This window comes from Cyclobacterium salsum (assembly GCF_010119245.1).
GTDB lineage: Bacteria > Bacteroidota > Bacteroidia > Cytophagales > Cyclobacteriaceae > Cyclobacterium > Cyclobacterium salsum.
Genome location: NZ_WNKG01000012.1, coordinates 115,344 through 173,014, shown reverse-complemented (window position 1 = coordinate 173,014; position 57,671 = coordinate 115,344). Strand labels below are relative to the sequence as shown.

Sequence of the window (57,671 nt, the reverse complement as noted above, 5' to 3'; positions counted from 1 at the left end):
ATCGGTTCACCGCTTATTGTCTTTACACCAAACTTCTTGATGAGCTGGATGGAAACCATTCCTACCAAAATGGCAGATCCTATCACTCCATACATAAAGAAGGACTGTAATCGGAACATTTCCTGAATCCGAAACCAGGATATTACTTCTGCTTTTACAAATACGATCCCAAATAAAACACCCACTATCAGGTATCTCAATAACTTCCATCCAGATTCTCCGGACTTGCCCATGTTAGGGGCTTCACATTCTACCGGATTGGCTGGTATTTTTTCTTTTACTTCCATTTCGTTCTTTTTTGATTTGTTTAAATTCCCTTTAACGATACCTTAAAATCCAACCAAAGCCATGATAAAAGGCAGGATCAAGTGAGTCATTACAAACCCGCCAATCATGAAAAAGACCGTTGCGAGCATCGATGGCCACTGCAGATTACTGATGCCCATTATGGCATGACCAGAAGTACAGCCTCCTGCATACCGGGTACCAAAACCAATCAGAAAACCTCCAATAACAAAAAAGAAAAGCCCTTTAAGCGTAAACAGATTGGACCAGCTAAAAATATCTGCCGGCAACAGGCTATTGAAATCAGTGATTCCTAATTGGGCTAAATCCTGTTGCGTGCTTTCTGCCACTACTACTGCCGCCGGATTGGAAAGAAAGAGCGCGGCGATCACTCCCCCAAGAAATATACCGACTACAAACAGGATATTCCATAATTCCTTCTTCCAGTCGTATTGGAAAAAAGGGATTTTTGCCGGTATGCAGGCAGCGCAGGCATGCCGCAGCGAGGAGGATATGCCAAAGGATTTATTGCCAATTAACAATAGGGCTGGCACGGTTAATCCAATCAAGGGACCGGCCACATACCAGGGCCAGGGTTGCTTAATCCATTCTATCAATTGTTCCATTTTTATTACGTTTTAATTTAAATTTTTCTTTTTCCCTTAGCGAACTACCAAGAAGGAAACTTTTTATAAAAATGGCAGGGAAGCTTTCCCTGCCATGAACCAACACATCAACCAAAAAAAGCTTACAATAACGTTGTGGGGCAAACGTATTCACTTACTTCAAACTTTCCCGATGCTTTTATGGCATCAAACCCACCTTGAATATCAACCAAATTGTCATAACCTCTGGCCCTCAAAACCGAGTTGAAAATCATGGATCGATACCCTCCAGCACAATGTACGTAATAGGTTTGCTCTCTGTTTATTTCAGCCAGCGTTTCATTAATGTAATCCAACGGTACATTTTCCGCCCCAATCAGATGTTCGCTTGTATGTTCACTGGCCTTTCTGACATCCAGTATTTTCATTTCCGAATTGGCTTTCTTAAGATTTGAAAGTTCATCCACAGACACCATGGGAATGATATCCACTTCTTTACCAGCGTCTTTCCAGGCATCAAAGCCGCCTTTCAGGTAACCCAAAGCATGGTCGTAGCCCACTCTGGCCAAGCGTGTGATGACTTCTTCTTCCCTGCCTTCATCGGCTACCACCAGGATTTCCTGTTTCACATCCGGTATCAGTGTTCCTACCCAAACGGCAAAACTTCCATCGATGCCAATATTTATGGCGTTTGGTATAAAGCCTTTGGCAAATACCTCCGGCTTCCGGGTATCCAGGACTACCGCCCCCGTTTCGTTCGCGGCAGCTTCAAAAGCATCCGGAGACAAGGCTTGCTGTCCCCTATCCAACACCTCATCTATGCTATCATAGCCCTGAATGTTCATTAACACATTCTGAGGAAAATAGGAAGGAGGGGGTGTCAATCCGGTAAGTACTTCCTTAATGAAGTCTTCCTTGCTCATTTCCTGCAAGGCATAATTGGTTTTCTTTTGGTTTCCCAACGTATCGCTGGTTTCCTTGCTCATGTTTTTACCACAAGCACTGCCAGCACCGTGCGCAGGATATACAATCAGATGGTCCGCCAAGGGCATGATTTTTTCACGCAGGGAGTCGTAGAGATGAGCCGCAAGCTTTTCCTGGGTAAGGTCTTTGATCACCTTTTGTGCAAGATCCGGTCTTCCTACATCCCCTATAAACAGGGTATCACCAGTAAACAAGGCCACTTCCTTTCCGGTTTCATCTTTCACTAAAAAGACGGAACTTTCCATGGTATGGCCCGGGGTATGAATGAGGGTAACCGTTGCACCGCCCACTTGAAATTCTTGATTATCTTTGGCCACAATCGCCTCAAAGCCCATGGGCATCTCCGTCGGCCCAAATACAATTTCAGCACCGGTCTTGGTAGATAAATCCTGGTGTCCGGAAACGAAATCCGCATGAAAATGGGTTTCAAAAATGTATTTGATTGTGGCTCCGTTTCGTTCGGCTTTTTCTATATAGGGCTGTACTTCCCGTAAGGGATCCACAATGGCCGCTTCACCGTTCGACTCAATATAATAGGCCCCCTGGGCCAGGCAACCCGTATAAATTTGTTCTATCTTCATTGGAATAATTGATTAATGATTGATAATGCAAAATAGGACCTCTTGCACCCCAGTTATAGGACTTTGGTCACACAAGAAGTTTAATAGGGCCAGGATATAATACCTCCTGCCAGGTTATATACTTTTTCAAAACCTAAATCTGCCATGGTATCACAGGCATGACCACTGCGATTCCCACTGCGACAATACAAGTAGTACGCCTTGTCTTTGGGCAAATTTTGAATTTGTTTGTTGAAACCCGGGGCCATCATATCCATATTCCTGGCACCGGGAAGTTTTCCGGCGGAAAACTCACCAGGCGTTCTTACATCAATGATAACCGCTTCCTTTCCTTTCATACCATTATAGAATTCTTCGGCATTCAGGTCTGTATATTGCTTTGCTTTTTTATGAAATAAATTAAACATTTCCTTCTTTTGTTAAAATACATAACAAAAGTAAAGCATGAATGGAGGAGAAAAAGTAATATTTATCACATTAGAGGTCAGGCATGAAGAGGTACGTTCCACAGTGTTAAAAAAGCTCCACTCACAGAAAGGGGATGACATTTCCTTTCACGCAGCGATCCTAGCACCTGCTAGGAGAAATGGGTAGCTATATACGCCCGATAGTAATTTGAGGAGGGAAGCGTACTGGAATCACCAGAAAAAGTCCGAGACAGGCTGACACCACTTCAGAGCGGGGCAGGAAATATCCGGCAAATAACGTTAAAAAAAAAGCTACCTTATACAGGTAGCCTTAATTCATTTCTATTCAGTTTTGAATTAATTATTCTCCACTCTTCCTACGGAGGCATACATCAATTTTCGGGCATCTGCTTCCCTTAATTCAAATTGAATGTCGCTAATAGGACCCATTTTCACATCTCTATCGGCTTTGAGAGAGATCCAAATCTGATCTCTTTCAGCTTCAGAAAGATTATCCTTTTGCTGGTTTACCCAAAGTACAATGTCCGAAGTATTGATCAGCACATCATTTGCCTGGATTCGTGGCTCCGAACCGTACAAAGAAGTATTCTTAGGTTGCCCCACATACAGATAAGAAATCAAGGTTTTCTTTTGGATTTTCTGAAGTTGGGTAGCCTGAGGAATCTTCTGTTCAACCAATATTTCCTGTTCCCTCAATACAGTTGTCACCATAAAGAAGAACAACAACATAAAGATGATATCAGGTAGCGCCGAAGTTGGAATATTGGTTTCCGCTTTGGTTTTCTTTTTAAACTTTGACATAGTTAGTTTCCGATTTTATCAGGTTCAGCAATGGAAATCGCCATGGGAATATTTTCTTTTCCACGGTCCATAAGCTCCTTTTCGGCGGCAGTCTGACCTGACAAGGTTCTGTACTCTTCACCGGTAAGCCCCACACGCTCTCCATAAATCTCAAAGTAAGCTTTTTTGACTTCATCCAAAACCTCGAGATACTTTTCATAACTCGTTCCCCTATTGGTTTTAATGGAGATCACAGCTCCTCCGGACATGGGATGATCTGATGATTCCGGACTTTGCTCCGCCATACCCCTCAAGGAGGGCGGAAGACTATTGAATAATGCTACCGCATCCTCATCAGGATTTCCAAAATTGAGAATGAATCGCTTGACTTCATCCGAAAGTCCATCAATATTTTGCCTAACTTCATCTTCAATAAAATACTGATCATTTAAATTAACGGATATTTTAAAAATATTACGCTCATTTAAATCCACCTCTGGAGGTGGCTCATTCGGATCCTGCTTGGGAGGAAGGATGTTCATAATCCCTTTGTCCGAAGCGATTGTCGTGGTTACGAGAAAGAAGATAAGAAGCAAGAAGGCGATGTCCGCCATCGACCCTGCATTTACCTCCTGACTCATTCTACCTCTCTTGCCCATGATTACTTAACAATTTTAGTGATTTCTGTAACTATAATTCCAAAGATTGCAAGTATTGCAAGCGCATATACTGTAATCAGCACACCACCTACCAATTTCGCACCCTCTGGTGTAATATTAAAAGGGTCTGCAGCGTATTTGGCTGCAATCTCACCGCTTGCTGAGGAGTAAGCGATGCCAAACAAACCAGCAATGACGATCACACCAAGCCCTGTCTTCAAAAGACTTTTGGGGTCACCAAAGGATTGGATCAGTGGCATCAGTATAGCAACTATTGCTCCAACAATGACTAGCAAGTACCCTGCATATAGAAATATATCAGTAGTATCCATTTTATCTTAAATCTTAAGTGAAATAAATCATTTTAAAGGTAAGGCATAAATTGACCAGGATTACCTGGTCAATTTATGCCTTACCAAAATGTCTACTAAGCTGATAGACGCATCTTCCATATCGTTTACGATAGAATCGATTTTCGCTACGCAATAGTTGTAAAACAACTGAAGAATAATAGCAACGATCAAACCGGCAACCGTAGTCAAAAGAGCAATCTTAATACCACCGGCCACAAGAGACGGAGAAATATCACCTGCTGCTTCAATGGAGTCAAAGGCACCAATCATACCGATTACTGTACCCATGAAACCAAGCATAGGAGCCAGGGAAATAAACAGGGAGATCCAAACCAGACCTTTTTCCAGTCTACCCATTTCTACGGAACCGTAGGCAATAATGGATTTTTCAACCATATCAATGCCCTCTGAATAACGCATCAATCCTTGTGTAAAGATAGAAGCTACTGGACCTCTGGTGGCTTTCGTTACGTCTTTTGCTGCTTCAATTCCGCCTTCTTCCAACGCATTTTCTACCTTGGCCAATAGTTTCTTGGTGTTGGTGGTAGACAAGTTCAGCGTGATGATTCTTTCCAGGGCAACGGCCAATCCTAAGATCAAACACAGCAACACTGGTGTCATGTAGGTAGGGTCCCCTTCAATGAATTTGTCTTTGATTACCTGATGAAAGGATAATTCTTCATCAACAATTTCATCGTCGGTCATGACGGGAGTGGGATCCGGTTCAGGAGTTGGGGCAGGGGCAGCAGCCTCTTCCGTGGTGTCAGCTTCTGATTCTTCTGTTTCTTCTTGTGCTTTTGTGATCATCGGAGAAAATAAAATCCCGAAAAGCATGAACAAAGCGATTAACTTTTTCATAATGTAGTTTTTAATAGACTTTTAAAGGTTGAACGGTTTCAAATTCGAATTAAGTTTTTAAAGTTATAATTTTTTCAGCTCAAATTGCAAATGATTCCATTATAATTTCTGAGAAAACCCTTTCAGTTAATACCTGAAAGAACGGAATGTCAAGCTATTTTAATGAAACGGGCACCTGAAAAACAGATTACACCCATTACAACTTCCCAAAAGAAGCATAGCTGTTGTTTACATATGCAAAATGCTACCGAAGGTATCAATGAACTGAAAAAACTGCGCTTAAGCAGCTATTTTATGCAGAGAGGAAGGGATTCGAACCCTCGATACCCTTTAGGGGTATACACGCTTTCCAGGCGTGCTCCTTCGACCGCTCGGACACCTCTCTATTGCGGAAATTCTAATTTCATGCAGGAACAAATAAAATTAGAAAATTCAGCCCATGCAAATAAATACCTTCTTTTATTATGTAAAAAAATTTACCCACTAAACGGATTTTTTTGGTTATAAACGCTATGGGTTTGACGATCAAACCATTGATTCCAACCGGATCAATGACTTAATACGGACATCTCTCCGGCAAGCGGGGTCATCATTTTTCGTTTGATTTCGGTTTCATCGCTCTCATTGGCCAAAATAAACATCATTTTTGTAATCGCTGCCTCCGTAGTCATGTCCCCTCCACTCAAAACGCCGACCCGTTTGAGATCTTTGCTGGTCTGGTACCTGCCTTGAATCACCCTTCCTCCATTACACTGGGAAACATTAAAAATCAATAAGCCCTTGTCGACCGCCTCCTCCATGGATTGAATAAACCAATCCTCGCTGGGACTGTTTCCAGATCCATAGGTCTCCAGCACAATACCCTTCAATCCTTTCATTTGAAGACAATGTTGCACTACGTTTTTAGTAATACCAGGAAAAAGCTTGAGCACCATCACGTTATTGTCCAGACGGTTCAGGTATTTCAATTTCTTGCCTTCCTCATAGGGACGTATGGAGGCATAATTGTAGTCAATAACAATCCCGGATTCCGCCAGCGCAGGATAATTTTCAGACTCAAAGGCATCAAAATGCACGCTCTGGACTTTTTTCGCCCGGTTGCCACGCAGTAACATGTGATTGAAGAAAATACATACCTCCGGAACGACCGGTTTGCCATTGGCCTTGGATATCGCTATTTCCAGGGCAGTCATCAGGTTTTCCCTGGCATCCGAACGCATGGCACTGATGGGCAGTTGTGCACCGGTGAAGATTACCGGTTTGTTAAGCCCTGCCAACATGTAACTGAGCATGGAAGCACTGTAAGCCATGGTATCCGTACCGTGCAAAACCACGAAGCCGTCATAGGTATCGTAATTTTCATAAATAATGTAGGCCATATCCACCCAATGCTGCAGGTTGATATTGGAGGAATCAATGGGCTCTGGAAATGAGATTACCGTAATACTGATATTCAGGCTGTTCAGATTGGGGATTTTTTCCAGAATTTTCCCAAAATTAAAGGGAACCAACGCCCCTTGTTCATCATAGGCCATCCCCAGGGTGCCCCCGGTGTAGATTATCAGTACCGCATATTCGATATCCGTCTTGGCTGCTGTGTTTAAGCGGACAATTTTATAATTCATCGAAAGGCTGTTTGAAAACTGTCATAGCGTTATTGCTGGTTTTTATGGCCACTTCCTCCACGGAGGTTTGGACAAACGCAGCCATCTTGTCGGCAATATAAGGAATGTATTCCGGTGAATTTCGCTTGCCTCTATAAGGCACAGGGGCCAGGTAGGGACTATCCGTTTCCAATACCAGATGGTCCATGCCTACCGCTGCTACCACTTCCCCCAGGCCACTATTCTTATAAGTAAGCGTGCCGCCAATGCCCAGGTAAAACCCCATTTCAAGGACTTGCCTGGCTTGTGAAAGATTGCCCGAAAAGCAATGGAAGATGCCCGTCAACCCTTCCTCATGCTCGGATTCCAGCAGCGCGATGGTTTCATCCAAAGAGGATCGGCAATGTAAAACCAGGGGAAGGCTTTTTTGTTTTGCCCAGCGAATGTGTCTGCGCAAGGATTCCTGTTGCTGCTCAAAATAGGTTTTGTCCCAATAAAGGTCGATCCCCGTCTCCCCTACCGCACAAAACGAGTGCTTTTCCCACCATTTCTCCATTTGGGAAAGTTGCTCCTCAAAATCCGGCCCCACATCACAAGGATGCAATCCCAGCATGGAATAGCAAACGCCCGGAAAATCCCTTTCAATTTCCAGCATTCCCGGAATGGACTCCAGGTCGATATTCGGCATAAAAAATTTAGCAATGCCAGCTTCCATGGCCCTTTGAATGACTTCCTTTCGGTCAGAATCAAATTTTTTGCTGTACAAGTGGGCGTGCGTTTCAATCAGTGTCATTTATACCTGCGTTTTTTCCATTCGATGGCACCGGGCCAAAAATAATATAATACGGTGGACCAGCTTACGATCCAGTTATAGATTTCAAAACCTATTAATTCTCCTGGCTTCGTTTTAGTTTCCGTTTTTGCTGCAAATGTACCAATAAATAGGGACTGAGCCAGTATTTTTCCGGCCCAAGCCATCCCAGCCCAAAAGGGAAGCAGGTACAATGCAGGTACCAGGGCCAAATAAAACCCCACTTGAAGCCCTAAAAGCAGTTGCCAGTACCAGGGTAATAAAAAAGCTCCCCGCATCCAGCGTTTCCGCTGTTGCATCAATTGACCGAAACCTGGTTCGGGCAAGGTCTTCACCAGCACTTCCCTATCCACCAGGTGAATAGGACGCATACCCTCGCGAAACAGCGCTCTGGCCAGTGCCAGGTCCTCCGTTACTTCCTTCTTCACTCCATAAAATCCCCCTACCTTCTCGTAGGGATTCTTACCTACACACATGTTGTTTCCCATGGCAGTAAGGGTGAAATTCCAGTCGGATACCACTTTCACCTTTCCAAGGGTAAGCCACCAATCAAGGGCCTGCATCCGGGCAACTATTCCTTTTCCTGAAATGGTGGTAATTCCAGTGACTGCTCCATAGTGGTCCTGATAGGCTTTGGCCATGGTTTCCGCCCAAGCAGCCGGTACCTGACAGTCAGCATCGGTAAACATCATCAACTCTCCCTCCTGCACCCGGGTAGCCATGGCTGCCAGGGCAAGGGCCTTGCCGTTTTCCCCAAGTCCTGGCCGTTTGTCCAATGGAATCAACTGCCTGTTTTTTCCAAGCTTGGCCCAGGAAGCCAAAATGTTACCCGTTTCATCTTCACTGTGGTCGTCTGCTACCAGAAACCTTACTTTATGCTCCGGATACCGGAGCTGTTCTAAAGATCCTAAGCAGGCAGGGAGGTTTTTTGCTTCATTGCGACAGGGGAGTAAAATGCATATGGCAGGCAGATGGGCTGAAGGAGAGCGGTACGTTTTAAAATTCCAACGAATCCGGTACCAAAGAATCAGGTATTGCCACATCACCAAAAACAATATAAGTACTGCAGCGGGACCTACCATATTAAAGAGGCTGAGTGGTAAATCCGGAACCAGCCAAATGATCCAGGTAGCGAGGCAGCATGTTTCTTAGAAACTGACCGGATTTTTGCTGATCGTGAAAAAGGATGATCGAACCATTGTGGGTATTTTCCTTTAATTTCTTCAAGGATTTTTCGGGGGACATGCCCGGTAAAAAATCCCAGGAAATAAGGTCCCACAAAACAATTTCGTAGGCCGTCTTAAGTTTTCGCTTTTGCTGGCAACGGATTCGCCCGTAGGGAGGTCTGAATATCCGTGTATGTACCCCGGTGGTTTCACGTATGATTTCCTTACAATACCCAACGTCCCGCAAATAGCCCTCGCTATCTGTCTCCATGCCATTTAAGTGATGAAAGGTGTGGTTTCCTATGCCATGACCGCCCCTTACCACCCTCCGGGCCAGCGAAGCCGCCTTGCGAACGTTTTCCCCTACCATAAAGAAGGTAGCTTTCATCCCGTGCTTTTCCAATTCTTCCAGAACAAAATCAGTAACTCCCGCCACCGGACCGTCATCAAAGGTCAGAAAAACCGTTTTCTGACTCCTGTTTTTATGCCAGGTGTAATCGCTGAATACCGTCTGTGCAATGTCCGGGATTTTAAAAGGCCTCATGTCCATTGAATTGCAGGCTTAAAAGGGTAAGGTCATCTCTTCTGGAAACACCAGCAGAAAAAGCATCCAGCGCGGAGAAAAAGTCGGCGTGAAATTCCTCCGGGCTGATCCCTTCATGGGACCCGATAAAGCCCAAAAACCGTTCTTCCCCAAATTCCTCCTCTGAAGGGTTCAGGGTTTCCGTAAGCCCGTCCGTGTAGAGGTGCAACACGAAAGCATCCAGATTGTCCCGCTGACCCTCTTCCAAAAAGGGAAGTGACTCAAAAGCCCCTAAGATGGTGGTTCCGGCCTCCAACTCCTCCACCACCCTATCCTGTTCGGTACACAAAACCGGAGGGTTGTGCCCGGCATTGATATAACGGAGGGTTCGGTCGGAATACCGGTAGTGTCCCAGAAAGAAGGTAATGAAACGTTCTCCCTTGGTATTTTCAAAGGTGGTCGTATTTAATTGTTCCACGATGGTTCGCAAGTCGGAACCACTCCTTAATAAGGTTCTTAATGCAGCTTGAAAATTGGACATCAGCAGGGAGGCAGGCATTCCCTTTCCGGATACATCCGCCACACAAAAATAAACCTCATTATCATTGGGCTGGATTAAATCGTAATAATCCCCTCCCACGGTACTGTGGGGGAAATAGGTAACTTTTGCTTTTAGTTTGGCATGACTGGGAAGACTCGAAGGAAGGAGCATGCGCTGCACATTACTGGCAATTTCCATTTCCTTCCGCAGACGCTCCTGCTCCAATTGTTTCCTGGCAAAGCGCTTGTTTTCCAGGGCTACTACCAAAATATTGGCCAGGGCCTGGGTGAAATCCAGATCCAGGTCCTTTTCCTTGTCTTTGGTATCTAGAAATAAGATGGCCAGCATTTTTTCCTTGTGATACACAGGGACATAGATATTGACCTCTGCAAAAGAATATTCCTGGGAGAGGCTCAAACTGAGCTTTCCCAGATCCTTATTTTCCTGAACATCGACTTTATGTATATGGTCCGGCAATTTACCTTTGACCTGATGGGATATACGCCGCTCAAAAAATTGCTCCTTTTCATTAAACACGTATAAGAGTAGGGCTTTGATATTGAGGTGCACCAGGCAGGTGAACTTAAAAATATTCAGCAATACCTTTTCGGTTTTATTCTCATTGATGGCCTGGGTAATTTCCAATAGGGCCTTTAATTCCAGTTCTTTTCGTTGGTATTTTAATGTCTCAGTGGTCATGTCAGAGGGTATTGTGATTCAAAAGCCCTTGCTTACTGGCCAGGTAATACAGTTCTTTACCTTTGGTAGTCAGCGAAGGGGAGCCGAAAATCTCCTGTTCGGGTCCTGAATAACATTTTATCCATTCCTTTTTCAGTAGCGATTCCAGGGTAAAAAGCAGTCGCTCATCTTCCCAACCCAGATTATTTTTTAGGTATTCGTAAGATTGCAGAAAATACAACTCATCCAGCAAGTCAAATTCATCATCGGTCATGTCAGCCCGTCGGTTAAATGGAATGACAAAAATAAGGGATTGATTAGTTTTTCCTTCCTTTCCAGGTATATTTTCCTGAGATCGCCCGGGGAAAGGTAATCAGAACCATCAACGGAAAAATCCAACCTGCCAGAAAATAATCCCCATTGCTTCCGGAGACTCCAAATTGCCGCAATACCCTGCCCAACACGGCCCATTCGGTAAGAAATTTCAGGACACCAAATAATACGGTCCAGCCGATAAAAGAAAATGAAATAAATGCGATCAGCATTGAAAAAACCTGACACAGGCTCAGCAGTACCAACGCGGCCGCCGCCATCGCATGCCCAACCTCCTTATGGGCATTCCACTTGCTCGCCCACCGGCTACGTTGCTCCATCCAGGCCCACCCATCAGGCAAAGGATTGGTTCGTACCAGGCAATCAGGGCTGGCATTATATTTTACTGCCTCTGGACCGTATTGGCGGACGATTTTCTTCATCAGAAATTCATCATCCCCAGTCAACAAATGCTCATTGCCCCGATATCCGGAAACGGCTTGAAAGCCGGATCTGCGAAAAGCCAGGTTGGCACCACTACACATTAGCGGGTTGCCCAGGTAATAGCTGACCCCGGTAAGCAACCCGATACTTGCCCATTCAACCCGTTGAAACCGGGCAAAGATTCCCGAGGCGGATGATGAAAGGACCGGACCGGCCACCAATTGAACCTCCGGCATGGCGAATGCAGCCGTCATTTCCCGAACCCATCCACTTTTTATTTGCACGTCGGCATCCGTAGTAAGAATCAAACCGGTGCTGCTACAATTAATCCCAGTTTGCAAGGCAGCCTTTTTTCCAATCCCGTCACTTTTCACGCACCTCCAATGCGGCAATCCCTCTTTTTTTATAAACGTTTTCAACAACAATCCTCCCCTATCTTCGCTGTGATCGTCAATGAAAATAACCGGAAGCTGATTGGGCAGGTGCCTTTGAAGATTTGGTAGCAAGATCTCCAGGTTTCCTTCTTCATTTCGAAAGGGAATCAGCACCGTACAATCCGGAATGACATTGGTAGGGCTTGTGCGGAGCTCAGGAAGCTTTTTCCAACAACGCGCTAAAAAGAGCAAGCCCAGGAGGTAAACCGCCATAATGGAAAAGCATAGCGTACCGAACAGTGAAACCATGTGCTGCTTTAAGGGAATTGTGGTAAATTGCAACGATGGGTAAAGAAGCAAAAATTCAGCAGAAGGAAAAAATAATTTTGGGCATCGACCCGGGTACCACCGTCATGGGATACGGGCTTATTTTGGTTCAGGGCAATAGCTATTCGGTGTTGCAGTTTGGCGTTATCCATTTAAAAAAATACAGTGACCCTGCCTTGAAACTGAAAAAAATATTTGACAAAATCAGCGGCATTCTGGAGGAGTTTTCCCCGGATGCCATGGCACTCGAAGCCCCCTTTTACGGACAAAACGTGCAATCCATGCTTAAACTGGGTAGGGCTCAGGGCGTGGCCATGGCGGCGGCACTGGCCAAAGAAATAGCTATTACGGAATACGCGCCAAAGAAGGTAAAACAATCGGTTACCGGCAATGGAAACGCCTCCAAGGTACAAGTAGCAGAAATGCTGAAAACCCTGTTGAACCTACAGGAACTGCCCCAATTGCTGGATGCCACGGATGCTCTGGCCGTCGCGCTGTGCCATCATTTCCACGAAGGACGGGTACAAACCCGCGGAAGAAGCGGGGGCTGGAAGTCCTTTCTTTCTGAAAACCCCGACCGAATAAAAAAATAACAACCTAAAAATTCCGATTTCAATGGTAAATTGGTACATTAGAGTAGCCCTTTAAAAGGTAGTGCTTATGAGAAAAATGGAATTGGATTGCGAAAATTGTTATGCCGAATTTGTAGATCGGCTCAATGATTTAAGAGATGTGGTTCAGGAAGGCAAAAGCCATGGAATGGATGACAGGATTCGGGCTGAAATAGTCAAGTCCTTCGAGAAAGCCCATGACGCTGCCTTGGAAACCATCGCTGCCTATTTCAGAAATCAGGGAAAACCACCCTTTTCCGGATCACGGGATGCTACCGTAGAGGCATTTCATGCGGATTTGATTGACGATGGACAGGGATGGCTGGACATGATTATTTGCAGGATTAAGTACAATCCCCTGTATCCCGGTGATTATTTGGGTTCACTGACAGAAAATATTGTCAAAAAATACATCGATTTTTTAGAGGGATTTGAACGGGTCATGGAGAAAAACCTGGACACCTAAAAATAAAAGTAAAAAAAACGTGATCCGATGTAGCACTTTTACAATTCATTGCGTCTCAGGAATAAGCATCCAAAAGAGATGCCCCTGAAAACCTTTTCAAATACGTTCCAATAGGCCATGAAAACACATCTACAAAAAAAATTCCGCCTGACCATGCAGCTGATGCTTTCGCTCATGCTGGTATTGGTTTTTCCTTCTTGCGAAGATCAACTGGAATCCACCTACACCTACCAAACGCAGGTGCCGGTCTTCCTGCAGGTAAATAGCTTCCGGGAAGCAGATATTATCATCGAACCGGCCAAACCGCTGGACAATCCCGGTAAAATCTACATTTTTGGTGATTATTTATTTATTTCCGAACCCGGGAAAGGAATCCATATTCTGGACAATACTAATCCTGCCAGTCCCCGCAACTTGAATTTTATCAACATCCCGGGAACGGGAGACATGGCAATCAATGATAATATTCTCTATGCCGATAATTACGTAGACTTACTCGCCTTCGATATTTCCGATCCACAGGACATTGAAATGGTCAAAAGGGAAGAAGACGTATTCCCTAATATGTATTCCAATGAAGAAACCGGAACCATCGTCACCTATAAAGATACCCTGATTACCTCCACCGATCCTAACATGTCGTGGTCAAGCTGGGGCCGGCCTGCATTCCGATCAGATTTTATGGCCATGGAATCTATGGCAGCTTACAATGGGGGAAGTAAAAGTGGCGGTGGACAAAGTTACGGACAGGGTGGTTCCATGGCACGGTTTACCCTACTCGGAGGACACCTGTATACGGTGGATGATTACGACCTGCGGGTATTCAGTGTAGAAGAACCCACCGACCCGCAATACCTGAAAAACATCAACCTGGGTTGGGGCATTGAGACTATTTTCCCATTTAAAGGAAAATTATTTATAGGTTCCATGACCGGCATGCACATTTACGATGCCAGCAACCCCTCCGACCCCCAAAAAATGGCTGTCTACGAGCACGTGACTTCCTGTGATCCCGTGGTTGTAAACGATGATTACGCATTTGTGACCCTGAGAAGTGCCGCGGTTTGCCGTATGGGGGCCGACGAATTGCATGTGCTGGACATTAAAGACCTGTACAACCCCCAGTTGATCAAATCCTATCCCATGGATAACCCGCATGGACTAGGTCTTTCGGGAGATTATTTGTACCTTGCAGAAGGCGAACACGGGTTGAAGAGTTTTAACGTGGCAGATGTCTTGGAGATCAGTAATAACCGTTTGGAACACCTGAAAGATTTTACTGCCATAGACATCATCCCCGGACCCAAATCCCTGATCGTGATTGGCCCGGATGGCGTTTGTCAGTTTGACTACTCGGACCCGGAAAAATTAAAGAAATTAAGCTGTATCAATGTATCTTTTCGATAGATGAAGGTCATTTATACCATTTTTGCAGCGACCCTATATTTGGCCTGTCCTTCTAACAGCTGGGGACAGGCCTTTTCTTACACCCATCATTCGGAAATGGGTATGCTAACCGGCAGGGATAATTTTGGCGAACGAATCAATTTCACCTTTCAAACCTTTAACGGATTTCAACTTACGGAGCGACATGCTTTTGGATTTGTAACCGGACTGGACCAATATGGCAGCCTCTCTGTGGTACCCATCGCCATGGGGTGGCGGGCGGTTTTAAACCCGGAGGACACCTGGCAGCTTTATGGGGGTTTGGATCTCGGATTCGGCTCCACCCTGCTGGAGCCCACGGTGGTCACCGAATGGAACGAACACCGATGGCAGGAAGGAGGCTTTATGGGGCAGGGCAGCATAGGGCTGCGGCTAAAAACGAAAAGGGCCAACTTCTGGACCCTTAGCCTGTCGTACAAACGGCAAATATATCACCTCACCACTGCCAATCCCCTGGAAATCTCCCCTGACCGGAATCGACCGGAGGACTGGAGCTATTACGCCAAAGACAAAATTACCTTTAATAATGTGGTGTACCGGTTGGGGTATTGGTTTTGAAAAATTGAAATTTGGTCACAAAAACAGGATTGCAAATCCTGGATATCTGGAGTTCGACATTGCAAATGTCGAACAGCGGAGCTCCGCGGAATTTGTAATTCCGTGGTCCAGATAAGGGGGATTTGTAATCCCCAAAACGGTCCGATACCTGGATCCAATGGACCAGCCCTAAATAAAAACGTTTCAAAAACGCAGCCAGAATACCATTATAAACGGCATTTTTTTAGGGTCTAATCTGTTTGTGACTCCGGAAATAGCTGGGTGAAGCGACATACCTCACCCAGTACTCATCTTTTTTTCTGGGTTAATCTGTGCTATCTGAGTTCCCACTTTTTTCACCACAGATTCGCACCGATTTTCACAGATTTTTTTCGGATTTAGAATAACTGAATAAGCTATTTAATCGCATAATTTATCCTGTTTTCTGTGATATATCTGTGCTAATCTGCGTAATCTGAGGTGCATTTTTTTTTCCCGCAGACAAATCCCCGAAATAGCTCGTTATAAGTACGGTCCTGTATATCCCTACGTTCGCAATTACCCCCTTATTTCCCTTCGCATAAACAGGTAATACGCAGCTGCAAAACACATCGTCGTAGCAGCGATCAGGCCACTAAGCTGGGGCCATACGATCATCAGGCTGTCCCGCAACGGAAGCGGTGAGGGGATTGCGCCGGCCATCTGTTCCATTGTGATCGGCCCCAGGCTCCTTACCGAAGGCATCAATAAGGTGGTCGTCGCATCGGTAAAAAGCTGACTGGGCGAGAGGCGCAACAGGTTTAAAACCTGCCGGTTGTACCGGATCACATCCGTTTCGGAAAATTCATTGGCGGCCGGAACAATCAGGTCAATGATGATTTGGTAGAATACCGTAAAAAACAGCCAAATCCCGATCGCCGTCAACGCGGAGGTGGAAGCCTGTTTGAAAAGGATCGACAATAAAATGGAAAGCCCCAGCCAAAATCCCACATACACCGTGCAAAGGATCGTAAAACCAACGATTCGAAACACTTCCTCTGCCTCGATGAGCACTCCGGTGATCAGGATGCCCCCACCGATCATCAATAAGGAGAGTGTGAGCAATAAGCTTCCAACCAAGGTCAGCGCACTGACAAATTTTGACAAGAGCAAATTATCCCGGTACACGGGCTGCGCCATGATGCGGATCAAGGTTCCATTTTGCTGTTCGGAGTTGATCGCATCAAAACCAAGGCTGATTCCCACGATGGGGCCCAGAAAATTCAGAAACACATGGAACGGTGGCAGCGTGCCTTCGGTGGTGGTAAGCAACTTCAGGTACAGGAAAAACCGGTCCGGGTCCTTTACGTTGTCCACCACCTCCCGTATATTACTTAGGGCCACCGATATACTGCCCCAAAACGTTAGAAGTATGAGGAGCAGTAGCACCAAAAATCGCCAGCTACGAATATGACCCGAAATTTCTTTTCGTACCATCACCCAGAAGGGACGGGGGCGGGTTTCTGTCGTTGTAGAAGAATGACTGTCAAATAGATCCCTGATTGCTTTCATTGATCTCTTATTAAGTTAGATTTTTCTCAAAATACCTTTCGTATATTTCCTCCAATCCATACTCCTTCTTCTGGACTCCGGAAACATCATAACCTTTGTGAACAAAGAACCGAACGATAGCAGGGGTCAGATCTTTACTGCTCATCACCTCGATCACCTGTTCTTGCACCCTGACCTGTTGCACAGCCTCCAGTTGGAGCATTTCCGCCTCATCCTTCCAGGGGAGGTCGATGACCTTTTCCAGGCTGACATGGACCTCGTATGATTTTTCAGCAAAAATCCGGTTGGAAAGCGTATCGATGGTGCCTTCTGCCAGCAGTTCTCCGTTGACAAAGATGCCTACCCGGTCACAAACCTGCTGCACCTGATGGAGGTGGTGGGAGGAAAGCAATACCGTAAGTCCCTTATCACGACTCAGTCGCAAAATAAGCGTCAGAAATTCCTTCACTCCGCTTGGATCGATTCCCAAGGTGGGTTCATCCAAAATAATGACTTCCGGATCTTTGATCAGCACTTCTGCCAGCCCCAGGCGCTGCTTCATTCCCCTGGAATACGCCCCCGTTTTTTTGTGGACGGCCTCTCCGGCCAGTCCTACCAGTTCCAGGGTGGCCAGGGCCCGCTCCTCCACTTCGGAGCGTGGGATTCCATTCAGTTCCCCCACGTACATCAGGTTTTCGAGAGCGGTCATCGTATCGTAAAAGCCGACACTATCCGGCATATACCCTACAAGCCGCTTGACGGATAGGGGATCCTTGGTGGCATTAAATCCGCATACACGTGCTGTGCCGGAACTGGGCTCCGTCAGCCCCATCATCATTAGGATGGTCGTCGTCTTTCCGGCTCCATTGGGGCCCAGTAATCCAAATATCTCCCCCTTGTTTACCGTAAGATCCAATTCGTTCACTGCTTTGAAGTCGCCATACGTCTTTGTCAGGCGCTTCAACTCTATGATTGGGTTAGCCATAACGTTGATTATCTCCTACCAAATTTTCGGATGAGGTAAAACACAAAGCCGATCGCCAGCAAGATCACCAGTATCCCCACCCAGCCCGACAACATGGAGGTTTTAACGGTCATTCTATAGGTAGCGGTACTGGTATTGGAGGCGTTTTTGGCTGTAAACTTACTGACGTAATCCCCTGCCAGGGTTTTATCGGGAACGGACAGGCTCGCGATCACATCAACGCTCGTTCCGGGATCCAACACCTGGATTTCGGAAGGAGAAAAGGTGGCCTGCCAATTGCGCGGATTCTGGGAAGAAAAGGTGATGTCATTCAAGGCCAGCGAACCTGTGTTTTTGACCTGAAGGAGTATTTCGGCCTTTTCTCCCTCGGTTATTTCACCACTCAAGCGCCCTGTAGGAGTGGTAAGTTCCAATTCATAGGATCCTTCCACCACCGCCTCCAGCTCAAGGGAAAGTGTTTCATCTGCTGCACTTGCCTGTAGGGGTATGGCGTACTTGGACGGTTCTGCCCCGTAGGCTGGTCGTATTTCAACGGTGAGGCTTTCCGTTTTCCCGGGCTCCACGTTTAGCGACGTGACCTGGCTGCCTCTCGCCTTGAACCCCACCCGCCAGCCTTCGGGCATCTCTGCGCTTAATTCGTATACCCGGGCCTGTGCGGAACTGTTTTTCAGTGTGGCCTGGTAGCGGAAGGTTTCATTGACAGGGGCTTCAATATTGAGGAGACTTGCGGTAAACGAAGACCCGTCGCCGGTATCCTGCGCCGGGGATTTTAAGGGAAGCTGGGATACAAAAACAATAACTAATAATGCAAATAAACAATCCATGCCCCGGTTGAAGCCCATTTTGATAAAATTACCTACTGTGTTCATATAAATAAGTGAAATTATGAATTAAACTATTAACGTAAAATCCGACCCTATTTACCTTGAGATAACTTCAAGAATTGTGATGGCAATTTTATGAGAGACGCAGAATTTACACAAGACCCCAATCAAGAAATTAACATTTTTTAACAAATCCCCAAACGAGCAGATCATCAATAACCGCTACGGCGAGCGAAGCGAAGCAATCTGATCCGGAGCGGGAACGAAAGTCATCCCTAAAAAGCGAATAGAAAACGAGTAGTGCAAATCGCCCAGCGACGGACTGCCGCGGGTGCCGGAGCGATTACGCAATTTTGTCGCAGTGACGACTATATCAACAAATCATACCTTTTTAGGCTGAGCCTGCAGAAGCCCGACAAGCTCAGCCATATTACCACATCATCACTCAAAATCATGGAAAGTAAAAGCCACTGGGACCTCTTCCTACAGGCATTTGGTCTATCAGCTCTCCCGCTGAATTGACACGCAACACCGATCCGTTTCCCTGCCAGCCGGCATGTTCTCCAATAAACAAGGTGTGCGTTGCCTCATCGTATCCCAACCCGTAAAAATTATTTCCCGAATAAAAATGCTCCTCCAAAACCGTTCCGGTGCTCAGAGACAGCTTCACTACCACATCTTCCTCAGCCTGGTTGCTAATGACAAATAGTTCGCCGCTATCGGTAAGGGCAAAATTGCCATTATAAATGCTGTTGGCTACGCCAAAAGTATGCGTTTCCTCCACCTCAAAACTTACCGGATCCAGTCGGTGCACATAGACGTTTTCGGCATCGTTGGCATACAGGAAGGTATGGTTGGCATAATCAAAGAAATAAAACGGGGTGCCGCTTACCGGTACCGTCTTTTCCAGGGATTCATTTTCTGGGTTTAGAACCGAAATTAGCTTTTCCTGCTGGCAGGCCACCAAAATCCGGTTTCCGAGCAGAGCCATTCCTTCCGGTCGGGAGGAAATAGCGATTTTATTGGTAATCGAACCGCCATCCAGGCCATCAACCACCGCAATAAACGAATCCGGATTATTCCAGGAATCGTCATAGGCACCCCAATCGCTGATAAATAATTTCCCCTCCGTAGCCACCAGGGACCGGGAGTTGACCAGGTCTCCATTTACCGCACCCATGCTGACAAAATCAGCTGCCCGCACGATTTCCACCTTGCCGGTATTGGCAATGAGGTAATGATAGGCTCCGAAGGACCGCATGTTTTGGATCAACCCGGCAAAGGGGCGAGCATTCGCCTTTTCAAAAATAGACGATTCCATCTCGCCGCTTTCGGTAACGTAATGATAAATCTCCCCATCATTTGCGTTAAAAGCCCCTTCATTGATGACCAGCACCCCTTCCTCATAGGCACCGCGGGGCATTTCCACCGGATCCGTTCCACAGGATACCAACACAGCAATAAACAGGATGTGACAAACTAATTTCACTTTTTTCATAGATCTAGATGTATATTAAATTGAACATTTCTTCCAGGCATAGGCCGTAACCGAAGTATCTGGTACTCGGTATTCCATACATTATTTACCTGCAGCCCAAGCGTTCCGCTTACCCATTCCTTCCAGGCAAAATCATGGGAAATACCCGCTCCCCAAAGCGAATAGGCGGGCAGCACGGTTCGGTTATCGGAGGTGACGAAGCGTTCACCGGTGTACTGTCCCGAAACAAATCCGGAAAACCGGTCCTTTTTTACGTTCCAGCGTAATTGCAATTTGTGGCGGGGAACGTAGGGTAGTTGTTTACCCAGGTCCACCTCATTTCCTGCTGCCACACTGCGATTGCTGGTATGGGTCCAGGCATATTCCGCCTCCCAACCCAAATCCCATGCCCCTTGCTTCAGCTCCCATTCCATAAAATACTCCAGCCCCTTGCTCACTACCTTCCGTACATTTTTTGGTGTCCAATAGGACTCCTCCGGAAGCCAGATGATCCAATTATCCACGCTCATATGAAACAGGGAAAGCCGATTGCTAAACTGCAAGTGCTTGTTGGTGAAAAGCTGGTCCACTCCCAGTTCCTTGCTCCAGCTTTGCTCGGAGGCAAGATCCGGATTTCCCCCTGGAACCCAGTACCGGTCATTCAAGGTGGGCACCTTAAACCCTTTGGAGGCATTTCCCGTCAACTCCCATTGCTGGACCGGATTTTTAAAAAACGTCCAGAAAACTCCTAATCCTGGGGTAAAGGGAACGGGTTGTCCTTCGTACAACAACTGCCTCAACTGCAGGGAGAATCCCAGGTTATCCAGGGGTTTGTAATTGGTTGCCTGATACAGCTCCATGCGCTGTTCGGAATGGGAATAGGTTGATAAATCCCCCTGAATACGGGTGTACCGAACTCCGGAGCGGCTTTGCCAATGCTCCGAAGGTTCCCAGTCCAGCTCTGCAGCCAGCAAGGCCTGCAGCGTGAGGTTTACCGCTGCATTGAATTCCATGCGGTCCCGCACCAAACCTGTCTTGATATTCCAGGTAATTTTCGGACCTTTTTTGATGTAGTCCAGTACCGCCCGGAGATTCACATCTTTTTGGGTATCCCTACCCGATGAGCCCAGGACGGGTTGAATCTCCCGCTGTATTTCTCCCAGCCAGAAGGAGGCTTGCAGCACCTGAGCGTTTCCCAGGTTGGCACGGATGTCCTGTACCCAGCCCCGTTGGTTGACCCTCGCATGGTCCTGGTACCGGACCGGTGTATCGGGACTGGCCCAATCCGTATAGGGAAAGCGGTTCGCTAGCACGTTTCGATACAGGCTGGTTCGAAAAGATATGGATTGAATACGCTGTTGGTGACTTATTTCCTGGCGCCAGTTACCAAAACTTCCCAATTGGGTGCTGAGGCTGGTGTTTGTTTTTTGGTTTACAGGCAAGGAAGTGGAGAGATGGACGGCTCCTCCAATGGCATCCGTCCCGTACAGCGCGCCGGCACTACCATAGTGAATGTCTACCTGATCCATACCTGCAATGGGGAAAATGGAATAATCCGACTGCCCCAGCGAAGGGCTATTGACCGGCAGGCCATTCCAAAACAAGGCATTGTGTCCGGCAGAGGTACCTCTCATGCTTAGCGAAGCGGTCATTCCCGGCCCATAGGAGCGGATAAAAAGTCCGGTGCGATCCTGGAGAAGGTCGCCCAGGGAACCGCCGGCAGTTCCTTCCGTCTCGGAAAGATCAAGGCGGCGAACCCGCTGCCCGTAAGCGTAGGTACTCATCGGTACTGCAGCCACCTCTACGGGATCCAACTCCACCGTATCCCGAAGTAGCTCTTGGGAAAAGCCCCAACGCGACAACAGCAGCAATAAAATTGCAAGTACTGGTACACCTATTTTTTCTGCCGTCATGAAACAATCGGTTTCTTTCGAATCCGGATAGAAAGAGCAAGAGAAAGGAGGTAAACCGTCGGACAAACCAAGTTTCGGCCTAAGCCGCAAAAGGGCTTCGCCTGGCATGGAATAGCAGAAATGATAACAAATAAAAACCTTCTTCTCCGCCTTTCTCCCGAAAGCGTGGAATACAACAAAAAATGGCAGGTCTCCTGACTTCCCTTAGTTGTTCCGCCTTCTCGTCCCTAAAAAAAGACAATGGCTGAGGATGAACAACTCCTCTTGCCGGAATCCGTGCAGAGGAATGGGTTACAGTTGCGGGGACAGCTCCGGATTTTCACCGGATTCCCTATTAATCCCGAGAGCCTGGTACAGGATCGGGAACCATAATTCGGCACAAACATACGGGAAAATCCGCATTCAAAAAATTTTTGCCAAAAATTAGCAGTTGGATTTGGAGGGCACATTGGTTTACTTTGGATTCAAAATAAATTCAAAATGCTGCTACCCTCTTCAGGATTTCGCTTACTTTGGGCCTTTGGCTTGCTCTTGTCTGCCTGCTTTTCCTGTGATCCTAAAGGACATCATTCTGAAACCCATGGGATGAAAAGCATGGAGGAAATCCCCCTGGCTTATGCACAGGGATTTTCTATTTACAAGGCAGCTTCCGGGTACCTGCTCGAAATTCATTCTGAACAGGGGCAAACCGACCGCTTTCTAATTCAGGATCCGTCAAAGTCGTCCGACAAGGCGTTTCCCGAATTAACCGGGACCATTCCCATGGGGAGCAAAAAAATTATTCTCACCGCCACCACCCAAATACCGCACCTAAGCTACCTGGGTGCAGCTGATCGCCTGATGGCTTTTCCCAACCTGGACCTGATATCTTCTCCGACAGTACGACGAAGAATCGCTAGCGGTGAAATAACGGAACTGGGAACCGGTCCCTCTCCGGATTTGGAACGAATCATCGCATCGGAACCGGATTGGGTCATGGTTTCCGGATTTGGGGAGGTTCTGAACCTGGCTGAGCGCCTGAATGCAGCAAAAATCCCAGTGGTCGTAAATAACGATTTTTTAGAGGGCCATCCGTTAGGCAAGGCTGAATGGATCAAAGCCACAGGTGCCCTTTTAGGGAAATTGGAAGACGCGGATAGTATATTTTCAGCTATTGAATCCAATTACCTGAATTCCAGTAAGATTACTACTGCCATCCCACTAGAAAAACGACCTACCGTACTCTCCGGAACCTTGTACAAAGATATCTGGTACGCACCTGGAAAGGATAGTTGGGTAGCCCGGCTGATTGGGGATGCCGGGGGGAATTATGTATTCAAGCAGCAGGAAGGTACCGGAAGTTTGTCGTTGAATTACGAATACGTGCTGGAGAAAGCCCGGGAAGCCAGGTTGTGGATTGGCGCAGCGGACCATCGTTCCCTCAGCCAAATGGGCGAACAGAACCCAAAATACAGAAATTTCCAGGCATTCCAGACAAAAAATGTTTATACCTACACGCTTAAACAGGGGGAAACCGGTGGACTGATGTACTTTGAAGAAGGATATTTGCGACCGGATTGGGTTTTACGGGATATGATCAAAATCATGTATCCGGAAAAAGCCCGGGAACATGATTTTCACTATTTTCAAAAGCTGGATGAATAAGTTCCAAACCCAACGGCTGGTAATTGTGCTGCTCCTATGTGGCATTCTTTGGCTAGTGAACCTAAGTCTGGGTAGTGTTCACATACCGCTTAAATCTCTACTCGGGCGTATCGTAGGAAATTCTTTTCCTCATAGCAGTTGGGAAATAATCTGGATGGAATACCGCTTACCCAAATCACTGACGGTCCTCCTGGCAGGGATCGGGCTTTCCCTGAGTGGTCTGCAGATGCAAACCTTTTTTCGAAACCCACTGGCCGGACCCTATGTACTGGGCATTAGTTCGGGTGCCGGTTTAGGGGTGGCTTTGCTCACCATGGCAGGAACCGCTTTTGGCTGGCAGATCCTGGATAATCCGGGCAATAGCTGGTCATTGGTGGCTGGCGCCAGTGCGGGCGCTATGGGCGTATTGGTACTGATGGGTCTGGCTGCCTGGAAGGTAAAGGATAGCATGACACTGTTGATCGTGGGCCTGATGTTTGGAAGTGCCACTTCCTCTGTGATTACATTACTGGCCTATTTTAGCGCCGCAGAGGAGTTGAAACTATTTACAATTTGGTCCATGGGGAATTTGGGCAATACCGGATGGAATGATTTGGGGTATTTGGCAGGTGCCGTGGTGTTGGGACTTATTCCTGCCCTGGTCGCCATCAAATCCTACAACGCCATGCTTCTGGGTGAAACGTATGCGGTGAGCATGGGCATCAATTTCCAAAAGTTGAGGTGGACCATGATCCTCAGTACCGGGATCCTTACCGGAAGTATCACGGCGTTCTGCGGTCCTATCGCCTTTATAGGAATTGCTGTTCCTCATCTGGCCAGACTGCTATTCCGTACCCAAAGCCATTCCGTACTGTTCCCGGCCACTGCCGGAGTTGGCGTTTTGATCCTCCTGGCATGCGATACCATTAGCCAGTTGCCGGGTATGGCTACCAGCCTGCCCATCAATGCCGTCACCACTGCCTTTGGGGCTCCTCTGATCATATGGATGATCATGAAACGAAGTTTTAGTGAAGAATTTTAAGGTTGTGGCAATGAAAAATCCTGAAAACAAGCCAGAAAACAACGAGGGATTTGTTCGGGCAAGCGATTTGGAACTGGGCTATCGCTCGGGAACCGAAACCCAGCGGGTCGCCTCTGGTGTCAGTTTTTCTCTTTTCAGAAAGGAACTCACCTGTCTGATGGGACCTAATGGGGTCGGCAAGTCCACCTTGCTCAAAGCCATCATGCACCAGCATCCTCCGTTAAAAGGAGAAGTCTGGCTGGGCAATGCCCCCGCTTCCCACCTTTCCGAAAAAGAGCGGGCAAAAAGAGTGGCCGTAGTCCTGACAGAAAAAATCCCAACCGGTCTGCTTACTGTCCGGGATTTGGTCGCCCTGGGGAGGATTCCCCATACCGGCTGGTGGGGGCAGCTGAGCCCGGTGGATCAGGCCAAAATAAACGAAGTAATGGCGCTTACTTCCATCAGCCATCTGGCACATAAAACCGTATCTGCTCTGAGCGATGGTCAGCGCCAAACGGCACTCATTGCCCGAGCCCTGGCACAGGACAGCCCCATTATGGTGTTGGACGAGCCTACAGCACATCTGGATCTCAGCAATCGGTTTGAGATCATGTACCTGCTGCGCGACCTGGCCCGAAAAGCTTCCAAAGCCATTTTGGTAGTAACCCATGATCTGGAGGTAGCATTGGAAACGGCCGATAAACTCTGGCTGATGGATGCCCGGCAACCACTGCTGACAGGTAGTCCGGAGGACCTGATGATTAGCGGGGGCATCCAACGGTTGGTGCCCGGGCAAAAATGGCGGGTAGATGCCGCTTCGGGTAAGATTATCCGAAATACGACGCCACTTCCCTGCCAAATAGAAGGCCCGGAGCTTTTGGTCGGCTGGCTAAAAAATGCCCTTCGCAAAAATCCCGAACTTAGCTTGCCTGACGCCATTTACCTCACCGAAAACCCCTTTGCGATAAGGGCTACTTTTTCTCAAAACCACCGCCATTTTAACAGCATTTCAGAAATGATTGGGTATTTGCAAAATCAGTTAAAAACTGGCAAATTCTTTTTGAAATAAAATTTTTTATTTATATTCAATATCCATTTTTTATAGGTAATAAAATCGGATACACAGTATTAATATTTTAAATATATTCCTAAAACCTATTTAAGTAATTATAGTATGAAATAAATAAAACCTGGTACAAAATAAATCACAATAATAAATTATTGGATTTTGCTAGTATCTATAAACCCAATCAGCCATGTCCAAATTTTTAAAAATCCTGACCTTACTGGTATCCTTTCTGGTCCTGTTGATCATCGCAGGCGTGCTGTACATTACTATTGCCCTGCCGAATGTGGGACCGCCACCAGAAAATTACGAGGTAGCGAGCAGCCCTGAAAAAATAGCCCGCGGAAAATACCTAGCCAACCACGTCATGCTTTGTATCGATTGTCACTCCCAAAGGGACTTCAGCTTGTTTAGTGCGCCCCCAATTCCTGGCACAGAGGCCGCCGGAGGAGAGCGTTTTGATCACAGCATGGGTTTTCCGGGAGTTTTTGTCTCACCCAATATTACTCCGGCAGGCATCGGAGAATACAGCGACGGAGAATTATTTCGCTTGATTACTACCGGGGTAAAAAAAGACGGAAACCCCATTTTTCCAGTCATGCCCTACCCTAATTATGGTAAGATAGATGCAGAAGATATTGAGTCGGTCATTGCCTACATCCGTTCATTGGAGCCAAAATCCACGAAAATTGAAGCCTCTAAACCGGATTTTCCAGTAAACTTGATCATGCGGACCATGCCCGTAAAAGCCGGATTAACCAAACGTCCCCCAGCGAGCGATGCCGTTGCCTACGGAAAATACCTGGTTACGGCCTCGGCCTGCGCTGACTGCCATACCCAATTCGAAAACGGATCTTATACAGGCAAACCGCTTGCTGGGGGAAGGACGTTTTTGTTCCCGGATGGCAGTGTATTGACTTCGGCCAACCTTACTCCTCATGAAACCGGGCTAAAAAACTGGAGCAAAGCACAGTTTATAGAGCGATTTAAAATGTATGAAAATCCGGAACATATCCGAAAACTAAACCCGGGAGAAATGCAAACCATTATGCCCTGGGCCATGTATGCCGGTATGACCACCACCGATCTCGCAGCCATTTTCGACTACCTGCAAAGCCTGGAACCAGTGGAAAATACGGTGATAAAGTTCATTGCCAAGGAAAATTCATAAGCCTTTGATAGCTCCTCCGTCAATGGGTATACTTGTTCCAGTAATATAGGCTGCCTGGGTAGATGCCAGAAAAGTGACCAAATAACCGTATTCCTCCGGTTTGCCAAACCGCTGGGCGGGAATGCTTGCTTTGCGGGCTTCCATTAGCTCTTCCAGGGATTTGTCACTGTTTTGCGCCTGATTTTCTGTCAATTCCCGGATTCGTTCCGTTTCAAAAGCCCCGGTAAGGATGGAGTTCACCGTTACACCATAAGGGGCCACAGCATCGGCCAGGGTTTTGGCCCAGCTGACCACCGCGGTCCGGATACTGTTTGACAAGACCAAATTGGGCAGGGGTTCTTTGACCGAAACGGATGAAACATTGAGAATGCGTCCGAATCCGCGGGATTTCATCCCCGCCACTAACAAGTGGCTTAGGTGATGATACGTTTTAAACAAGAGATCGAAGGCCTCCTGGTATTCCTCGGTGGACTTTTGATCCACGTTTCCGGCAGTAGGCCCATTGGTGTTGTTAACCAGAATATCCACTTTTTTACCTTCAAAAAATTGCGTACTTCGCTGTTGGAAGTCGGGAAAATTACGATAATCCACTTCCAGGAAGTCATGTAGTTGTCCTTCTGGCTTGGGTAGCCCATCCAGGGCTGCTTTCAGCTTGGTTTCATTTCGAGCCATCAGTGTGACGGTAGCTCCCGAAGCAGCCAACTGACGGGCTGTGGCGAGTCCTAATCCACGGGTAGCTCCGCCTACTACGGCATGGAGTCCTCTCAGGTCAATTTTCATGGGGTATGGTTTACAATCGGTTTGTGTTAACAAATGAAATCAATTCCTGAAAATAGCGTTTCCTGTCCAACTGAACAAATCTACCGGCAGCAATGGGCAATATTCAACAAAACCTATAATTTTTATAGGGTTTGTTGGGATAAAGTTTGAAATATTAATTATATTTGCCGTACTAATAATTGGCATGACATACGAGCAATTTAGCAGGTATTCTTTTTTGTTGGACAGGACCGCGAGGAAGGTCAAGCAATATGCCCAACAAAAGTTCAAGTTAAAGGATTTTGACATTACGGTAGACCAATGGCTGGTCATGAAAAATCTGGATGAGAACGAAATACTTAGCCAAACTGAATTAGCTCATTTGGTATTTAAGGACCACCCCACGTTGACCCGAATTGTCGATATACTTTGCAAGAAAGGATACGTAGAGCGGCTCCCACACCCGCAAGACAGACGGAGCTATCAGCTTCATCTGACCAAAGGCGGGAAAGACAAAGTGGCAGAACTTAAACCTCAGATATCCCTCATTCGGCAGAAGGCCTGGGAAAATTTAAATGAGCGGGATTTTGAAGAATTTAAGCGCATCCTGAATACCATTTATGGCAACCTGGAGGAATAATGTATCGGAAAATTTAAAATAGTTGTTATACTAATTATATTTGTACAAACAATCGAACCCAGGTAGGGTTCCACCATTAAAAACAATCAAGCTACACCATGATTACTACTGACATTTGCATTATTGGAGCAGGCCCGGTAGGCTTATTTGCCGTTTTTGAAGCAGGTTTATTGAAGATGCGCTGCCATTTGGTAGATGCATTGCCACAGGTTGGCGGTCAGTTGTCGGAAATTTATCCGCAAAAGCCTATTTACGATATTCCCGGCTACCCTGAAGTAAAAGCCCAAGAGTTGGTAGATAATCTGATGGATCAAATCAAGCCTTTCAAACCCACGTTTTCTTTGGGCGAACGAATTGACCACCTCAGTAAGCAAGAGGATGGATCGTACACGTTGACCACGAATGATAAAACTCAGATCCATGCACAGGTAGTGGTGATTGCCGGAGGATTGGGATGTTTTGAACCCAGAAAACCGGTGTTAGAAAACCTGGAAACGTTCGAAGGAAAAGGAGTGGCCTATATGGTCAAAAATCCGGAGCAATTCCGGGATAAGAAGGTTATTCTTGCCGGCGGGGGTGATTCTGCGCTGGACTGGGCCATTTTCCTGTCCGACGTGGCCAAAAGGGTTACGCTGGTTCATCGAAATGAAACCTTCCGCGGAGCACCTGATTCTGCCGCCAAGGTTTTTGACCTGGCCAACCAGGGGAAAATTGACCTGATCCTTTCCGCGAACCTGAAGGAATTGGGCGGAAATGGGCATCTTGCCTCTGTTTTTTTAGAAGACAAAGCCAAAAGTAAGATTAAAATTGAAACGGACTACCTGATACCGCTTTTTGGTCTCAGTCCCAAACTCGGACCCATCGCCGACTGGGGGCTTACCGTTGACCGAAACGCCATAGAAGTAGACACAAGGGATTATTCTACCGGAGTAGAGCGGATCTATGCCATAGGAGATATCAATACCTACCCTGGAAAACTAAAACTGATACTCTGTGGATTCCATGAAGCAGCCATCATGATGCAATCTGCTTTCAAATACGTTTACCCAGATCAAAAATTAAGTTTTAAATACACCACTGTTAACGGAGTCAATTCATTTTAATCGTATTTTTGCCAAATGGTAACATTCACCGTAGAAGATCACGATGGCAATCGCCAAAGCATAGAAGCCCCGGATGACATGGGGCTAAGCCTGATGGAAGTGCTAAAAGCTTCCGAGTACCCAGTGCTAGCCACCTGTGGTGGCATGGCCCTGTGTGCCACCTGCCATATCGAAGTATTGGAAGGCAAAAACGGACTGGGAGAGGCCACCGATGTGGAATTGGATCAGTTGGAAGCCCTGCCGGAATATTTCCCGACGAGTCGACTGGCCTGCCAGATCAGGATCTCTGAGGAACTGGATGGTGCTATCATTAAACTCCGAGGGGAAGATAATTAACAAATACCGGGTGAATGGCAATTTTGTCATTCACCTTTTTTTTACAAAGCGGGTGGATTTTCCATCCATTTACCCACGACCTGCTTGAATCTTTTTTGCACTACTGGTTTGATAAGGTAATCGTCAAATTCGTAGGGTTTCCCGGCACTGGCTTTTTCCGGAAAGGCATTGGCCGTAAATCCAATCACCGGTACTTCTTTTCCGGAGGGTAATTCCCGTATCGCCTGCAATAATTCATACCCATTCATTTCCGGCATGTGAATATCCGTGATCACAAGGTCGGGGTTTTGTTCTACAAATAGGGCCAGAGCCTCCCTACCATTCTCCGCTTCCAACACCAGGGCTTCCGGAGACATTTTTTCCAGAAAAATTTTCACCAGCATGCGGTTAATCGGATTGTCTTCGGCCACCAAAAGTTTAAAACGCTTTTCATAGGGCAGGCTGCCTTCCTCAGGGTGTTGTAGCCCTCCATCGGGAGTATCGTAAGCAGTATAAGGCTCCTTGCTAATCAGCTGTCTCAATTTAGAGGGAGTGACCGGTTTATCCAGAATCAGTGCGCACCCGATTTCCTTATAGGATTGGATTAGGCTATCTTTATCGTTCCCTCCGATCATGGCCACAAATGTCACTTTTCTTCCATGCTTTTCCGTCAGGCGAATCATCTGTTCCATGGCTGCTGGACTATTTTTTCCCATTAGGCGATTATTCATCAATACCAGATCAATGCCTAGGTCTTTTTCAAGGGCGAAAAAAGTGTCGTTAATAGCTTCAGACCGAACCACCTTTAATCCAAGGTCCTCGCAATAACGGGCGATAACCTTACCTGACGAAGCGTTTCCGTCCAATACCAATACCTTGGAAATTTCTTTAATAACCACTTCCTCGCTTCTATTTTCCTGACGCTCAACTTCCATATCAAAGAAAAAGGTGCTTCCTTTACCCGGCTCGCTGACAAGCTGAATCCGACTGTCCATCAGCGAGAGTAATTTATTGGAAATGGTCAGCCCAAGCCCCGTACCTCCGAATTTTTTGGTAGTGGAAGAATCGGCTTGGGAAAAGGCATCAAATATCAATTGCTGCTTGTTTTCAGCGATCCCTATCCCGCTATCCTGAACGGCAAATCGAAGCATACCCTTGCTGGAACGGGGTTCCTCTTCCAGCCAGGAAACCCGTAAAATCACCTCCCCTCTATCTGTAAATTTCAACGCATTATTCAGCAGGTTAATCAATACCTGCTTGAGTTTAAGTTCGTCTGTTTCAATTTTTAAAGGAACGTTGGATTCCAAATCCAGAATTAATTCCAGTCCTTTTTGGTGCGCCTGGAAGCTCAAAACATCGATGATTGTTTCGAGAAGGACATGAAGATCCACCGTATTCTGATTTAAGTCTGCCTTTCCTGATTCTATTTTGGCCAGGTCGAGAACATCGTTGATGAGTTCTAACAGGGCAGAAGCAGAAGAGAGCGCTGTTTGGGCATACCTTTTTTGCTGCGCATTTAGCTGGGTATGGGTCAGCAGCTCGGTAAACCCAATGACTCCGTTCAGGGGGGTTCGGATCTCATGGCTCATATTCGCCAAAAACTCACTTTTTGCCCGGTTCGCTTCTTCTGCCTGTACCCTGGCTTTTTCAATTTCCAACTGAAAATTTTTCTCCTGGGTAATATCCCGCAATACTAGCAAACTACCGACCTTGTCTTTTCCATCCACTGAAACGGTAGATTTGCTAAGCAAATACCAGTACGTATGTGTTTCCTTTTCTCGTGTAAATTCTCTAATTCGATAAGCTTCCGGTGGACTGAGCAAGCTGGCTATTTCCGGCCAGTTTTGGCTTATTTCAAATAATGCCGACTTATGATGGACCTTTCCTATCCCAATGTATTTCGCCGCGGATAGGTTTAACGTTACGAGCTCTCCCTGATTATCCAGGACCATCACGCCCTCCTGAAGGTTATCGAAAAGGGTTCGGTAAGCCACCGGCGCGATCCGAAACAAGTTGAATTTTTTAAGCCCCAAAAAAAAGAAAAACCCGGTACCTAAAAAACCAATCGGGATGGGATCCAGTTGATAGGGAATATTCCCCGTTAAATACCACAAATAAATGAAATGCGGACTGCAAAGTCCTAAAATAACCATGATAACCTGCCTGGAATTTGCAATAGGTATTTCCGAAATTCGCTTGATCAATAACCAAAGACTACTAAAAAGCAATAAGAGGGTATAGCCCTGGTGTATCCAGTAAAATAGCCCTTTTTGAGTTACCAAAACAGGAAATAAGGTTGCATCGACAAGCGAAAAATTTCGGTAGAAGAGGTGATGCCATTCGGTAGTCCACACTAAAAGTAAGTTTACCAGTGGCAAAATCGAGAAGAAATACAGCCTTCTGCGGGTAATCCATTTTTCCATTCCAGTATAAACCAGGGTAAAAAAGTATACCAGTGGTGCAAAGGCCACGGCACCCAGGTACTGTACTTTGATCATGAGGATTTTTCCGGTTTTGGGCACCATCATCAATTCCAACCCATAGGCAAAAGAATAGATAAAACAGGCCACCATTATCCAAAAAAAATAACTGGAAGCTTTTTCTGCGGTTTCTTTTCGAATAAAGAGTGGAAACAATAACGGGACTACCGCCACCGCCATCAATAAAAAAAACAAGACATGGAAATGTAAAAACGAAAACATGACAAAAAGCGGTTCGAATTAAGAGGTAATATAGATGAATAAAAGCACTTTTGGTACTTTAGAAATATTATTTTATCAGAAAAATGGGCGTTAAATATACGAATAGTGTTTTTACATTATCAAAAAATGGGTACGCATCAATTTATTTGCAGGTTCCTATTTTACAGTACAGATTAAAATTGCTTTTTTGAATCCGGCGAAAAACCGGTTGGAGGGGGACAAAAAAAACAGCTCTCAATAAGAGCTGTTTTTCCATTGTTAAAAAACCTTAATCTTAAATGCTTTTAGTAACTAAGCGCTTCTAATTAAAGGGTATCAGCGCCGATTTCCAAGCAAATTTTTCCCAAAGCGGGGAAATATTGTCCCAATGATACCAAATCGTTTCCGGAACGGAAAAATTGCTCTATTTACGACCGCCCAACTCTCAAATAGCGTCGGATATATGAGGAATTTTACTATATTTAAATTATGAAATATTGCTTTCTACTGGTCGGAATCAGCTGCTTCTATTTTTCTTTTGGCACACCAATTCCTAAAAACCCAGCAGATTACCGAGCAGTATTTACCTACTCTCCCGATTTTGGCTCCGAATACCTGGAATCATTAGCGCATCTAGCCCAATCGTATAGGGAAAAGGACAGCCTTCGCTGGCAAGTGCTATGGGATTGGGGTTATTATACGCATTCACGTCATCTGGAAAAATCACTGCATATCATTCAAATCGGACTTGATGAGGCTACTCATTCACAAAACCCTCTCTGGAAGGGTAGGTTTCAGCTAATCAAAGGTGCCATCCTCATGCGTATGGACGAAACAGAACAGGCTGAGATGCTGTTACAAATGGCATTGAAAGAGATTCCTGAATCAGAGTTTTGGCTCGCCTATACCAATTTGGGATACGTTTATGAAAGGAGAGGTGAGCTGGCCTCTGCGTTTGAATGGGCAAGAAAAACCCTGGATTTGGGAAAAAAAACCGGACAAATCAAAGCCCAGGCCATGGCCTACAGCGACATGAGCTATTTACTTTGGAAACAGGGTAACTACATGGAAGGGTTGGAGCTAGGCTTAAAATCCCTGGGTCTTTTTGAAAAGCGAGGTATTCCGGATATGGATTTTGACTTCACACATTATGTGGTGGGTAACCATTTAATGGCCCTTTCCAGGATGGAAGAAGCTGAAAACCACTTTGAAAAAAGCATTGCGATCGGCGAAAGGTTTGGGTTTTACAATAACCTCAGCGATGTATATATCGCCCTCACTAGTCTTCAAATCAAAAAGGGAGCACTAGACCGGGCGGAAAAATCTGCCTACCTGGCCCTGGAATATGCCAGATTACTTAAAAATTCCTTCATGCGCATGAGGTCCCTTTTGGCAATAGGCGAAGTACACCTTTTAAAAAGAGAATACCTTTCTGCTGAAACTTATCTCCTTCAAAGCATCGCCGAAGCCGGACCAGATTCCGGAGATCATTTTTTTTCCAGACAGGCCTACCTCCATTTGAGTGAAACGTACGAGGCCATAGGTAAAACGCAGAAGGCCCTGGTCACCTTCAAAAAGTATCACGAACTTAACCGAACCATTTTTAATGAAGAAGCTGATAAAAAGATGGCTTCCCTGGAAGCTGCCCTTGAGCTGGCGCAAAAAGACAACACCATAAAAGAACAGGCACTGATCCTTAGCAAACAAGATAAACAAGTGACTTTTTGGATTTTTGGCACCAGCCTGTTGCTGATTTTATCGCTCGTCACCTTTCGAGGCTATCGCATTATCAAAAAGAAGAACCGGCTATTGGAAGAGCAAAACCTGCAAAAAAGCCACCTGGTACGAGAAACCCATCACCGGATTAAAAACAACCTGCAGGTCGTTAGCAGCCTACTTTCCCTGCAATCAGAGCGGATACAGGATCCCCAGTTACAGCAAATCATGTTGGATAGTCAAAGCAGGGTACAAAGCATGGGACTGGTTCATCAAACACTCTATCAAGGAAAAGACCTCGTCTACATAGAAATGAAGGACTATTTCACCAAACTTTCAGAAGATATCATCAATAGTTTTGGAGCCAGGGGCAAGGCAATCCTGTACTGTGAAATGGAAAAAATAAGCATGGACATCATAACCGCCATACCTATTGGATTGATTGTCAATGAACTAATAACTAATTCACTGAAATATGCCTTTCCAAAAGTGGAATTGGGATCCCTTTTCATATCCCTCTACTGGCGAGGCAGCGAGTTAGTGCTTGTTTACCGGGATAACGGGATAGGCTTTGAGGAAGAGGAGGTGGCGCTGTCTCCCGGTTTCGGCAGACAATTGATTCAGCTATTATCTATTCAGTTGAATGGCGAAATGCGCAAAATACCGGATCAAGGGACCCACTTTCGATTCGAATTTCACCCATAAAACCATGAATTAAAACCAATATGATAACAATTTTGATCCTGGAAGACGATCTGCTGCAAGCTACTCATCTGGCCCAAAGTGTCCGAAAACTAGGCTATTCGGTGTCTGGAATCGAAAACAGTGGGGAAAAAGCGGTCTTGCATTTTCAGGAATACCGGCCGGAACTGGTTTTGGTGGATATTGGTTTAAAAGGTAGATTAAATGGTATTGAGGCAGTTACTCGCATGCAGGAAATTCAGGATGTCAAAGCCATTTTTCTAACAGGTAATATCGGGCAGGATTTCTTTGAAGAGGCTAAATCCACCCGCCCTTTTGCCTTTATTTCCAAACCTTTTCAGGCTGTAGAACTTGAACGCACCCTGGCGCTGGCGGCCGAGCAGATTACATACAAACAGGAAAAACCAACGGCTGAAGCCGACGCCTCTGCTACCTTTCTGAAAGATAGGATATTTGTCAGAACGCATCACAAACTAGTTAAAATTTTATTTAAAGATATTTACTATGTAGAAGCAGACCGAAACTATGCTAAAATCCATACCAAAAACGAATCCATTCTGGTTGTTTGCCCCTTAAAAGTGCTGGATCAAAAGCTGCCAGACCGGGAGTTTATCCGTATCCACCGGTCCTTTCTCGTTAACATCTCCAAGTTGGATGCAGTGGCGGATACTTTTCTGGAAATCAATAAAATAAAGCTGCCCATCAGCAAACAGCACAAGCAGAAATTACTTAAAAATCTCAATACCCTCTCTTGAATTAAAACGCTCGCGGTGTTCTCTGCATCTCCGCTGTGGCAGTGGCGTGAACCCCATTTTTTTCTAACAAGAAGCATGCATTCTTTAAAAGAACCTATCAATAGGCACATTTCAACCTTTATCGGTTTGAAACTCAAAACCTAAATCGAATCAGCTAAATTTCTTTATCAAAGCTTCCCGTAAATTTAATTTTGCCCGCTCCTTCAGGTCCGGGGCAGCAAAATCCAGGTCAGGCATACGGATAACGGCGTCAAAGCCCGCTTCCCTTCCCTCCTCCCCGGAGGTGATCAGCCAACTCTTTTTTCCGCATTTTTTTGCCAACTGCAATAACTCATAACTCCCCTTGCCCTGCGCTGACTGCGAATCGAACCGGCCTTCACCGGTTACCACCCTGTCCGCTTCCTGAATGCGTTGCTCCATGCTGGTTTTTTCAAAAAAATAGCCAGCACCTTGTTTCAACTCCACCGGAAAGAAAGCATGTAACCCCAAGGCTATGCCACCCGCTGCACCAAAGCAAGCTTGATCTTTTACCTCCCATTTGGACTTTTTTCTTATTCGTTCGAAAAAATTTTGGGCAGCTTTCAGAAATTGCGGCTGCTGGTTTTCGGTTAGTCCTTTTTGCGGACCAAATACCGGAATGGCTCCCTCTTTCCCAAAAAAAGGATTGTCCACATCACACAAGCAGGTGATGCGTAGGTCAGGTAATTTAAGTGGCAATTGAATATGGGCTATTTTTTCTAAAAATCCCGGAACGAAAGGAATTAGTTCCCGTCCATTTTTATCCAAAAATTGCAAGCCGAGTGCCTGAAGAATCCCGGTACCCATATCAATGGTAGCACTTCCTCCTAGTCCTAGCACGATGTGATGCGCGCCTTTTTCAACGGCCTGGCAAATCAATTCCCCCGTACCATAGGTGCTACAGGTCCAGGGGTCTTTTTCGTGATCCTTCAGGTCTTTGATTCCCGAAACCGTCGACACGTCCAGAAAGGCGGTATGGGAAGCAGGCTCGAATCCAAAAAAGCCTTTTTGTGATCTGCCCAGCGGCCCACATACCCAAGCCTCTACTTTTTCCAGTCCCAATTGTTTGCTCAGCAGCAAACAGGTGCCGTCTCCTCCGTCAGCAATGGGACAACAATCGGTCTCGTCATTGGGGCGGCAGTTCTGAATGGTTTCTTCAATGATAGCGGCAGCCTCTTCCGCTTCCAATGTTCCCTTAAAGGCATTCGGTGCGATCAGCCATTTCATTCTTCATCGAGAATTTTCATGCGTTCAAAATAATCTTTGGTAGCCGCAATCACCTTTGGAGAAAGGTACAAGGCAGAAATCATGGTGGGGAAAGCCATTACCGCATACATACCGTCCACGAAACTCATCACCACACTTAGGGAGGTAACCGCGCCCCCGACTATGGTGATCAGGTAAAAGTAATTGTAATAATCAGCCTTATCCGCTCCAAAGAGGTAATTAAAGCATTTGTGGCCGTAATAAGAATAGGTAAACATGGTGGAAAGAGCGAAAATAAGTACGGCAGCCATCAACAGGTATTTTCCAATGCCCGGCAAGCCCTGTTCAAATGCCGACAAAGTCAGTAACACCCCATCTCGCTCTCCGGTTTTCCAAACGCCGGTAACCAAAATAACCAGGGCTGTCAGTGTACAAACGACGATCGTATCAATAAAAGGGCCCAACATGGCAATCAAGCCTTCTCTCACCGGCTCGCTGGTTTTCGAGGCACCATGCACCATGGGGGCCGTTCCGATTCCCGCCTCGTTGGAAAATGCGGCCCTTCGGGCTCCGATGATAATCACCTGCCCCACAGCTCCTCCCAAAACCGCTTTACCGGTAAAGGCATCCTCTATAATGAACAGAAGCATTTCAGGCACCTCTCCCAGGTTTTTGAAAAGAATGATGAATACGCAGACAAAATACATGGTCACCATAAAAGGCACCAACCGGGAGGCTACTTTTGCAATCCGTTGGATGCCTCCCAAAATGACTACAGCTACCAATAACATAACCGTGATTCCAATAATCCAGCGGGATGTCTGACCCCAGTCCAGACCAAATGGGCGCAATAGTACCACCCGCAAGACTTCGGTAAGTTGATTGGCCTGAAAGATGGCCAGCAAGCCCATGATCCCTGCCACACAAAATATGACCGAAAGGAAACGCCATTTTTTTCCCATGCCCTCCTCTATCACGTACATGGGACCTCCCTGTATGTGACCTGAGGAATCTTTACCCCGGTACATGATGGCGAGGGTACAGGTAAAGAATTTGGTGGCCATGCCCACAAATGCCGAAACCCACATCCAGAAAATGGCTCCCGGGCCTCCCGTGCCGATCGCCAGGGCCACGCCACTGATATTACCCAACCCTACGGTAGCGGCGATGGCAGAAGACAATGCCTGCAAAGAGGTGATATCTCCCGAAGCATTGGGGTCATCGTACTTGCCTCCCACTACTTTCATCGCATGCCGCAATCCGCGGAACGGGATAAAGCGGGAATAAAACAACATGAAAAAACCACCGCCCATCAACAAGACCAACAATGGTGTTCCCCAAATCCAATTACTGAAGGCAATGATTAAATCTCCCAAGTTTCTCAAGTTTTAGCGGCCAGAAATTCGATTAATATCCCTCCAAAGTAAGGATAAATTCCGAAAATACCCTTGAGCCGATCTGATAAATAGGTTACTTATGGTAGCCAAATTCCCGAAAGCTTTCTATTTTTGCGGGAATGCCCGCAAATTCTTCGCCAATGATCCGAAAACCACAAACCGTTGTTATCAAAATAGGCTCCAATGTATTGACCATGGACGATGGGAGTCCGGACGTTCAACGCATGTGTAATTTAGTGGATCAGATGGCCTTTCTCCTGGAAAAAGGAATGCGGGTAGTTTTGGTTACTTCCGGAGCGGTAGCCTTTGGACGAAAATCCCAGCAACTCTCCACAAAAACCGATGCTGTTTCTAAAAAACAAGTTTGGGCGGCGATCGGACAGATTGCCCTCATCCGTTCTTATCAGGAATTGTTTTCCCAAAAGGGCTATCCGATTGCCCAATTGATGGTGACAAAAGAGGATTTCCGTGACCGGACTCATTATCTGAACATGAAAAACTGCCTGGACGGTTTGCTCAAAAATCAAGTGGTCCCGGTGATCAATGAAAACGATGCCGTGGCAGTCACCGAACTGATGTTTACGGATAATGACGAACTGGCCGGATTGGTGGCCGCCATGATTGATGCGGACAGCCTGATCCTGCTCACCAATGTGGACGGTATTTACAAAGGGCATCCCTCCGATCCGGATTCTGAATTAATTACCCATGTCGGGCAGAAAATGCCCGATCTCAGCCAGTACATTGCCACACGTACTTCGTCCTTCGGCCGTGGCGGAATGTTGACCAAAATGACCATGGCCAAAAAATCCGCAGATCTGGGAATTGAAGTAATGATTGCCAATGGAAAAAAAGAGGGGGTTTTAACCGACTTTTACTACCAAAAACTTCGCTGTACCTATTTTGAACCTGGAAAATCAAAACACAATCAAAAGAAATGGATTGCGCATAGCGATACCTACTCTAAAGGGGAGATAATGATTAATGAGGGAGCCAAAAAAGCCCTGCTCTCCGAAAAAATCACCAGCCTGTTACCTATAGGCATCCTGTCCATCAATGGTGCCTTTCTGAAGGGAGACATTATCCGGATAATGGATTCCACCGGCCAACGAATCGGATTGGGGAAGGCCGAATATGGTGCGGAAACGGCCCGGGACAAAATTGGTCTTAGCGGACAAAGGCCATTGATACATTATGATTACCTTTACATTTCTGAATCGAACTGATCATTGCCTGGATTAGACATCCTTTCTATGAAAAACCTGGAAAAAACCTTTCAAAACGTTCAAGCTGCCAGCAGGCAATTGTCCCTGCTGTCCGAAGCGAAAATTAACAAAATACTGGATGACCTGGCCATGGCCGCCATCAAATACACACCTGAAATCCTGGATGCCAATCAGGAGGATCTAGACCGCATGGATCCGTCTGATCCCAAATATGACCGGCTTAAACTCAGCGAAGAACGGCTAGAAAATATCGCCGAGGACCTCATCAATGTGGCCAAACTGGACACGCCACTGGGCACGGTATTGGCCGAAAAAAAGCTACCCAACGGTTTGGAACTTCAGAAAATCAGCGTTCCCATCGGGGTGATCGGCATCATCTACGAGTCCCGCCCAAATGTTACCTTTGATGTTTTTAGCCTATGCCTAAAGACCGGAAATGCCCTGGTGCTGAAAGGTGGGTCGGATGCCCATGCCTCCAATACCCTCATTTTGGAAGTGATCCATTCCGTTTTGAAAAAAAATAAAATTACGACCGATATAGTGGCCCTGCTTCCTGCCGACAGGGAAGCCACCAAAGAACTGCTGCAGGCGGTTGGCTATGTGGATGTCATCATTCCAAGGGGAAGCCAGGGGCTGATAGACTTTGTCCGGAACAATTCCAAAGTTCCCGTGATCGAAACCGGAGCTGGAATCGTTCACACCTACTTTGACCGCTCCGCCAACCTGGAAAAAGGCACGGCCATTATCTGCAATGCCAAAACCCGACGGGTAAGTGTCTGCAATGCCCTGGACTGCCTGCTGCTGGACAAAAGCCGGCTGGATGACCTGCCAACAATAGCCAAGCCACTTGCCGAAAAAGGGGTAACCATCTTTGCCGATACTGCCGCCTTCGAAGCCCTGTCCGGAAACTATCCGGAAGACTTACTGCAGCCAGCTGAGGAAAGCCATTTTGGAACAGAATTCCTGTCGCTCCAGATGGCCATAAAAACAGTGGATGGGCTGGATGCCGCCCTGGAACACATAGCCAGGTACAGCAGCAAACATAGCGAAGCCATCATTGCGGAAGATGAAAAGACCATTGCCCATTTTCTACGGGCAGTAGATGCGGCAGCGGTATATGCCAATGCCTCCACGGCCTTTACGGATGGGGCCCAATTTGGATTGGGTGCGGAGATTGGTATCAGTACCCAGAAACTGCATGCCAGAGGCCCCATGGCACTGGAAGAGATGACTTCCTACAAATGGGTGATCCGCGGAAATGGTCAAATCCGTCCCTAAGTACGTTCAGGTTTCTTAACTCATGACCGCTGATAAAACCCCACTGGTGCATCAACGAAAGCTTCTGGAAAAATTTCCCGGAAAAGGGGGATGGACCTACATTTCGCTAGCAGAAGTACCTTATGAGAAACGTTTTCCTTTTGGAATGGTACGCGTTCAGGGCAGCCTGGACGATTACCTTTTGGGTACCGTCAAGCTAATGCCCAAGGGAAATAAGGAACTATTTCTGCCGGTAAATGCCAAGATCCGTAAGGTCCTGGGCAAAGAGGCCGGAGATGAAGTGCTGGTGGAATTATATAAAGTAGCCGCACCCACCTCCATTCCGGAAGAAGTACTTATCTGCCTGAAGGATAGTCCGGGTAGCCTGGAAAAATTTTATTCCCTACCTGTATGGAAACAAACCCTGCATCTGGAAGCCATTGTGGATGCCAAATCTTCGGATGAAAAAACGGTTAACATCTTAAAGCTGCTGGAGGTTTTGGAATAAAATTTCCGGCCGGGAGAAAAAAGACAGCACCCGCTGCGCCCATTGCGTATCCTTGGTGGTCGCTACGAGAAAAAGAGTTCATGCAAAGAACGCAACGAGAGGTCATCTAAAGCACATGCAGAAACGATATTACTTGTTCGGGTAAGAGGTAAAATCGAAGATGTGATGGCACCCGCTGCGCCCGTTGCGAATGCTTTGCGGCCGCTGCGAGAAAAAGAATTCATGCCGAGTACGCCGCGGAGGCCATCTAAACCACATGCAGGAGTGATACATCTGCAAAATCCGTTAAAAATTCAGAATCGATCTCCTTGAATCAATTGGATACTGCTCTAGATGAAGGCAGTAAAGAATGCACCAAAATCCCTGGCTTTAGCCAAAATTGATTTATCATAAGTTTCTCCTATCCTAAATTTGGGCTAAAGCCCAATACTTTTGATTGCTATTTTTTGAATGGGCTAAAGCCGCATTCCTATTGAATATTTATATCAATTGCCTACTGCTTTAGCTGTAGGCAGTAATGAATTCGCCAGTATCATTGGCTTTAGCCAAACCTTTATCCCCAAACCCTAAAATCCAAATGTACAGTTCAACCTGTTTATTGGGCAATTACCTATTGAAGGGGCTAATGATTTGCTGGTGTTCTTCCCAGCAATTTTGGCTAAAGCCAGCCAGTGGATTGGAAATCTATAATTAGAAATGGGCTAAAGCCCAATCCTATTGAGGGTTGTTCGGTTAAGGATAGATCCATCATGATCCGGAACCCGCTTTACCTATCATCAATTGCCTAATAGCTGTAGGCAATCGGATTATTGTCCACATCCCTGGCTTTAGCCGAATCTGGATTACCCTACACTTGTCCTATCCTAAATTTGGGCTGAAGCCCAGGACTCTTGATTACTATTTTTTTGAATGGGCTAAAGCCGCATTCCTATTGAATATTTATATCAATTGCCTACTGCTTTAGCTGTAGGCAGTAATGAATTCGCCAGTATCATTGGCTTTAGCCAAACCATTTATCCAAAAAGCTAAAAATTCCAATTTCACCCTAAATGCTCCGTTTCCCTCGTGGAATGGGGACAGGATAATATCATCATTTCATTCACTTATTGCCACCCTAACAAATCCCATCTCATCTTCTCGATTCTTAAAGACCCACAACATCCCGTCCTTCACAAAATATTTAGCAGAGGGATTGATAGTAAGCTCAGGTATTGGTGTTTCACTTAGCAGATTAAATTCCATATCAAAAACACTGAGAAATACATCGATATTAGTTGCTTCATGGAGCAATCTTCTCTCTCGTTTTTCTTCACCAAATCTTCTTGAGGAAGAAAGCCTCAAATACCTCTTGTTTTGTAGGTCCCAAACCAAGGGGCCAAAACTTACTTGTTCGTGGTAAGATTCCAGGGCATTGATCCTGTCTTCAATCGAATTTATTAAGTCACCTTCGGTAGCTATTGTTACCTTGCTTGGTGTGTGTTTGGAGGAATAGGTCACTTGTTGAAGTTCATCGTTTTCCGGAGAATACACATAAAAATCATTGGAAAACTCATGGGATACGATCACCTTATTCTGTTGACTGGTTATAAAGACCCGGGGATCCCATTTATTATAAGTTGTCAGATCTCCAAGTGTGTATTTTTTATAATTCCCGTTAGGATCAATTTCAAATGTGGAAATATGGTTGTCCGCTATGTTTAGCTTTTTTAATGATATCCTATTGGTCGGATGGTCAGTAACCAATCCAAAGGCCAGGTAATCAAAGTTGGGATTTGCCATTTGCTGGTATACATTTTCTTTGTCAGCCATTCCTCCCTGCGCGAGGGAAATATTATTCCAATCAAATTTTTTCACCAGCCTACCTTCTAAATTAAAATGGCCTCCAAATTGCCCTGCGAGGAACAATTTTCCATTCCCCATACTTTTGAGCGAGGAGATCCATGAACCGGTACCATCCGGGCCTTCTTTTTGAAGCGGATAGTTGTCCACGAGTTCCAGCCGGTCCAGATCTATCTTTTCAATGCTGTGGTCAAATTCGCTGTAGTTATACAGAAACGCATCTTCCTGACAGTAATCCGAGACTTGCAATAGATATTCCAAGTACAAAATCTCTCCCATGGAGTCTACTACCACGGAATCAACCCTGTAAGAAATTGTTTCAACGTTTGCGGCATCTTGCGATTTTCCGCAGGAAAAACCTACAATAAGTAAAATGCCAAGAAAAGTTCTGTTGTACATTGGATTTAAAGGTGTCTATTATAAAAGTAAAGCAACATTCTATAAACCTATTCATTTTCAGTACATAATGGAAGTAATTTAATCTAGTTTAACCATTTTTAACCCCAAATCATGGACGGGTAAATTGGAATAGGCTATTTCCTATTGAATATTTATATCAATTGCCTACTGCTTTAGCTGTAGGCTATAATGAATTCGCCAGCATCATTGGCTTTAGCCAAAACTTTATCTCAAACCCTAACATCCAAATTTATAGTTCAACCTGTGAATTGGGCAATTACTTTATTGAAGGGGCTAATGATTTGCTGGTGTTCTTCCCAGCAATTTTGGCTAAAGCCAGGGGATTGGAAATCAATAATTTGGAATGGGCTATATCCTATCGAGGATTGTTCGGTTAAAGATAGATCCATCATGATCCGGAACCTGCTTTACCTGTCATCAATTGCCTAATAGCTGTAGGCAATCGGATTATTGTCCGCATCATTGGCTTTAGCCAAACCTGGATAACCCAACACCCGTCCTATCAAAAATTTGGGCTAAAGCCCAGGACATTGGATTGCTATATTTTTGAATGGGCTAAAGCCGCATTCCTATTGAAGAGGGATCGCCCATTGATTTCAGCCATAATTTGGAATCAGGGTTCTTTTGATTCAATTGCCTCCTGCTTTAGCTGGAGGCAATGTTGAATTTATCGATGTCCCCGGCTTTAGCCAAACCATTTATCCCTGAAAGCTCAAATAAGAATTACACCATAAATGCTTCGGCTCCGTCATAAACAGGATAACCTCATAATGCTATTTGCTAATCGCCAACCTGATAAACCCCATTTCATCTTCCATATTTTCATACATCCAAACCTTCCCATCCTTGACAAAATGCCTTCCGGGCTTTTTGGTCAATTGGGGGACTAAAATTTCTCCCAGCATGTTTAAGTCCTTGTCAAATGCTGTTAAATACACCATCGTTTTGCTCTCATTTTCCTCATAGGAAAACCGGTAAAAACATTGTCTGTCACTATCCCAAAAGGGTGACATGAAATTAACTTCTTGTTTATACCTTGCATATTCAACCTTAAATTCCTCAGGAGTTTCATGTACTTTTTGGTATTCTTTCTCTTTTTGGTTGGCAGTAAGCTGGCTATCGTATGATTTCATAAACAAAGAATCCATCTCCGTGTCGTACCATATCAGAGCATTCGTGATTTCATTCGATAGTATCACTTTTTTACCAAACTTTTCTATCCCCACTTTTGGTGATTCGCTCATATGAACTGTAGCCTTTCCTGAGATCGTATATTCAAAGCTATAATCAGGTAATCTCTCAAAGCTTTTTAGCTCAACTCTGGAAGTTTCATATTCCTCCAAATGGAGCAGTCCCAAAACAAACCTTTTATCCTCGTACCCTTGAATCAATCCATATAATCGCTTGGCATCGGGGTCCAGTACCACCTTAGTTCCCGATAACAAATCCCCACCGTTATGCCAATTCGCCAACGAGAAATTTTCATAATAAACGGTCATTAACTTTTCTCCTTCCATAGAGAATAAGGAGATCTGGTATATAGCCGTTATGGAAACATGGCTTTCGTCGATAATTCTCATCACTCCTATACCAGGCCCGGTCCCGTTCGGTCCTTCTTTTTCAAAAGGGAGCTTTTCCTCCAGGCGCAACTCATCCAGGTTAATTTTTTCCAGGGTATGGTCATCACCATTGAAATTATAAAAATATTTCCCGTCCTTACCCATGTCAGCATTCAAAAGCTGGTGCTTCACAAAGAGAATTTCATCACCGGAATCGATCATTACGGTGTCCAGAGAAAATTGCCGATTGGAAAAGTAGTCCGGACCGGTTTTGCCCATTTTCCCCTCGCAGGAAACCAATAAAATAATGGCGAGGTAACATAAATTCCGCATCTTGTATTTGTTTTAAAATCAATCCATACCATTCTTATTCTCCACCCTGAGTTCCACCCGAAACAGTCGAAAATAATCCCGCTCTACTTCCTCATCCGGTTTTTCTTGCATCCAGAGTTCATTATTCCTGAGCAACATGCTTTCCGGAGTCAATCCATCGGGAACAAAATCACTGACCTTATGGCCTTCAGCGTCCAGAATGGCTATTCTTTTGGCATATTTCTTCAGCATTCTTTCCCTGAATAGTAGGTTTTCCTGTTGGGTTTTATTCTCGTTTTCGGCTTCCTTATCTGCATCAGAATATCCAGGGAAATAGGCGATCACAAAATATCCATCTATCTTCTTGATATTCAAAATATTGCCTGAAGTGAACATTAAGGTGTGATCGACGGAATTATCAATTGAACCCCTGAAATACCGGTAATCGTCCAAGTCAAAAGGTATACTTGAAAGTAAAGAATAGGGTTCGGTTAAGCTGTAAACATAAATCACGGGTTCGGCCCCAAACACCACATACATTTGGTCATCATCGATTGTAAATATTGGCCGCCAGGCATTCATGTAAAAGAATTTCCCGTTTCGAAATAAACTGCCTTCAGGAAGCTTGATAAAAGGCTCTCTGCTACCGGATTCTGGGTTAAGCAAAAACATCAAATCCATTTCCTCGTAAAACCGGGTATCAGATTCAGAAATGCCTTCAGGTACCTCTTGGTCAGGATATACATAACGATTGCCCGATTTTTCCATTCCAAAACCCATTGCATCCCTTCTAAAAAAGGGTAGCTGAAATGTTTTGAGTTTTACCCTGCTTAGAAGCTTGCCTGAAAAATCATAAGTCATAAAACCATTGTATCCATAGACCAGAAAAGTATTGTCATCAAGAATTCTTAATGTTGACATCAGTCTTCCATACCCATCAGGGACATCTCCCAATTTGGAGAAGGAGTCGAGAATTTCGCCCTCAAAATTGGCAACCATGATGTCTTCAGTAAATTGCCTGTGCTCCATAAACAAAATGGTACCTGACTTAGGGTCAATGTCATGGACGGAAGGATTTCCGAGGTAATCAATCTTTATACTGTCCAATTTTTCAAAATACACAGCCGTATTTGAACCTTCGATTTCTTTATTCCCACCATTATCCTTTTTCCCGGAATCGCAGGAAAGCAACAACACGACAAACAAAAAGGGAATAAAGATTCGATGCATAGCCGGTGAATTTTTCAGCATGGACAGAGGAAGACCTGTATTAATACCTGGGGTATATTTCAACTATTAATTTATTAATTAAAATTTTAAAATCAAACTTTTCTTAGGAGAACAATTAGATTTAAGATTTGCCCGATCCGAAATTTGGGCTAAAGCCCAGGAACTTTTGATTACTATTTTACTGAATGGGCTATTTCCTATTGAAGAGGGGTTCGAATGGCAGGAGGTCCGATTTTTATTTAAAAGCCAAAATCTATTCAAAATCTTTGCATCATCACCTTGAATCAATTGCCTACTGCTTCAGCTGTAGGCAATCTGGAATTTGCCAGCCCCCCCTGGCTTTAGCCAAATCAGGTCCGAAATAGGTCCAGCCTCCACTGTTTTGGACTAAGGCCGCATTCCTGATAATCAAGTTGTTGCATGCAATGATAGCTTAAGCATGGTTTTTTGATTTGACCTTTCCATTTTCAGCCCCACCCGAAACAGCCGGAAATAATCCCGCTCAGTTTCTCGATCAGGTTCCTCAACCATCCAAAGTTCATGATTACGGATCAGCATACTACTGGCTCTCAAACCTTTAGGGACGAAATCGTTCAACCTATTACCATTTGAATCCAGAACAGCAATATGTATAGGGTATTTTTCCCGCATCCGTTCATTAAAAGCTCTTGCTTCCTCAGGTGATTTATTGATAGAAGACTCATCTCTATCCTTTTTTTCATATCCTTTAAAATAGGCCACTGCGAAATGTTTGTCAATTTTTTTAATATTTAAAATTCTTCCTGATCCGTAATTAAACCCCTTTAATTCAAATCCAGGACCATAGTCAACTTCACCCTTAAAATATTCATAATTTGGAAGGTCAAGTGGAAAACTCGAAATTAGGGAATAAGGTGGATATGCCTCGTATATATAAATTATCGGTTCAATACCAAATGCCACATAAATCCGGTTATCCACTAGGGTAAAAGCAGGGGCCCAGGAATCTCTGAAAAAGTATTTGCCACTTTTGAAAATACTGCTTTCGGGAAATTGGATAAAGGGTTCCTTCTCTCCTGTTTCGGGGTCCAGCCAATTCAATAATCGTATTTCGTTGTAAGCATCGATGCTACTGTAGTTGATATCCCGCGATCCCTGATCTATATACAAATATTTTCCTTCCCATTTTTCCATTCCATAGCCCATAGCCTTCCGGGTAAAATTTGGAACCCGAAATTCTTTCAGTTTTACCCGTGATTGAAGTTCTCCGTTAAAATCATAAGTCAAAAATCCATTATAACTGTAAGCCATAAATGAACTATCCCCATCAATCTTTAAAGAAGCCATCAGGGCCCCATAGCTGTCTGGCACATCTCCCGATTTGGTAAACGAAGCCTGTATATTGCCTTCAAAATCAGCCAACAAAATTTGCTCAGTGAATTCTTTATGTTCCATAAAAAGCACTGTTCTGTTTATGGGATCCAGGTCGTGAACGGTTGGGCTTCCCAGGTAATCAATCTTAATACTGTCCAATTTTTCAAAATACACGGCCGTATTTGAACCTTCGCTTTTTTTATTACCGCCTTCATCCTTTTTCCCCGAATCACAGGAAAACAACAAAACGACAAACAAAAAGGGAAATAAGATTCGATGCATAGCCGGTGAATTTTTCAGCATGGACAGAGGAAGACCTGTATTAATACCTGGGGTATATTTCAACTATTAATTTATTAATTAAAATTTGAAAATCAAACTTTTCTTAGGAGACCAATTAGATTTAAGATTTGCCCGATCCGAAATTTGGGCTGAGGCCCAGGAACTTTGATTGACATTTTTTGGAATGGGCTATTTCCTATTGAGGAGGTCGGATTGCGGGAAATCCAGATTTTTATTTATAAACCAAAATCCCTCTGCTATTTTGGAGCCATTCCCTTTGTATCAATTGCCTACTGCTTCAGCTGTAGGTACCCTGGAATTTACCAGCATCATTGGCTTTAGCCAAAACGTTATCCCCAAACCCTAAAATCCAAATTTACGGTTCAACCTGTGGATTGGGCAATTACCTATTGAAGGAGCTAATGATTTGCTGGTGTTTTTCCCAGCAATTTTGGCTAAAGCCAGGGGATTGGAAATCTATAATTTGGAATGGGCTAAAGCCCAATCCTATTGAGGGTTGTTTCGTTAAAGATAGATCCATCATGATCCGGAACCAGATTTACCTATCATCAATTGCCTAATAGCTGTAGGCAATCGGATTATTGTCCGTATCCCTGGCTTTAGCCAAACCTGGATTACTCTACATTTGGGCTAAAGCCCATGACATTTAATTGGTAATTTTTTTTGAATGGGCTAAAGCCGCATTCCTATTGAAGTAGGCTCGGATTCCGGGAGTCTGCAAATATATTTATAAGCCAAAATTCCTCTGTTATTTTGGAATCATTTCCGTTGAATCAATTGCCTACTGCTTTAGCTGTAGGCAATCGGGAATGCGCCAAAATCCCTGGCTTTAGCCAAATCTGGGTTACTCTACACTTGTCCTATCCTAAATTTGGGCTAAAGCCCAGGACTTTTGATCGCTATTTTATTGAATGGGCTAAAGCCGCATTCCTATTGAATATATAAACGAATTGTCTTAATAGCCGTACCAATTTGGGCTAAAGCCCGCTTTTTCTTGGAATGGGCTATTTCCTATTGAATGTTTTTATCAATTGCCTACTGCTTTAGCTGTAGGCAATCGGGAATTAGTCCCCATCTTCGGCTTTAGCCATACCATTTATTCAGCCACTCAAATTTTTGCCCGGGAAGCGTTGGGTACCTTGGAATTACCTGCCTTTTCATGGAAAGAAAAAAAATCTCGTTCCCCAGTTTAAAATTAATAATTAAGTCCTTATTTTAGCCCTTTGTTTACAAAATAGGAAAGCGACAGGGTTCCAAATCGCTTCATTTTTTTTGGTTCGGAATCGCTACAGACTTTTTAATGGGTGAACAATGACTTTTAATCAGTATTAACTTTTATACAAATGAAAAAAACAGCTTGGTTGGCCTTGATAGCAATAGGTGTCATGGCATGTGAGGGAGGTGATTTTTCCGATGTCCCGGCACAGGTCGATAACGAAGAACCGGAAGAGGAAATTGAATCTGAAATCCCAGAAGAAAAGCCCTTTGAAGGCATGACCCTCACCGCTGTCGGTGGGGGAGCGATCAACTATGGGGTGAGAGATATGCTTTTTTTCGAAGAGCAGTTAATCGTATCCGGAGAATTTTCTCAGATCAATGGCATAGGGGCGGATTATGTGGGTGCCTATGATGGTAACCAATGGAAGAAAATGGGTCGCGGCTTACCCAACCTGACCCCTGCCTTGCTGGTTCACGAGGGGGTTCTTTATGCCGGCGGCCATTTTATGGACGCAAAACAGGAGGATGCGCTGCATTTGGTAAAATGGAATGGCACTGGCTGGGAGGAAGTGGGGGAAGGACTCAATCTCCCGGTCAACACATTGGGGATCTACCAGGGCAGCCTGGTTGTTGGTGGAGATTTTACCATTGCCGGAATTGGGAGTCAGGACATTCCTACCAGGCACATCGGTAGTTGGAATGGTGAACGATGGCGCATGTTGGGCAGCGGACTGGATGGACCTGTGCATACACAAATCGTGTACAGGGGAGAATTGGTGGTAGCTGGAGATTTCACGACGGCCGGAGGAGAAGCCGCCCGTAGTATCGCCACCTGGAACGGGGACAGATGGTGCAACTTCGGAGCGGGAATCGACGGTCAGGTGTTTGATTTGGCGGTATATAAGGACGAGTTATACGCCACCGGCACCTTCAACACCGCCGGGGGAACGCAGACAAACCACATTGCCAAATGGAACGGCTCTGAATGGAAATCCCTGGGTTTAGGACTTAACATGACCGACCCATCTTCTTCCACCTTTGATTTGGCCGGTAGGGGCTTGTGTGTCATCGAGGACCACCTGTGGGTCGGGGGTGCTTTTAATTCCGTAGGTGGAGTCCCTACCGAAAATATCGCTATCTGGGATGGCGAAAGTTGGCATGGAGCCGTTCCCGGACCCAATAACCGGGTGGATAAAATCTATTTCCACGAAGAGGTAATCTATCTTGGCGGATATTTCAACCATTACGATGAGGCCGGGTTTGTGGCCATTTGCAAGATTGAAAAGTGAGGTGTTCCGTTGGATTTTATCATCGGGTCAGTGAAACCTGAACGCAAACAAATCAGCATCTTTCAGGTACACCCGCATTCGAATCGGTTTTCCGGATAACTCCGAAACATCACTACTTCCATTCCAATACACCTCTCTGGAAATTTCATTACCGATTACCGGCTGGGCTTCCTCCATGGAATACCCTGGTATTTTGTTTCCATTTTCATCCAACAGTTCTATTCTGATTTCACCGGCAGCGGAGGTGGAATAATTGAGTTCCAGCGTTTCGCCTTTAAATATAAAGGATTTGGTAAGCATTTCCCCACCTTCATATCCGGCGGACAAAGAAGCAAATCCATCCAGACGCAGGGCATACCGGCGCAGGTGAGCAGATGGCTGAGCATAATCCTGATTCACATAAATGGACATTTCGGTCTCTCCGGTTTTTACCACATTCAATGCGGGGTAGTTGGACCGGGACACCCAGTTCTGCAAACCGATGCCCGGCCGGATAAAGGACTCCATAAATTGCCGGTCATAACGGTTGCCCCCTCTTGATGACATCAGGATGACATCGGAGCAGTCGTTGTAATAGTTGGGATTCACTCCCAATTTTTCGGCTTCCGCATCCGATACCACCTTTCGGTTAGGCATGAAACGGGCACCAATGGCCAGGTAGATATGGGGTGCCCGAAAATAGGGGCTGGTCTGCTGCGTATACAGGTGTTCGTAAGGGGTATTCCCAAAGCCCATCGGCTCGGGGTCTGTCCAATGGATAAAATCCCTGGAAGTAGTTCGGCTTACTGAGCGGAACCCTTTGTATCCCTTACCGGTCCAGGTCCGGAAATAACAAACATACACCTGTTCTTCCTCCGACCAGAAGGATACATTCTGAGAATCAAATACTCCCTGGGTAAACACGGCTTCCTCTTGGACTTTCTTCCAGTTTTTCCCGTCTGCAGAGGTGAAGGCTACCAGGCCACTTTTAGAAGTACCGCCCAGGGCCTTGAATTTTTCGTTTGGTTTGGCTGCCGGATTGCTGTCCAGAAAGGGGCTAAAATTATGGGTGATGGGAGCGGCATTGGCCAATATTACATTGTTGTCTTTGCTTTCTTCTATTTCATAGATGCCCAGGCTGGGCTTTTCCCAGTGTATGCCATCCCTTGATTCGGCGTAGCAGGTCAGCTCAGCGCTATTACCGTCTTTGCCGGCCGTAGGAACACCCCTGTAATAGGCTCTGAAAAAGCCGTCCTCCTCAATGATGGTCACATAGGCAGAGAATGCGCCTTCCCATGGCTTGTCAAAATCCAGTACCTTTCCCTTGTCTTCGGGATGGTGCAGCGTAATTTCGGCTTTTTCCAAGGTTTCGATCAGGTATTGGTCCACAAATAGCTCTCGGTCGCTTCCTATTAGCAATGGTTCAGCCTTCTGCCCATAGGAGGAGGAGAAAGCAAATGCAACTACAAAAAGAGTAAAGAACAGCTGTTTTATCATATCTTTAAGGAATAAACTATCTATTTAAGGTGCTTGACGGGTATGTTACCAAACTTAGGTAAATACCGCCTATTACTCAAAAAATAAAAGCCTAAAGCTTTCTGCGAGGAGATTTATTGTCAAAAAAAGTGTCATGCTAAGTCAACCCAGGAGAAATAATCCATTAAGTACGACTTTTTATTATTGCACCAAACCAAAAAATATACCCGATTCGAAAGCGGCGCAAGGGATTCCATGCATTTGAAGAAAATCAAATGTGTTCGTTGGTCAATACCTACCGGACCGTTTATTCCATTTCCTTTCTAAGGATAAATTTGGCTTTTACCAGTTGATTCTTAACCGTATTTTTTGAAATCATCAGAATATCGGCGATTTCATTGTAGGACTTTTTTTCAAAATAATTCATCTCCAGTATTTTTCGCCTTTTGGGAGATAAATTTCCGATAATGCTTTCCATTTTGGTCAATTGCTCTTCCTTTACCTGGCTGCAATCATCCTCTTCCTGATGGATTCGATCCCAGAATTTTTCCTTTAGACTATTATTTTTGTTCAAAGCCTTCAGGTAATCGAAAATCTCGTTTTTGACCGAGGTAAATACATAGGAATTAAAATTTAATTCCGGCCGAATTTTACTCCTCCGCTTGAGAATTTTCATAAATACCTCATGATAAATGTTTTCCGCCTCCTGCTCATCTTTGATAATGGAAACACTGAAACGAATCACAGGTACCCTGTAATATTGGTAAATCTTTTCGAAGGCCTTGCGGTCCCCATTCCGAAAACCATCCAGTAATTTTTTGTCAGGTTGTTCCATATCCCAAGTATTTAAGTGATAATAAACTGTTTGGCATACACAAAACACATAATCTTCGTGCGTGTGCACCCTATTTTTTTATGAATATCAAGGTTTAAATTGGTAAAATCTGCGCAAATCACGTATATTAATCTTCATTTTGCGAAATTTACGATTGCATTACGAATTGAAAATGAAGTGTTTAACAATTTCATGATAAAAAAATAATCGAATGATTGATAAGACGGTTTTAAAAAGTGGCTTTTATTAAAATTGTGTTAAATATTCCAAGAATTTCTGATTTAAAAGTAAACTGGAGTTTTTCCAAAATTATATTCGATTTTGATGATTGTAAAAAATTTACAAAATATTTCGGTTATTTATGCCAGATGATGTTTATGGTTCATTTTTTGAATCCAACTAACCAAAGCTGTTCAAAACATAGTTTTTTTTGGAAACTGTCTTTAAACTAATAATAGCATATCATGAAAACAATACCAGCACAATTACCCATGATTCTTCATTACCTGAATCAGGAATCCGGCAAAGAGAACGTAAAAGAAAGTCTCGAAAAAACCTATGATTGGCTAAGCTATAAACTGTCACGTATTACTGACCATGAACAGGTAAAGAAACTACAAGCGAAACCATTCGATCCGCAGGTGCAGGAACAATGGAGGCAAATCCTGGAAGATGCCATCGCAGAAGACGATCTGTATTATGAGGAATTGGAGGTGATGTTAAAAGAAGCAGTAGCCTTGATACAAATCAAAGATCCTGAGGGTTACCACGCCTTGCTAACGAAGCAGCGAAGCCCCCAAACGGAAACCAGCAAATCTGAAGCGTAGGAATTTGAGCAGACTTCTATACTGGTTTCCTCAGGGGTGATGTAAAAATCACTACTTCAAGAAATCCGTAGCGTTATCCAGATAGGTAGCAGCTATTAACGTGAATTCGAGTAAAGAACGTACTTAATACCCGGCTATATTGGCAATGGTAGCGCCTTATTATAGGTACAATGTTGTGGCAGTCCCGTTTAACTAAAGATTCCCACGGATTCCTCCGCACACACCCGATCTAAGGGCCTCGTAATGAAGGTTTTATTATGAAAATAGGTCGAACCCACGTTATTATTGATTTGATAGAATTTCGTATGCGATGGGTTTGAAACTGTAATTATTGGATTGCTCAGCAGAACAAGCTGTAAGGCCAACAATCAAATGGATTAATTACTTTTGAACCCGTTCTTTTTCGGTAAGGTGCACCAAGTACTCCGTTAGGTTCTTCCATTGTAATTTTTGAAACCCCAGCCAGCCCCCTCCTGCCATTAGCGTGTTGATCCAATCTCTGCCTGCAGCCTGGTCACCTTCATTATTGACAAATTCATTTTTACTTGAAAACACCTTGTTTTTTCCTTTCTCTCCTTTCAGCACCTTGATTTCCTTCAAAATTTTTTCTTTAATGGATTGTACCCAATTGTATAGTCCCATGATTTTGAAAATTATTTACGACCATTCTTGGTAATAAAGGAGCAACTATTATGCTGGAAGACTAATAATAACGTAATGTTTTACCGGACTTAAGTAATTTAAAAGATCCAGGCTATTTAGGGTATGATCTTTGAACTTATATCGTTTGGATCAGTGCGTGTTTTATAAACTGCACTACCATTTTCATTCACATTTTAACCAAAACCCTATTAATATGAACAAGGATAAAAAAGAAGGTCAAATTGCAAAAAATATTGAAAACTATACGGCAGAAGTTCCTTCTGATGCCTATTTATGGACCTCAATAGCTGCCATGGGTCTTTCATTAACCCTTAAATTGGTCAAAAAAAACGAGATGGCACTTTTTGTTGGCCAGTGGGCAGCACCCATTCTTCTGATGGGTGTTTACAATAAAATAGTCAAGACGGAGGGCTCAGATTGATCCAACAACAATGATGAACTCTGTTCATAACCCAATGATTACTTAGATTCCAAGATAATCATTGGGTATTTTTAGTAAAACAGCAATTAGCCCTACTTATCTACGCCGAATTACAAACAAACAGGTATCAATTTAAATAAAAGATCCGTTTGGAGCAATTGGAAATACGGCTGACATCGGGAGTATACCTACCCCATTTCGAGGTCAAGAAAACTAAATAAGGATTTGTACCCAATTCTCGGGTACAAACCCTCCCCTTTCAATATCGATCACTTTCGGTTGTAACTTAGAGACTATCTTAAAACCTTTAATTTGGAATAGAGCGTTTTTCGGTGAATATTTAATATTTCTGCGGCTTTCGTTTTATTAAAATCAACCTTCTGAAGTACCTCCATAATCCGGGTCAATTCGGCCCTTCGGGCAGCCGATTTCAGATCGGGATCTGCCGATTCCCTGTTCTCCGACTGCATCTCGGTGTTGACTTCCGATCCCCCGTTCAATTTATTGGTGATAACGGTAGCTAATAAACCATGTGGTAAGGCATCTTTATAGATAAAATGGTCTTTTTCGATAAACAGGCAGGCGCGCCGAATGACATTTTTTAGCTCTCTGATATTGCCGGGCCATTCATAATTATGAAATATATCCTTCACTTCATCAGAAAGCTGCGGTTTCTCTATTCCTAATTCCTCGCTTGTATCCACGAGAAAATGATCGATAAACAAGGGAAGGTCTGAAATCCTTTCTTTTAGCGTTGGAACTTTTAAGATAAATTCACTCAATCGGAAAAATAGATCTTCACGAAAACAAATGGGTGCCGACTTGGCGTTCAAGTCTTCGTTAGTGGCTGCAATCACCCGTACATCGATGGGCACCTCATTGACTCCGCCAATTTTCCTAATGACTTTTTCCTGAAGGGCTCTGAGCAAGGCCATTTGCGTTTCCAGGGATAGATTAGCGATTTCATCAAGAAAAATCGTGCCTCCATTGGCCAGTTCAAACAATCCCGTTTTTTTGGAAACCGCTCCCGTGAAGGCTCCTTTTTCATGACCAAAAAGCTCACTTCCAGCTATTTCTTTGGAAAGACTTCCGCAGTCAACGGCTACAAATGGTTTATTGGACCGATCACTAATTTTGTGAATATGCCTAGCCACCGCCTCCTTCCCGGTGCCGGTTTCTCCTTCTATTATAACGGTGAAATTAGTAGTCGCCACTCTTTTTATCTGACTGACCATCTCTAAGGCTTCTCTGCTTTTACCCACTACAAAGCCAAATTCATTGCGCGTGCCATTTTCCGGCAGTTGGTTCTGCTTCACCGAAGAGGAAATATTCAGACGTTGGGAATCATGTGACCTACCGCAATCCCGAACCGCTTCAAGCAATTCATCCGGATTCAATGGCTTCGACAGGTAATTGAAGGCCCCGCGTTTGATTAAGTCCACTACATTTTTCAAATTAAAATCCCGGCTCATGAAGATCATGGCAATACCTGGGTGAATTTTCAATACTTTCTCAAAAAAGACAGCACCGGCTAAATCTGGCAAACGGTATTCGCTAATGATGATATCAAACTTAGCCTTTTCAATAATATTCAAAGCAAGATTTCCTTGGGTGATGGTTTCAACCTCATAATTATTCCGAGAAAGAAATTTTTTTAAAAGGTCACAATTAGAAATTTGATTATCAACAACTAATATCTTTTTCATATCTTTTTGGAATTTAGGGTATTCTATTAAAATTCTAATTAGGTAAATCAATACTTAACAAATATAGTGAAGTAAATACCCCATTATGTTACAAAATAATCTCGTTTAGTTACATATATACACTAATTATTTATAATCATTAATTAAAATCATATAAATAAGAAAAAAGAAAACGAATTTTATTGATCAGAAGATACATTCTATTCGAAAAAAATGGGCAAAAAAACTGGTTCTAAGACCGTCGGACTCTGGGGCCATTAGGGGGGTGGATCCTGGAAAAATAGCCTGCTAAAAAGTATTATGCCATTGGCAGGATAGGATCAAACTGGTGGATTTCCCCCCAGATTGACCGATAGAAAACAAATGAGAGCTTTAGGGGACCTGCCTGGTTAGCACCTGCCCTTTATGATTAATTTTTATCAGCCTTTTCAGCGTGCTTTTGCTACCTCATTGGTACAGTTTCTGTAGCATCCGACTTCGCTCAGGCTTCTGAACTGGCGGCAGCTTGGACGACAGCAGGGTGTCGTTTAAATCAGCGAGGCTGGAGATTATCATTGGAAACCCTACCTGTCCCGGGGTTTACAGTTACCGTTCTACTTCCCTTTCCTGTTTTATCAAACGCTCTTACCTTTACTTCACCCTCCAAGGGTATCGGCATTTCGTACTTCGGGGAAGTTGGGCTGGGTTCGCTGCCATCTGTGGTATAGCGAAGTTCGAGCCCGGGAAAGTTCACATTGGCCTGAAGGGTATCGTTTTCTACCTTCACCCCGGGAGGAGCGATTCGATAAACATACCCCCCGTTCCAGCGGGCCAGTTTGGGATACTCCCTTTGGGCAATGGTGTTGGAAAACCGATTCCAGCCTTTTTCAATTTCACGGTCCATTAATTCCAGATCATTTTCCCGCTCCCATTCCCGCTCCTTCGCCCAGGCACTCTCGGCAAAGCCCAGCAGCTTAGGAAAAATGTAATATTCTG

Annotated in this window: 53 protein-coding genes, 1 tRNA gene and 1 riboswitch (2 of these 55 cut by a window edge); of the genes, 20 read left to right on the top strand and 34 right to left on the bottom strand. The window is 44.9% G+C overall.

Features of this window, described 5'->3' with window-relative positions:
- The 16 genes from GJS45_RS19965 to GJS45_RS19890 all read right to left on the bottom strand — a co-directional run.
- A protein-coding gene (locus tag GJS45_RS19965) for a DUF6691 family protein (RefSeq protein ID WP_162343631.1) crosses the window boundary here: on the bottom strand, positions 1-287 show its 5' portion. The gene continues 202 nt to the left of window position 1, outside the view; the window shows 287 of its 489 coding nt (coding positions 1-287); the start codon lies at positions 285-287; the stop codon falls past the left edge of the window.
- 42 nt (positions 288-329) lie between these two features.
- Positions 330-911, bottom strand: a complete 582-nt coding sequence (locus GJS45_RS19960; RefSeq protein ID WP_162343630.1) for a YeeE/YedE family protein — start codon at positions 909-911, stop codon at positions 330-332.
- 122 nt (positions 912-1,033) lie between these two features.
- Positions 1,034-2,455 (bottom strand): MBL fold metallo-hydrolase, encoded by a 1,422-nt coding sequence (locus tag GJS45_RS19955; protein ID WP_162343629.1) that lies wholly within the window; start codon positions 2,453-2,455, stop codon positions 1,034-1,036.
- An 80-nt stretch (positions 2,456-2,535) separates the two neighbouring features.
- A complete protein-coding gene (locus GJS45_RS19950; protein ID WP_162343628.1) occupies positions 2,536-2,862 on the bottom strand; it encodes a rhodanese-like domain-containing protein in 327 nt (108 codons plus the stop codon).
- Positions 2,863-3,219: 357 nt separating this feature from the next.
- Positions 3,220-3,684, bottom strand: a complete 465-nt coding sequence (locus GJS45_RS19945; RefSeq protein WP_162343627.1) for an ExbD/TolR family protein — start codon at positions 3,682-3,684, stop codon at positions 3,220-3,222.
- Between the two features lie 2 nt (positions 3,685-3,686).
- A complete protein-coding gene (locus GJS45_RS19940) occupies positions 3,687-4,325 on the bottom strand; it encodes an ExbD/TolR family protein (RefSeq protein ID WP_162343655.1) in 639 nt (212 codons plus the stop codon).
- Positions 4,325-4,654: a hypothetical protein gene (locus GJS45_RS19935; RefSeq protein ID WP_162343626.1), complete on the bottom strand. Its 330-nt coding sequence runs from the start codon at positions 4,652-4,654 to the stop codon at positions 4,325-4,327. Before GJS45_RS19935 ends, GJS45_RS19940 begins: the two co-directional genes overlap by 1 nt.
- A 60-nt stretch (positions 4,655-4,714) precedes the next feature.
- Positions 4,715-5,533 (bottom strand): MotA/TolQ/ExbB proton channel family protein, encoded by an 819-nt coding sequence (locus GJS45_RS19930; RefSeq protein WP_162343625.1) that lies wholly within the window; start codon positions 5,531-5,533, stop codon positions 4,715-4,717.
- 297 nt (positions 5,534-5,830) lie between these two features.
- Positions 5,831-5,918, bottom strand: a tRNA-Ser gene (locus tag GJS45_RS19925).
- Positions 5,919-6,081: 163 nt separating this feature from the next.
- On the bottom strand, positions 6,082-7,158 hold the full coding sequence (locus GJS45_RS19920; RefSeq protein WP_162343624.1) for an asparaginase: 1,077 nt from the start codon (positions 7,156-7,158) through the stop codon (positions 6,082-6,084).
- On the bottom strand, positions 7,148-7,930 hold the full coding sequence (locus GJS45_RS19915; protein ID WP_162343623.1) for a TatD family hydrolase: 783 nt from the start codon (positions 7,928-7,930) through the stop codon (positions 7,148-7,150). Before GJS45_RS19915 ends, GJS45_RS19920 begins: the two co-directional genes overlap by 11 nt.
- A complete protein-coding gene (locus GJS45_RS19910) occupies positions 7,927-9,030 on the bottom strand; it encodes a glycosyltransferase (RefSeq protein ID WP_162343622.1) in 1,104 nt (367 codons plus the stop codon). The genes GJS45_RS19915 and GJS45_RS19910 overlap by 4 nt, the downstream gene beginning before the upstream one ends.
- Position 9,031: 1 nt before the next feature.
- Positions 9,032-9,658 carry a polysaccharide deacetylase family protein gene (locus tag GJS45_RS19905; RefSeq protein ID WP_162343621.1) on the bottom strand — a complete coding sequence of 209 codons (627 nt, stop codon included), beginning with the start codon at positions 9,656-9,658 and terminating at the stop codon, positions 9,032-9,034.
- A complete protein-coding gene (locus GJS45_RS19900; protein ID WP_162343620.1) occupies positions 9,645-10,877 on the bottom strand; it encodes a PP2C family protein-serine/threonine phosphatase in 1,233 nt (410 codons plus the stop codon). Before GJS45_RS19900 ends, GJS45_RS19905 begins: the two co-directional genes overlap by 14 nt.
- Before the next feature lies 1 nt (position 10,878).
- Positions 10,879-11,130, bottom strand: coding sequence for a hypothetical protein (locus GJS45_RS19895; protein WP_162343619.1), 252 nt, complete (start codon positions 11,128-11,130; stop codon positions 10,879-10,881).
- 43 nt (positions 11,131-11,173) lie between these two features.
- Positions 11,174-12,295 carry a glycosyltransferase gene (locus GJS45_RS19890; RefSeq protein WP_162343618.1) on the bottom strand — a complete coding sequence of 374 codons (1,122 nt, stop codon included), beginning with the start codon at positions 12,293-12,295 and terminating at the stop codon, positions 11,174-11,176.
- A gap of 35 nt (positions 12,296-12,330) precedes the next feature.
- On the opposite strand from GJS45_RS19890, the gene ruvC reads away from it, so the two are divergent.
- The 4 genes from ruvC to GJS45_RS19870 all read left to right on the top strand — a co-directional run bounded on the left by ruvC (position 12,331) and on the right by GJS45_RS19870 (position 15,394).
- Positions 12,331-12,906 (top strand): crossover junction endodeoxyribonuclease RuvC, encoded by a 576-nt coding sequence (ruvC, locus tag GJS45_RS19885; RefSeq protein ID WP_162343617.1) that lies wholly within the window; start codon positions 12,331-12,333, stop codon positions 12,904-12,906.
- A gap of 67 nt (positions 12,907-12,973) precedes the next feature.
- A complete protein-coding gene (locus tag GJS45_RS19880) occupies positions 12,974-13,390 on the top strand; it encodes a nucleotidyltransferase substrate binding protein (RefSeq protein WP_162343616.1) in 417 nt (138 codons plus the stop codon).
- A gap of 117 nt (positions 13,391-13,507) precedes the next feature.
- Positions 13,508-14,797 (top strand): LVIVD repeat-containing protein, encoded by a 1,290-nt coding sequence (locus GJS45_RS19875; protein ID WP_162343615.1) that lies wholly within the window; start codon positions 13,508-13,510, stop codon positions 14,795-14,797.
- Positions 14,798-15,394 (top strand): hypothetical protein, encoded by a 597-nt coding sequence (locus GJS45_RS19870; protein WP_162343614.1) that lies wholly within the window; start codon positions 14,798-14,800, stop codon positions 15,392-15,394.
- Positions 15,395-15,931: 537 nt separating this feature from the next.
- Here GJS45_RS19870 and GJS45_RS19865 read toward each other — a convergent pair.
- The 5 genes from GJS45_RS19865 to GJS45_RS19845 form a co-directional block, all read right to left on the bottom strand.
- Positions 15,932-16,924: an ABC transporter permease gene (locus tag GJS45_RS19865; protein WP_162343613.1), complete on the bottom strand. Its 993-nt coding sequence runs from the start codon at positions 16,922-16,924 to the stop codon at positions 15,932-15,934.
- 10 nt (positions 16,925-16,934) lie between these two features.
- On the bottom strand, positions 16,935-17,888 hold the full coding sequence (locus tag GJS45_RS19860) for an ABC transporter ATP-binding protein (protein WP_162343612.1): 954 nt from the start codon (positions 17,886-17,888) through the stop codon (positions 16,935-16,937).
- A gap of 8 nt (positions 17,889-17,896) precedes the next feature.
- Positions 17,897-18,757, bottom strand: coding sequence for a COG1470 family protein (locus tag GJS45_RS19855; protein ID WP_235954886.1), 861 nt, complete (start codon positions 18,755-18,757; stop codon positions 17,897-17,899).
- A gap of 406 nt (positions 18,758-19,163) precedes the next feature.
- Entirely contained in the window at positions 19,164-20,210 is a 1,047-nt protein-coding gene (locus GJS45_RS19850) for a YncE family protein (protein WP_162343611.1), read from the bottom strand.
- Positions 20,207-22,102: a TonB-dependent receptor gene (locus GJS45_RS19845; protein ID WP_162343610.1), complete on the bottom strand. Its 1,896-nt coding sequence runs from the start codon at positions 22,100-22,102 to the stop codon at positions 20,207-20,209. The genes GJS45_RS19850 and GJS45_RS19845 overlap by 4 nt, the downstream gene beginning before the upstream one ends.
- A gap of 167 nt (positions 22,103-22,269) precedes the next feature.
- Positions 22,270-22,488: riboswitch (cobalamin riboswitch) on the bottom strand.
- A 94-nt stretch (positions 22,489-22,582) separates the two neighbouring features.
- Between GJS45_RS19845 and GJS45_RS19840 the strand changes: the two genes are divergently transcribed.
- The 4 genes from GJS45_RS19840 to GJS45_RS19825 all read left to right on the top strand — a co-directional run bounded on the left by GJS45_RS19840 (position 22,583) and on the right by GJS45_RS19825 (position 26,983).
- The gene (locus GJS45_RS19840; protein WP_235954885.1) at positions 22,583-23,746 is read left to right on the top strand and encodes an ABC transporter substrate-binding protein; all 1,164 of its coding nucleotides are present in this window, start codon (positions 22,583-22,585) and stop codon (positions 23,744-23,746) included.
- Complete coding sequence (locus tag GJS45_RS19835) at positions 23,739-24,767, top strand: iron ABC transporter permease (protein ID WP_162343609.1); 1,029 nt, start codon at positions 23,739-23,741, stop codon at positions 24,765-24,767. The genes GJS45_RS19840 and GJS45_RS19835 overlap by 8 nt, the downstream gene beginning before the upstream one ends.
- A gap of 10 nt (positions 24,768-24,777) precedes the next feature.
- Positions 24,778-25,815 carry an ABC transporter ATP-binding protein gene (locus GJS45_RS19830; RefSeq protein ID WP_162343608.1) on the top strand — a complete coding sequence of 346 codons (1,038 nt, stop codon included), beginning with the start codon at positions 24,778-24,780 and terminating at the stop codon, positions 25,813-25,815.
- Between the two features lie 187 nt (positions 25,816-26,002).
- A complete protein-coding gene (locus tag GJS45_RS19825; RefSeq protein ID WP_162343607.1) occupies positions 26,003-26,983 on the top strand; it encodes a c-type cytochrome in 981 nt (326 codons plus the stop codon).
- Here the strand turns inward: GJS45_RS19825 and GJS45_RS19820 are convergent.
- A complete protein-coding gene (locus GJS45_RS19820; RefSeq protein WP_162343606.1) occupies positions 26,978-27,763 on the bottom strand; it encodes an SDR family oxidoreductase in 786 nt (261 codons plus the stop codon). The two genes, GJS45_RS19825 and GJS45_RS19820, sit on opposite strands and share 6 nt — an antisense overlap.
- 184 nt (positions 27,764-27,947) lie before the next feature.
- Between GJS45_RS19820 and GJS45_RS19815 the strand changes: the two genes are divergently transcribed.
- From GJS45_RS19815 to GJS45_RS19805, 3 genes are all read left to right on the top strand, one after another.
- A complete protein-coding gene (locus GJS45_RS19815) occupies positions 27,948-28,382 on the top strand; it encodes a MarR family winged helix-turn-helix transcriptional regulator (protein ID WP_162343605.1) in 435 nt (144 codons plus the stop codon).
- 98 nt (positions 28,383-28,480) lie between these two features.
- On the top strand, positions 28,481-29,485 hold the full coding sequence (locus GJS45_RS19810) for an NAD(P)/FAD-dependent oxidoreductase (protein WP_162343604.1): 1,005 nt from the start codon (positions 28,481-28,483) through the stop codon (positions 29,483-29,485).
- Positions 29,486-29,500: 15 nt separating this feature from the next.
- Positions 29,501-29,821, top strand: coding sequence for a 2Fe-2S iron-sulfur cluster-binding protein (locus tag GJS45_RS19805; protein ID WP_162343603.1), 321 nt, complete (start codon positions 29,501-29,503; stop codon positions 29,819-29,821).
- 41 nt (positions 29,822-29,862) lie between these two features.
- Here the strand turns inward: GJS45_RS19805 and GJS45_RS19800 are convergent, their stop codons facing one another.
- Positions 29,863-32,502 carry a hybrid sensor histidine kinase/response regulator gene (locus GJS45_RS19800; protein WP_162343602.1) on the bottom strand — a complete coding sequence of 880 codons (2,640 nt, stop codon included), beginning with the start codon at positions 32,500-32,502 and terminating at the stop codon, positions 29,863-29,865.
- A gap of 468 nt (positions 32,503-32,970) precedes the next feature.
- On the opposite strand from GJS45_RS19800, the gene GJS45_RS19795 reads away from it, so the two are divergent.
- On the top strand, positions 32,971-34,902 hold the full coding sequence (locus tag GJS45_RS19795) for a histidine kinase dimerization/phosphoacceptor domain -containing protein (RefSeq protein ID WP_162343601.1): 1,932 nt from the start codon (positions 32,971-32,973) through the stop codon (positions 34,900-34,902).
- A 20-nt stretch (positions 34,903-34,922) separates the two neighbouring features.
- Positions 34,923-35,654 carry a LytR/AlgR family response regulator transcription factor gene (locus GJS45_RS19790; protein ID WP_162343600.1) on the top strand — a complete coding sequence of 244 codons (732 nt, stop codon included), beginning with the start codon at positions 34,923-34,925 and terminating at the stop codon, positions 35,652-35,654.
- A 150-nt stretch (positions 35,655-35,804) separates the two neighbouring features.
- Here GJS45_RS19790 and GJS45_RS19785 read toward each other — a convergent pair whose 3' ends face one another.
- The gene (locus tag GJS45_RS19785; RefSeq protein ID WP_162343599.1) at positions 35,805-36,899 is read right to left on the bottom strand and encodes a glycerate kinase family protein; all 1,095 of its coding nucleotides are present in this window, start codon (positions 36,897-36,899) and stop codon (positions 35,805-35,807) included.
- A complete protein-coding gene (locus GJS45_RS19780) occupies positions 36,896-38,254 on the bottom strand; it encodes an alanine/glycine:cation symporter family protein (RefSeq protein ID WP_162343598.1) in 1,359 nt (452 codons plus the stop codon). Before GJS45_RS19780 ends, GJS45_RS19785 begins: the two co-directional genes overlap by 4 nt.
- 161 nt (positions 38,255-38,415) lie before the next feature.
- Between GJS45_RS19780 and proB the strand changes: the two genes are divergently transcribed.
- Genes proB through GJS45_RS19765 form a run of 3 tightly spaced genes read left to right on the top strand, consistent with a single transcriptional unit; the run spans position 38,416 to position 41,266 of the window.
- Positions 38,416-39,501 carry a glutamate 5-kinase gene (gene proB, locus GJS45_RS19775; protein WP_162343597.1) on the top strand — a complete coding sequence of 362 codons (1,086 nt, stop codon included), beginning with the start codon at positions 38,416-38,418 and terminating at the stop codon, positions 39,499-39,501.
- 27 nt (positions 39,502-39,528) lie between these two features.
- Positions 39,529-40,779, top strand: a complete 1,251-nt coding sequence (locus tag GJS45_RS19770) for a glutamate-5-semialdehyde dehydrogenase (protein WP_162343596.1) — start codon at positions 39,529-39,531, stop codon at positions 40,777-40,779.
- 22 nt (positions 40,780-40,801) lie between these two features.
- On the top strand, positions 40,802-41,266 hold the full coding sequence (locus GJS45_RS19765) for a DUF1905 domain-containing protein (RefSeq protein ID WP_162343595.1): 465 nt from the start codon (positions 40,802-40,804) through the stop codon (positions 41,264-41,266).
- 1,095 nt (positions 41,267-42,361) lie between these two features.
- Here GJS45_RS19765 and GJS45_RS19760 read toward each other — a convergent pair.
- Positions 42,362-43,504 (bottom strand): DUF4221 family protein, encoded by a 1,143-nt coding sequence (locus tag GJS45_RS19760; RefSeq protein ID WP_162343594.1) that lies wholly within the window; start codon positions 43,502-43,504, stop codon positions 42,362-42,364.
- A gap of 161 nt (positions 43,505-43,665) precedes the next feature.
- On the opposite strand from GJS45_RS19760, the gene GJS45_RS19755 reads away from it, so the two are divergent.
- The gene (locus GJS45_RS19755; RefSeq protein WP_162343593.1) at positions 43,666-43,902 is read left to right on the top strand and encodes a hypothetical protein; all 237 of its coding nucleotides are present in this window, start codon (positions 43,666-43,668) and stop codon (positions 43,900-43,902) included.
- Between the two features lie 396 nt (positions 43,903-44,298).
- On the opposite strand, the gene GJS45_RS19750 is transcribed toward GJS45_RS19755, so the two are convergent.
- The 3 genes from GJS45_RS19750 to GJS45_RS19740 all read right to left on the bottom strand — a co-directional run bounded on the left by GJS45_RS19750 (position 44,299) and on the right by GJS45_RS19740 (position 48,261).
- On the bottom strand, positions 44,299-45,417 hold the full coding sequence (locus GJS45_RS19750) for a DUF4221 family protein (RefSeq protein WP_162343592.1): 1,119 nt from the start codon (positions 45,415-45,417) through the stop codon (positions 44,299-44,301).
- A gap of 18 nt (positions 45,418-45,435) precedes the next feature.
- Complete coding sequence (locus tag GJS45_RS19745) at positions 45,436-46,626, bottom strand: hypothetical protein (RefSeq protein WP_235954884.1); 1,191 nt, start codon at positions 46,624-46,626, stop codon at positions 45,436-45,438.
- Between the two features lie 408 nt (positions 46,627-47,034).
- Positions 47,035-48,261 (bottom strand): hypothetical protein, encoded by a 1,227-nt coding sequence (locus GJS45_RS19740; RefSeq protein WP_235954883.1) that lies wholly within the window; start codon positions 48,259-48,261, stop codon positions 47,035-47,037.
- Positions 48,262-49,625: 1,364 nt separating this feature from the next.
- On the opposite strand from GJS45_RS19740, the gene GJS45_RS19735 reads away from it, so the two are divergent.
- Positions 49,626-50,789: a hypothetical protein gene (locus GJS45_RS19735; RefSeq protein ID WP_162343591.1), complete on the top strand. Its 1,164-nt coding sequence runs from the start codon at positions 49,626-49,628 to the stop codon at positions 50,787-50,789.
- Positions 50,790-50,816: 27 nt separating this feature from the next.
- Here the strand turns inward: GJS45_RS19735 and GJS45_RS19730 are convergent, their stop codons facing one another.
- Entirely contained in the window at positions 50,817-52,265 is a 1,449-nt protein-coding gene (locus GJS45_RS19730) for a glycoside hydrolase family protein (protein ID WP_162343590.1), read from the bottom strand.
- Between the two features lie 286 nt (positions 52,266-52,551).
- Positions 52,552-53,079: an RNA polymerase sigma factor gene (locus GJS45_RS19725; RefSeq protein ID WP_162343589.1), complete on the bottom strand. Its 528-nt coding sequence runs from the start codon at positions 53,077-53,079 to the stop codon at positions 52,552-52,554.
- Positions 53,080-53,543: 464 nt separating this feature from the next.
- Here GJS45_RS19725 and GJS45_RS19720 point away from each other — a divergent pair, with 464 nt between their 5' ends.
- Positions 53,544-53,906: a hypothetical protein gene (locus tag GJS45_RS19720; protein WP_162343588.1), complete on the top strand. Its 363-nt coding sequence runs from the start codon at positions 53,544-53,546 to the stop codon at positions 53,904-53,906.
- Between the two features lie 381 nt (positions 53,907-54,287).
- Here GJS45_RS19720 and GJS45_RS19710 read toward each other — a convergent pair whose 3' ends face one another.
- Entirely contained in the window at positions 54,288-54,548 is a 261-nt protein-coding gene (locus GJS45_RS19710; protein WP_162343587.1) for a hypothetical protein, read from the bottom strand.
- Between the two features lie 214 nt (positions 54,549-54,762).
- Here GJS45_RS19710 and GJS45_RS19705 point away from each other — a divergent pair, with 214 nt between their 5' ends.
- A complete protein-coding gene (locus tag GJS45_RS19705; RefSeq protein WP_162343586.1) occupies positions 54,763-54,990 on the top strand; it encodes a hypothetical protein in 228 nt (75 codons plus the stop codon).
- A 293-nt stretch (positions 54,991-55,283) separates the two neighbouring features.
- Here the strand turns inward: GJS45_RS19705 and GJS45_RS19700 are convergent, their stop codons facing one another.
- The gene (locus GJS45_RS19700) at positions 55,284-56,696 is read right to left on the bottom strand and encodes a sigma-54-dependent transcriptional regulator (protein ID WP_162343585.1); all 1,413 of its coding nucleotides are present in this window, start codon (positions 56,694-56,696) and stop codon (positions 55,284-55,286) included.
- Positions 56,697-57,228: 532 nt separating this feature from the next.
- Positions 57,229-57,671, bottom strand: partial view of a family 20 glycosylhydrolase gene (locus GJS45_RS19695; RefSeq protein WP_162343584.1) — the final stretch only. Its footprint extends 2,182 nt past the window's final position; 443 of the gene's 2,625 nt are visible here — the last part of the coding sequence; its start codon lies off the right edge, out of view; its stop codon occupies positions 57,229-57,231.

Excerpts from the sequence above, each read along its gene's own strand:
- GJS45_RS19805 (WP_162343603.1), top strand. The coding sequence starts at position 29,501 with ATGGTAACATTCACCGTAGAAGATCACGATGGCAATCGCCAAAGCATA.
- GJS45_RS19705 (WP_162343586.1), top strand. The coding sequence starts at position 54,763 with ATGAACAAGGATAAAAAAGAAGGTCAAATTGCAAAAAATATTGAAAAC.
- GJS45_RS19835 (WP_162343609.1), top strand. The coding sequence starts at position 23,739 with ATGAATAAGTTCCAAACCCAACGGCTGGTAATTGTGCTGCTCCTATGT.
- GJS45_RS19890 (WP_162343618.1), bottom strand. The coding sequence starts at position 12,295 with ATGGTTTCACTGTTCGGTACGCTATGCTTTTCCATTATGGCGGTTTAC.
- GJS45_RS19850 (WP_162343611.1), bottom strand. The coding sequence starts at position 20,210 with ATGAAAAAAGTGAAATTAGTTTGTCACATCCTGTTTATTGCTGTGTTG.
- GJS45_RS19905 (WP_162343621.1), bottom strand. The coding sequence starts at position 9,658 with ATGAGGCCTTTTAAAATCCCGGACATTGCACAGACGGTATTCAGCGAT.
- GJS45_RS19860 (WP_162343612.1), bottom strand. The coding sequence starts at position 17,888 with ATGGCTAACCCAATCATAGAGTTGAAGCGCCTGACAAAGACGTATGGC.
- GJS45_RS19930 (WP_162343625.1), bottom strand. The coding sequence starts at position 5,533 with ATGAAAAAGTTAATCGCTTTGTTCATGCTTTTCGGGATTTTATTTTCT.
- GJS45_RS19910 (WP_162343622.1), bottom strand. The coding sequence starts at position 9,030 with ATGGTAGGTCCCGCTGCAGTACTTATATTGTTTTTGGTGATGTGGCAA.
- GJS45_RS19750 (WP_162343592.1), bottom strand. The coding sequence starts at position 45,417 with ATGCGGAATTTATGTTACCTCGCCATTATTTTATTGGTTTCCTGCGAG.
- GJS45_RS19720 (WP_162343588.1), top strand. The coding sequence starts at position 53,544 with ATGAAAACAATACCAGCACAATTACCCATGATTCTTCATTACCTGAAT.
- GJS45_RS19875 (WP_162343615.1), top strand. The coding sequence starts at position 13,508 with ATGAAAACACATCTACAAAAAAAATTCCGCCTGACCATGCAGCTGATG.
- GJS45_RS19730 (WP_162343590.1), bottom strand. The coding sequence starts at position 52,265 with ATGATAAAACAGCTGTTCTTTACTCTTTTTGTAGTTGCATTTGCTTTC.
- GJS45_RS19895 (WP_162343619.1), bottom strand. The coding sequence starts at position 11,130 with ATGACCGATGATGAATTTGACTTGCTGGATGAGTTGTATTTTCTGCAA.
- GJS45_RS19735 (WP_162343591.1), top strand. The coding sequence starts at position 49,626 with ATGAAAAAAACAGCTTGGTTGGCCTTGATAGCAATAGGTGTCATGGCA.
- GJS45_RS19745 (WP_235954884.1), bottom strand. The coding sequence starts at position 46,626 with ATGCATCGAATCTTTATTCCCTTTTTGTTTGTCGTGTTGTTGCTTTCC.
- GJS45_RS19770 (WP_162343596.1), top strand. The coding sequence starts at position 39,529 with ATGAAAAACCTGGAAAAAACCTTTCAAAACGTTCAAGCTGCCAGCAGG.
- GJS45_RS19820 (WP_162343606.1), bottom strand. The coding sequence starts at position 27,763 with ATGAAAATTGACCTGAGAGGACTCCATGCCGTAGTAGGCGGAGCTACC.
- GJS45_RS19840 (WP_235954885.1), top strand. The coding sequence starts at position 22,583 with ATGCTGCTACCCTCTTCAGGATTTCGCTTACTTTGGGCCTTTGGCTTG.
- GJS45_RS19700 (WP_162343585.1), bottom strand. The coding sequence starts at position 56,696 with ATGAAAAAGATATTAGTTGTTGATAATCAAATTTCTAATTGTGACCTT.
- GJS45_RS19865 (WP_162343613.1), bottom strand. The coding sequence starts at position 16,924 with ATGAAAGCAATCAGGGATCTATTTGACAGTCATTCTTCTACAACGACA.
- GJS45_RS19760 (WP_162343594.1), bottom strand. The coding sequence starts at position 43,504 with ATGTACAACAGAACTTTTCTTGGCATTTTACTTATTGTAGGTTTTTCC.
- GJS45_RS19740 (WP_235954883.1), bottom strand. The coding sequence starts at position 48,261 with ATGCATCGAATCTTATTTCCCTTTTTGTTTGTCGTTTTGTTGTTTTCC.
- GJS45_RS19815 (WP_162343605.1), top strand. The coding sequence starts at position 27,948 with ATGACATACGAGCAATTTAGCAGGTATTCTTTTTTGTTGGACAGGACC.
- GJS45_RS19845 (WP_162343610.1), bottom strand. The coding sequence starts at position 22,102 with ATGACGGCAGAAAAAATAGGTGTACCAGTACTTGCAATTTTATTGCTG.
- GJS45_RS19945 (WP_162343627.1), bottom strand. The coding sequence starts at position 3,684 with ATGTCAAAGTTTAAAAAGAAAACCAAAGCGGAAACCAATATTCCAACT.
- GJS45_RS19855 (WP_235954886.1), bottom strand. The coding sequence starts at position 18,757 with ATGAACACAGTAGGTAATTTTATCAAAATGGGCTTCAACCGGGGCATG.
- GJS45_RS19800 (WP_162343602.1), bottom strand. The coding sequence starts at position 32,502 with ATGTTTTCGTTTTTACATTTCCATGTCTTGTTTTTTTTATTGATGGCG.
- GJS45_RS19955 (WP_162343629.1), bottom strand. The coding sequence starts at position 2,455 with ATGAAGATAGAACAAATTTATACGGGTTGCCTGGCCCAGGGGGCCTAT.
- GJS45_RS19960 (WP_162343630.1), bottom strand. The coding sequence starts at position 911 with ATGGAACAATTGATAGAATGGATTAAGCAACCCTGGCCCTGGTATGTG.
- GJS45_RS19710 (WP_162343587.1), bottom strand. The coding sequence starts at position 54,548 with ATGGGACTATACAATTGGGTACAATCCATTAAAGAAAAAATTTTGAAG.
- GJS45_RS19765 (WP_162343595.1), top strand. The coding sequence starts at position 40,802 with ATGACCGCTGATAAAACCCCACTGGTGCATCAACGAAAGCTTCTGGAA.
- GJS45_RS19880 (WP_162343616.1), top strand. The coding sequence starts at position 12,974 with ATGAGAAAAATGGAATTGGATTGCGAAAATTGTTATGCCGAATTTGTA.
- GJS45_RS19790 (WP_162343600.1), top strand. The coding sequence starts at position 34,923 with ATGATAACAATTTTGATCCTGGAAGACGATCTGCTGCAAGCTACTCAT.
- GJS45_RS19920 (WP_162343624.1), bottom strand. The coding sequence starts at position 7,158 with ATGAATTATAAAATTGTCCGCTTAAACACAGCAGCCAAGACGGATATC.
- GJS45_RS19725 (WP_162343589.1), bottom strand. The coding sequence starts at position 53,079 with ATGGAACAACCTGACAAAAAATTACTGGATGGTTTTCGGAATGGGGAC.
- ruvC (WP_162343617.1), top strand. The coding sequence starts at position 12,331 with ATGGGTAAAGAAGCAAAAATTCAGCAGAAGGAAAAAATAATTTTGGGC.
- GJS45_RS19900 (WP_162343620.1), bottom strand. The coding sequence starts at position 10,877 with ATGACCACTGAGACATTAAAATACCAACGAAAAGAACTGGAATTAAAG.
- GJS45_RS19870 (WP_162343614.1), top strand. The coding sequence starts at position 14,798 with ATGAAGGTCATTTATACCATTTTTGCAGCGACCCTATATTTGGCCTGT.
- GJS45_RS19935 (WP_162343626.1), bottom strand. The coding sequence starts at position 4,654 with ATGGATACTACTGATATATTTCTATATGCAGGGTACTTGCTAGTCATT.
- GJS45_RS19810 (WP_162343604.1), top strand. The coding sequence starts at position 28,481 with ATGATTACTACTGACATTTGCATTATTGGAGCAGGCCCGGTAGGCTTA.
- GJS45_RS19950 (WP_162343628.1), bottom strand. The coding sequence starts at position 2,862 with ATGTTTAATTTATTTCATAAAAAAGCAAAGCAATATACAGACCTGAAT.
- GJS45_RS19825 (WP_162343607.1), top strand. The coding sequence starts at position 26,003 with ATGTCCAAATTTTTAAAAATCCTGACCTTACTGGTATCCTTTCTGGTC.
- GJS45_RS19915 (WP_162343623.1), bottom strand. The coding sequence starts at position 7,930 with ATGACACTGATTGAAACGCACGCCCACTTGTACAGCAAAAAATTTGAT.
- GJS45_RS19785 (WP_162343599.1), bottom strand. The coding sequence starts at position 36,899 with ATGAAATGGCTGATCGCACCGAATGCCTTTAAGGGAACATTGGAAGCG.
- GJS45_RS19830 (WP_162343608.1), top strand. The coding sequence starts at position 24,778 with ATGAAAAATCCTGAAAACAAGCCAGAAAACAACGAGGGATTTGTTCGG.
- GJS45_RS19795 (WP_162343601.1), top strand. The coding sequence starts at position 32,971 with ATGAAATATTGCTTTCTACTGGTCGGAATCAGCTGCTTCTATTTTTCT.
- proB (WP_162343597.1), top strand. The coding sequence starts at position 38,416 with ATGATCCGAAAACCACAAACCGTTGTTATCAAAATAGGCTCCAATGTA.